Genomic DNA, 57,671 nt, shown 5'->3' with positions numbered 1-57,671 from the left:
CAAAGATGAGTGGGATGTTAACTTTATTTATTTTTCTAAATCAGGGCGTTACCAAGTGAGTGGTGTAAATGCCGATGCCAGCACTAAAGTTACTGTGATGGATACAAAAACTGGGCAATCGATTGCGATGCCAAGTTTACCTGCGGGTAATTTACGTGGCGTAAATTTCTCGGCAGATGAAAAAACCATGGCGTTTTACTTAAATTCCGATACGTCACCGAATAATTTATTTGTTTGGCAGGTAGGGTCATCAAAGGCATCACAACTTACAAACAGCTTAAGCGCTGCAATTGATCAAAATGATCTGGTTGAAAGTACCATAGTGCGTTTTAAAAGCTTTGATGGGCTAGAAATTCCTGGCGTGTTATACAAACCAAAACAAGCAAATAGCAATAACAAAGTACCTGCACTTGTGTGGGTGCATGGTGGACCTGGCGGACAAAGCCGCACTGGTTATAGCGCAATGCAGCAGCATTTGGTAAACCATGGCTATGCCATTTTTGCGGTGAATAACCGCGGTAGCTCGGGTTATGGCAAAACCTTCTTCCATCTGGATGATAAAAAACACGGCACCGATGACTTACAAGATATCGTGTACGGTAAAAAGCATCTGCAAAGTTTAGATTGGGTAGATGGCGATAAAATTGGCATTATGGGCGGCAGTTATGGCGGCTTTATGACCGCAGCAGCGCTTGCATTTGAGCCTGAAGAGTTTAAAGTGGGCATTAATATTTTTGGTGTAACTAATTGGGTAAGAACACTTAATTCTATTCCACCCTGGTGGGAGAGCTTTAAAAAAGCGCTTTACGATGAAATGGGCGACCCAGCAACAGATGGTGAACGTCACCGCGCTATTTCGCCATTATTCCACGCTAAAAATATCACCAAACCATTAATGGTAATTCAAGGCGCGAATGACCCTCGTGTACTGCAAGTGGAAAGTGATGAGCTGGTGGCAGCGGTAAAAGCCAATGGCGTACCGGTAGAGTATGTATTATTCGATGATGAAGGCCATGGTTTTACTAAAAAAGAAAACCGCATTGAAGCATCAAATGCTTACCTTAAGTTTTTAAACACTTATTTAAATAACTAATTAACGTTTTTAAATTGCAAAAAGCCGGAGTAATCTCCGGCTTTTTTATTGGTTATGCTTTCTAGTTATGCAGACTAAATACTATTACTACTTTTTATACCTTGTCTAATAAGGTGCTTCACATTTTTTTCACACCTGATGATGTAATTTATTTATATCGATTTAGTATGGTGAAAAGATATGAATACGCTTACCGTTGTTCAAATACTCGAACTAATCAGAATTAATGAAGCAGCAATTGTGACACAATTTCAAACATGGTTAACCATTACATTTGCAACCATTGTTGCTGTATTTTCTGCAAAAGAGTTACTGACATTTAAAATGAAGTGGTTAATTACAACCTTGTACCTATGCGCATCAATTACATTGGCAAGCATCGCTGTTTACTTAGCTGAAAATAATGTAATCAGTATTGCATTACTAAAATCAAGAGGGGTTGAATTTGCCTCTCCATTTTTTGCAGGTGTGTCTTTATTTTGTGTTGTGGTAATCGGCATGATCACCACATGTTATTTTATACATTCACAATTTAAAGCATCTGAGAAAATGTTTAAATAACCGTTATTTTTCTTTTATTGGGTAAACGCTTTTATATTTTCCTATCGAATGCGTATTAAGCGGTTGCCTTAGTTGCACTTTGCTGGCCGTTGCTGAAAAATAATCTTTCTTGTAAAAATCCAGTGGTTCAGCGGTTTGTGTGAGGTTTAAAAACTGAAAAACCGCAGTTAATTGCGCCTTGGGCTGCTGTACTAACGATTCATAATTTACACGTAAAAACTGGTTTGGATATTTGCTGCACCAATTTTCACCAAGGCGCACAATATCATCATAAAAATGATTAATATGCTGCCAGTCATAACTGTAGTGATGAAAAGGGCTACTTACTTGATATGCTTGACGAAAATTACCAATACACGTGTCGAATTTATCCCTTACCAACCACACAATTTTAGCGTTTGGGAAAAGCGCTAAAATAATGTCAACAAAGTAAATATTAAACGGTTGCTTATCAATGGCATGCGCTGCTGGTGAGCTTGTTAACTCCTTTGCAAAACATTGGCTGTATTGGTTTAAGATTAGCTCGGCTGCTTTGGTGAAAAGCTGTTTCGGTTGCTTATAAAAGCCGGGCTTTACAGCCATAAGCTGTGGAATAAAGCTAAGCTCACCGAGTGCCTTTATGGTTTTTTGTGTCGCCAATAATTGTTCTAGCAGACTTGTGCCTGAGCGTGGCATACCCACAATAAAAATAGGTGAAATGCTGTTATTTATCGTTAATTGTGACAAATCACTAGGTAAATGCGATGCTGCGATAATACTGTCGCAGTAGGCTTGATGTGCCAACGTATCAAAGTGCACCTGGTTTTTATTGCGTTGTTTACTGTGATTAAAACACGTCCATGCCTTTTCATAATCGGCATTTGCTTCATGATAAAGCGCTTTTGCGTGGTTTAGGTATTGATCCTTTGGCCCATGGCTTAGTGCATTTGTTAATTGCGATGGCAGGGTGTTATTTGATTTTGGTGACAGCTCAGCTAACGATAAATGCGCGAGTGACAGCATTGGCTGTAAATCGATAACCTTTTCGAGCAATGCTTTTGCTGTTGTTGTATCGCCAGCCATTTTTAAGCAAATTGCGTAATTTAGCGTTATTGCTGCGCTATCTGGTGCTAACTGATGCGCTTTTTCAAATTGAGCTAATGCGCGGTAAGGCTGATTTAATCGAAGCCATAAGTTGGCTGACAAATCGAGTTGTGATGCGTTATCACAGGCGCTATTTATGGACTCTAAGATATTTTGACACAAGAGGAAATCGCTGGCGTGTAATGCCGTTTTAGCAAGGTGCAGGGCAATTGACAGTGGCGGGGAAAGTGAAAGCGCTTTTTTGATAATGTTAAGTGCTTTTACTTTGTCACCCGCTAACAGATTCAATTCAGCCAAGTAGCTCCAAGCTTCACAATGAGCCGCGTCCTTTTTTAAAGCCGCGACTAATAATGCGTGCGCTTTATTGAGCCCACCAGTTGCAAGTAGTTGTTTTACTTGGCTGAAATCCGTCATTTAAAGTTCAAATGCATAGTTAAATTTAATGCCTATGGTACGAGGTGTGGTGACATAGTGTCCATACACGCGTTGTAATTCAGGCAATTGTTTAGACAGTTCAGGGAATTTGCCTTCACCAACCCATGATTTATCACGTCGTACTGAGGTTTGCGCATATTTATCAAATAGGTTATTTACATAGAATGTAGTTGACCATGCTTCCCCCGCTAAACGTAAACTCAAGTTACTCATTGCAAAGCCAGCAAGGGTTTCACCATCTGCTTTTAAGCCGACTTTAGTAATCACATCACTTTGGGCAGTTAAACCATAGTTAAAAGTGAGTAACTTATCGTCAAGTACTTCTGTATTGTAGGTAATACCAAACGACACCTGATGCTTAGGTGCACCTGGCAGACGATCGCCTTTTGCACCACTGTAGTATGGTTGATATTTCGCTATCTCTTCAGGGCTGTAATCTTGCTCTGAGAAAACCGCAAATAACTCAGGTGCATCTTGGGTAAGCTCTGCATTTGCATATGAATAAGTTACGTATGTGGTAATATCATCGCTCAGCATTGCACGTGTTGCTAATTCAATGCCCTTACTTTGCGCCTCACCTGCGTTTGAGGTGATAATCGCCTTACCATTTACAGTGGTTGATTGAATTTGCGCATCATTCCAAAGCACATTAAATGCCGCGATATTTAAATGCAGTTTGTTGCTAAACCAGGTTGATTTTAAACCAAGTTCATAGTTGGTTGTGGTATCTGGTTGATAATCAACTTCGTGCGGGAGCGCACAAATAATTTGTTGCTCTGGTAGTTGCTCTGGGCAAGACATCACCCCATTACCACCACCTAATCTAAAGCCTTCACTAATTGTGAAGTAGGTCATGACATTACGCTGCCATTTGTAATCAATATTGAATTTGAAAAGTGAACCATTGTCACTGGCTGTCACAAGTTCCATGGGTACTTGGCTGATATCACTAATATCACCTGAATAAAGTGGGGTAACAGCACCTGAACGCGATTCAATATCATACTCATAAAAACGGGCGCCAATGGTTGCATTTAGCTTATCGCTAAAGGCGTAACCGATTTCACCAAAAATAGCGTGTTCTTGGTTGGTGTACTCGCCAAGAGCTAAATATTCGAGGTCTTTTTCAATATTAGTAATGTCGCCGCCCCAAAAATCAGTTAGCCCTGGAGTGTATTCGCGATCATCTGAGCTGCCGTCAGTTTTGCTAAAATAAACACCTGCAATCCAATTAAGAGCTGTGTCGCTTTTTGACACTAAGCGTACTTCTTGCGTAAATGTTTGCGCTTTACTGGTGTCGTCTGTGATTGCCACGAAACTTGGAAAATCAGCATAACCAGGCCAAATATCGTAAAGGAGATCAGTTTGGTCGCGTTGACCTACTTGATCATACTGAGTAAAACCAGTTGCTGAGACTAAATCGGCAAACTCTAAATCGACCTCTAGCTCTAAACTTAACAGCTCATCTTCTTGCATGTTAGGTTCAAGAACACGGTAAGCTGACTCATATTCGCCAACCTTATCTGCCAAAGGGTTTGTTGTTGCTAATGACTGATACTGGCTAATGCTATTAGCGCCATTTTCTTGCTTCTGATAAAAGTAATTTAGGGTTGCAGCAAAGGTGTCTGTTGGCTCAAAACGTAATGACACTCTTGCTGTGGTAATTGTTTCGTCGTTTGCATCTTGATATTGCGTGAGGTTATTAGCAACGTCTTCGGCATCTTCCCAATTTGGATCGGGTTTACTCACGCCCGGATTTTTTACCACATAGTTATAGTCGATAAAGCCTGGCTGTTTGAAGTAGTTGATGCTGGTTCTGAGTGCTAAGGTATCGTCAATTAGCGGCAGGTTTACAATTGCTCCAAATTCACTGCCTTGATTTTCGCTTTGTGATAATGCAAATACATCGCCGCTTAGCTGTACTTCGGTGTAATCAAGCTCTGGCTTTTTTAACATGTAGCGAATTGCGCCGCCTAATGTACCTGCACCGTAAAGTGTGCCTTGTGGACCAATCAAAACCTCAACACGTTCAATATCTGTTAAACGTAAATTTACACTAAGCGGAATTTCACCTAAATAGGTGGCTACAGTGCCTGAGTCTGATGCGCGTTCAGATGAATTTGTATTCAAGCCGCGAACAATGATTGGCGAACCTTCACGGCCACCTTGATCAGTAATTGTTAAGCCTGGTACCCAGCGCGCTACAGATTCAAGATCCGTAATGTTCTGTTGCTTCATCACATCATTATCAACCGCAGTAATATTCAAAGGTGCTTCTTGAACAGTACCTTGACGCCTAGTTGCAGTCACTTGAATGGTTTCAATCTCAGCGCTTAACTGCGCTTGTGCCTGAACATATGTACTTGGTAAAACAGCTGATGATACCGCAATGGCGATCAGTGATGGACGATAAAGCGAAAACACGTAAACCTCTTAATTTAAATAAACAGCATTTTGAGGGCGGTGATTCTACTCATATTCATTCAAAAATAAAGAATTAATATTCACTTTTTGTGGTTTTTTATTAAATTTTAATGCAGCGTGCCTTTTGTTATCAAGTTGTTGTTGTTTTGGTTACAAAAGTAACATTTGATAACGTAATTTTTTAGTTCGCTTTGAGCTTTGAATGTTTGATTACACGCAAGTGCATATTGCGAGGGGGGAGCGAAAGAAAAGTCTGCTTTATTGTACTAAAAACAAGGAGAAGCCTTGTTTAACCTTGTTTTTAGTACAAGAAGATTATTCTGCGATAACAGTTACTATGGATGAAGTTGAGTCACTCGGCGAGACTATTGTTGCGGCATAGCGTTTATTTACAGCAGTAATGTGCGCTTTAAATGCGAACAAATCGTCACCGATAAGTTGAATATTACTAGGCTGCTTCATCTTTAGAGGGTTAATCACACGGCCATTTTTATGTACTTCGTAATGTAAATGACGTGCTGTGGATAATCCGGTATTACCTAAATAACCAATTGTTTGACCTTGGCTTACTCGACTTCCTTGCTTTATGCCTTTGGCAAATCCTTTTAAGTGCGCATACAAGGTGCGATAGCCATTACCATGATCAATCACAACACGGTTACCAAAACTTTTGCTATAGCTTGCTTTTATTACCTTTCCTTTACCTGCAGCCATAATGGGAGTGCCAATAGGTGCACTAAAATCGATACCTTTATGTTGGCGTGTATAGCCTAAAACGGGGTGCTTACGTTTACCAAAATACGAGGATAATCGGGCACCATTTAACGGCGTCGTTTTGGTATTGATATAAGTTGTATTGCTTGCCTTGATTTTTAAAGCCGATGGCGACAAGCGTTTGAGGTGATGAAAACTGCTTAAATAAATGCATATCGTGTTTAACTTCGGATACAGTAAAATTAAGCGTGATCTCATCACCTTGTCTTATCTCCCTTTGAAAATCAATAAAGTGTGACATCGCTAGAATGGCACTATTGATCACATTATGCGGAACATCAGCGTTAGTTGCTGCTTGATAAAGACTTTGATTTATGGAAAACGAACGGCTGACTTCTTGGCTAGAAAGAGGCGTTTCCATTTCAGCAATTTGCCATTTATTATTCTCTAATCTTGCTTCGATGATTTTGGCATAATCGCTCGCAAAGCGAATTGTTTTGCTTTCTTTTGTCTCAATAACGTCAAATTGTGTATTGATTCTAATTTTTGTGAAAGCAAATTGAGGCTTAACTGATTTTGCTAAATTAACAATATTAGCCATGCTAAAACCCGCTGACGTTAAAACTGAGGTTAGGGTTTCGCCTTGATTTAATGTGTAAGTGTGGCGTAATGGTTCTGTGGATATTGACTCTTTTTCGCTCACATCTTGCAGTACCTGCTTACTTTGAATTTCAGTGCTATCCGCCTGTTTTACCAATGGCGCATTAGTGCTTTGCTCGTCACTGGCGCAGCCACTTAACATCAAAATAATCAGGAAAATATATATATACGGCATATTATTTCTCTTTTAAGTAGTTAAGCGGGTCGAGTGCTTGTCCTAAATGCGCAAGCTCAAAATGAAGATGTGTGCCAGTTACTTTGCCTGTGTCTCCCATTTTACCAATAATGTCACCTTGATTGACCCATTGCCCTTTAATGACATTAATTTCATCTAAGTGAGCATAGAGTGTTTGCCAACCATTGACGTGCTGGATCACAATCACATTGCCATAAGCATTCGCCATTGAGACGGCATCGGCAACAATCACTTTACCTGTTTTGGCTGCTAAAATTTCACTGCCTTTAGCGTCAACTAAATCGATTCCGCGATGCGGACGCAAATTACGCACTTTAGCAATGTGGCCGTAATGTGAGCTGATATCTATGTTGCCCACAGGAAAGCGCCATTCTTCTTGAGTGTACTGTAACTGTGCAAATACTGTTTTGGTAAAGAGCATAATGCTTGCAATAAATACAAAGGCTAAAACAGCTTTGCCAACTAATATAGGTGGTTCTTTTATAATAATATCAAAGCGCTGTTTATAATCATTTAAGTTTAGAGCTTGCCCATTAAATGGCGTTGCGAACGGGTTTGATATTGTTTGATGAGATAGCTTTATGCTTAATAAAAGCGTGCTTGCATAGTCTTCTTTTGAAATATGATGTTGCGTTATCGTTTGCAAATCGCAGCGCTGCTCCATGGCGTTAATATACAGGTGGTTGAGCAGTTTTAGCGCTGGATTAAACCAGCATACTTCAATAACTACTAGCCATAGCCAAGCTCGAAGGTGATCACGGTTAGCAATATGGGTTAATTCATGGGCGAGAATAATATCTTGCTGTGCTTTACTAAGATGTAAAAAATATTGTGGTAAAACAAGAGTTGGTTTGATGAAACCCATAACAAATGGCGATTGGTTTATTGGCATAACAACGCAAGGTATTTTTGTCTGTGTGAAGGGCACCGCGTTAGCAATAAGTTGTTTTGCTTGAAAATAACGTTTGAAAACCCGATACAAACGAAACACTGAGGTTACAGCCAAGATAGTCAGTAAGAATGTTTCAAGTGGTAAAGTGCTGTGTTCATGTGTTTGTTTTACTACATCGTGAACAAGTGTTAGCTGCTGTTGCGCTTTGTCATTTATCCACATGAAATTGGCTTTACCTACTTCTATCCATTCGATGTTTGGCAGAAAAATGCCAAGAGAAAGTACAAAAGCTGCCAAGCAAATATTGGGTGAAATTCGCTCTTTAATCGAGATATGTCTTAGTGCATAGGCAACAAGATAGGTGACTACTACCCACCCAAGTAAAGTAATTAACAACATCATTTTTGATTTTTTTGTAAGTTATTTAGGTGAGCTTCAAGCTCGTTCAATTCGTTATGTTCAAATAACTGACTGCTTGAGAACATTGCAACAGGTAAAGCTCCATCTATTTCTAAGACGCGTTCTGAAAAATCTTTAACAAAGGCAGCCATTGTCGGTACTTTATCTAGTAATGCGGTATAGATTTTTTTGTTGCCCTGTGTTTCAACGCTTAAATAAGCTTTTTGTGCCATGCGTTCTAGCGTTTTGCGTGTAGAGGAATAACTCCAACCGTAGAGTGTTTCCATACGTTGATGGATCTCTTTGCCTTTGAGAGGTTGTTGCTGCCAAAGGCACTTTAAAATTTCAAGTTCTGGTGCGGTGAGTTGCAAAACAATTTCCTTGAACAAATACATTTTTGTGTGACAAGTGTCGCAATCTATCATTTGTACAACTGTGACACAAGTCGCAGTATGAGGTTTTTGCAAAAATTGTATGTCATAAACAGTTAGGTTAACTAACCGAATAACGTGGTTAGAAAAGCTAATAGTTAGCTCTATTGGTAATTTAGGTATTAGCTAAATATTTTAAAAGCTTAAAATATCAATAATTTATATTTTATTTTGACGATTGTCTCTGATTACGAGATGCAACGTGCATTCTTATCGCTGCCATACAATAAAATGAATGAAGCGCAAACAGCGCTTGCGCTAGAAATTGCAGGGGCAGAAATTGGTTCTGATTATGAACTAGCTAAAGTGCTTGTTTATGGCTTTAAGCAAAGCCCTTATAAAGCAAATTTAATAAAAAATGTGAAACACGCTATGACGAGCATTAGCAGCGAAAGTGATAGTGTATGAGGTGCTTTAAGTTTAAAAAGCCAATCTTTATTTAATAAGCCAGTTAATAAACTGGCTTTTTTGTGTACTTGAGTATCGGTAATGCCAGTTTAACTATTTGAGAGGTGCCATTTTGCGAGCAGTGCATTGTAGTGGCCAGATTGCTTAATGGTTTGAATTGCGGAGCTAATCGTATTTTTGGTCTCTTTAGGCAGCGCTTTATTTGCAACAATATGAAGTTCGCTTGGAAAGTCAGCTAAACGTAATTTTTTTTCGATTTTAGTTGGATCAAGGCCAATACTTTTTAACTCTTCTTCAAGATGTAATGTATTGGTGAGCACCAAATCTGTCCGGTCTTTGTAGAGCATTTTCATTAAACTGGCAGGTTCAGGGGCTAATACCAAGTCTTTTTCAAGGGTAAACCCTGCTTTTTCTAAGTAACCTTGGCTAAAGTAACCCCTTACCGTGCTAACTCTTAAGCCACGGGCACTTTGTAAACTCGTTAGTTGAAATGGTCGTTCGTTTTTGCCCACTAAATACGCATGTGCGGTGTAAACCTCCCCTAAAAAGTCATAATTTTTTGCACGGCTAGGCGTTTTCAATAATGACATCATTAAGGTATTTGCATCGGTTTGTAGCTCTCTAAATGCGCGTGCTTGCGGCATAATCTCAATGGTGCCATCACAACTGCATTCATTTAAGATGGCATTAACTACATCAACTAAAAATCCGTCAGATTGACCTTTTTGATTAATAAAATGAAGAGGGTATAGATCTTCAGCTGTAAAACGCAGAGTATTTGCCGCCTTTGCATGACCTGCAAAGAGAAGAGATAAAATGATAAGGCAAATAAATATAACGTTTTTCATAAAGCGTACACGCTAAAACAACATACCGTTAACATTGCCTAAATTGTGAAAGATTTTCCAGCCGTCTAGCATGATATGCCTGAAATAACTCAGGCATATTTTATGAAAGCTTACACAAATTAATCTTCAGGGCCTTTCAAGGTAAATTGAAGATGCTTACGCATATCTTTAAGTACCACCCCTTTTTTCACTAGCGCTGCACTTAAGCGTGTTTTCATCTTCAAATTGGAAGCAAAGTAATAGAGAGCCAGGGAATAAGTGATATTCAACATCAAACCAACATTGCACCATGCCAGGAATTTCAGCGCGTGCTTGCTCTTCTAACTTATCGGCAATTTCGAGTACTAAGGCTTGTTGTTTTTGTTGAACCTTGGAAAGTTTTTTCATGGTGTGTTCCAAAAAGGAGCTAAAACATATAAAGCACTAATTATACCTTTGCTATCAGTTTGCAAACAAGAAAGTTAGCTAAATCATGCTGTTTTAAAGTCGGTTTTAAAATGGGCTTTAAGGCTTTTATCCGTCACCAAAAAGATATGTAAAAAATGCATATTGTTTAGGCGTGTTTAACAGTTGTAAAAACCTTTTCTGTTAACTCATAATAAATTGAAAGCAAAGGATTTGTTTTGTATCTGGTAGGTGAGTTTAACGCCCTGAATTATTTGTTGTAAAAGGTCAAAAATAATCGCCAAAATGCATCATTATTTACTTGCTAGAATTGTAAAAGCGGCAGATACTTGCGCTAAATACACTTTGGTATTATTTGCCCGTTTGTGTTTTTTTAAATTTAAATAACGGTGCTTTTTCAATAACTTAATTTATTGCTAATGCGCTATTTTATACGTGTCATTTTAGAGTGAACATTAATGAACACATTGACCAATGAGTTTATCGATTTATTAAAAGAAATTATTCGCCACCCAAGTGTGGTGGGAGCCGAGCATTCCTTTTTTCGCGTACTACAACGTGAGCTTGAAGAGCGCGGCGCCACGGTAACTTGGTATGAAGGTTTGTTGGTTGCACAAGGTAAAAAACCGTTTAGTAGCATGTTTTCGGCACACATTGATCGTCACGGTTTAGTGTGTACAGGCCCAAATGAATTTCAGTATGCAGCGTTTATTTCTGCCAACCGTACAGACTTACTGAATAACTCGGTGTCGGAAGAGTTAATGACCAAAATCACTGAGCGCTTTAAAGCGACACCTGTGTATGCGTATGAGCCATGGTCGGGGGCGTATCGTGGACAGGGTCTGATCAAAAGTTCTTATGTTTGCGAATACCGTAATAATTTAATCTTTGAAATTGATGGCTTAGAAAGCGCTGTAGCAGGTACGCCCGTTGCTTTTAAAGATAAATTACGTATTGAAAATGAACGCTTAATTGGTCAGCTTGATAATGTACTTTCAGCCGCGGCACTAGTGCATTTATTTAGTTTAGGTTTTGAAGGCACTGTATTTTTTACCGCACAAGAAGAAGCGGGTAAAAGTTGGCGTTATTTACTCGAATGGTTTCGCCGTTTTGGTGGCTCAACTAACCGATTGTTTGTAGTGGATACCAGCCCATTTCCTGATGAAGACGCTGCAAACGAGCAGCTATTAGTATTACGAAAAAAAGACGCCAACGCAGCATTTAATGAAGAGGCAACACAATTAGTTGAAGCAATTTGTAAGGAACAAAAATTTAGCTACAGCTACAAAGACGAATACATGGAAAAAATTAACCAAGCGTTAGTTGAGCGCGGTGAAGCCCCTCGCTCAATCGGTAGTACCGAGCTTGGCCGCATTATCGCAAGTTCAAACGGGCTAGTTGATGGTACGACAATTCAAGTGCCTACAACGGGCTATCACACAATGGAAGAGTCAGGCTCGTTAGCGTCAGTTGAAGCATTTTTGAAAATGCTGTTGGCAATTTCTAAAAAAGCATAATTAAAAAAGGGTTAGTTTAAAACTAACCCTTTTTTTGGCATTCATTTTCAACTCTTAAACTGTTTAATCCATGGCAAAGTGCATTACCCCATAAATAAAAAGCCAACAAATGCGATTGCCGCTGCAAGCAGTGCATAAGGTAATTGGGTTACAGCATGGCTGACTAAGTTACAGTCTGAGCCTTGTGCTGCAAGCACTGTGGAATCTGAATAAAAGCAGGCTTGGCTACCAAAAGATGACGCTGACAATAGCGCACCAATCACCAGCGGAATATTTGCATCAACTGCAACCGCAAGTGGCATTACAATTGGAATTGTTACTGCAAAAATGCCCCAGCTTGATCCTGTAGCAAACGCTAAAATAGCCATTGATAAAAACACCATCGCAGGCAGCAACTGTGCTGTCATATAAGGGCTTAATGTATTAATGACATATTGCGGTAGTAATAACTTATCGCACACATCTTTAAAAATAAATGCAGCGATAACCGTACCAATGGCAGGTAACATGCATTTAAAGCCATCTATCATTTGCTCTAACATTTCGGCCAACGGCATTAAACGCTGCACCATATAAAATGGAATAGTTACCGCTAAGGTGGCAAGTAATCCTTTCCACACATCAATATCAAAATACACGGTAAAGCCAACGAGTAGGGCAATGGGCACTAAAAAATTATAGAGCTTGCCACTGTTATCTGCGTTTTCAAATTCTTGCTCGATTGCTTTTGATGCATATTCATCAGGTGTTTGTACTTCGCTTAAATCTACTTGCTCAAGAGCAGGCTTACCCGCTTTTGCAGCCAGCTCTGCTTTTTTCATTGGGCCAAACAGTGGGATCACACCAAATATGACTAGCGGCACCATTAAAACGGCAACCCAGGCATAAAGCATGTATGGAATGGCTTCAATGTATACGCTAATACCTTGCCCTTCACCGGCAACACCGTTATCGACCAACAAGCCACCAAAAAATACCGCCCAAGTAGACAGAGGCACTAAAACACAAATAGGTGCGGCAGTTGAATCAACCACGTAGGCCAGCATTTCTCTAGAGATTTTAAACTTGTCGGTAACGCGGCGCATGGTTTCGCCAACGGTTAGGGCATTGAGGTAGTCATCAATAAAAATCATAACCCCAAGGAAGTAGGTCATAAGCAGCGATGATTTAGGCCCTTTTGCGAGTTTTAGAGCACTGCGACCAAAGGCAAGGGCGCCTCCGGTGCGAACAAGCAGGGCAATTAATGCGCCAAAGCTACCGCACACTAAAATAAGCCAACCTATGGTTTCGTCGGCCATCACTTTTAATGAAGCCTCGGCGAAATTACCTAAAATGGTGGTGTAGTCAACTAACGCCAAACCCACAAGCGCACCTATTACAAGTGCAAGAATAGGGCGGCGAAGAATAACAGCAAGGGTTAAAACAACAATCGGTGGAATTAAACTAATAACACTAGGCTCGTTAACTCAAATAGTCCCAATATTATGGTTACCTTTTTCAAGGCGAAGATCGCAACTAAGGTGTGCGGGTATCTGCTTAATATTGGGTTGACCAGTGCTTAGTATGGCCCTTCTTGAAACATCTCGGCGAAAATAAACAGGATTAGGATCTGCGTCAATTTAAAATTTTTGTCATACCAAGAAATAGTTTTAATGGGTAAATTAATTCATTAATTATCAGGTGCTTAAATGTGGTTTCTTGTGGGGCTTTTCGAACAAACTTAAATTAATTACCAACAAAACAGGCTGATACATGATGATAGCAACTTGGTTTTTTTATTTATCTAATAGACTTCGATGATGTAAGTAATAGGCGGAAACTTATTCAAAATAACCTGTTTGGTATGCTTGAAGTACCTTTTGTTGAATTTCAGCTTCTGTAATTCCGAGCTTATTTACTTTACTAAAGCCAAAAAACGTTTCTTTGTTTCTCATTTCTTCTAAAGCGATAGGAGAGACTTTGAGATTGGCTTCTTGAATTTCCTTTGAGAAGGTTTCTATCATCGCGGGGCTTACCATTATGAGGTCGATGCGATTCTTTTTTAATAAGGTGAAGCCAATTCTTACATTTTGAATCTCAATTTTTTGTAGCCATTCATCATGATCAAATCTTGTGAAATAACGTACGCCTCTCGAAACGCCAATGACTTTGTTTTTAAAATCATAATATGACGATATTTGTATTCCATCTTTAGAGATAACTCGTAATGAATCTGCAGCTTTAAATGGCGTGAAAAAAGCGAAGTTTTTTCTTTCAGGTAAAGGTGTTAGTGCAGCAATAACGTCAACATCGCCATTTTCTAAAAGCGCTACACACCTAGCAAAATTTGGGGATTGAACAAATTTAAGATTAAGTTCTAACAGTGAAGCTAGTTTATGTAGCGCTGCAATATGAATACCTGAAGGCGTGTCACCAAGTATTTGATAGGGAGGATGATCATCAATACACGCTGTAATATCTTTGCTTTTTGCATTGGCTGTCACTGATAAACCCAATGCACATAAGAGAAACGCATATTTAATTATGTAACTGTTAACACTCATAACTTTCATCTAATTCATACAACACATCATTTATTTGTTGAAAAAGATAATGCACATTATTTCAATAATTGCCTATTCCTGAGTGATTTATTGCACCTAAAAGTGTCACTTAAGAAGCCATAAATCATTTTTCGACAAAACGGACGATTGGTTATTATACGTTCATTTTATGATAAATTTAACGATTTTATAACAATATTACGAAATCAGTTTTTTGCTAAGATGAGTTCCGTTACTTCTTTTTTCGAGAATTTACGAAGTGTCATCAACAATTTCCCTGCGTGTATATCATCAATACTATCGAGGTTTGAAGGAAGTTTATCCAAAACTTGAAATGATTCATCCGCCAGCGAGTATGCCCAGAGCTCTAGATTATCGTTTACACCATTCAGAGTGTTATTTTTGCTTGTAAGCTTTGCACTACAATGTCGCTGTAGCAATAACCTTAAATCATTAATATACGATCACCATTAAGTTAAATGATTTAAAATCCATAGGTTTAGCAAAAGGAATAGTAATTTTGGCAACGATGCCATTATATAAAAGCTTATAAAGCTGTCTGCCTCTACTAAATACAAGTTTTTCTTTGTACGGAGAAAATCGAGGGTGGATAAGGCGATATTTGGCAATTGATCTGGGTATGAGGATGCGTTAACTAGAAAGCATAGAGCCATCTTTTCATAATATCTCATGTTTAACCGTGGTATTAGTAAAGGCAACATTGATATTTATTGGGTTGATGCAAGCATTATTGACACATTACGAGCGAAAAAATAGTCAACAAGCATGCGCTACAAATATCGGGTAGTGCAAGCCCTGTCTTTTGCAATGTGTAACGAAGTTTAAGCTATTAACAGCATTTACTGTTTAGACAATATGCAATATGTCGAATAATAAACCAAGCAAATACAGATTGTTAAAACTTGCTTTAAATTGGCAGTGAGACCTAGTAAGGTCAGCCCCCATTTTAATTTTGGAGCTGAACTTATTATGAGCACTGCCTTTTCTCGTCGTTTTCTGTCACTAATTGAGCAAATCACAGAAGGTAACAAAAAGCGTTTTGCTGAAGTGACCGGGCGTTCAGCGTCTACGATTTATCGATTATGTCGAGGTGGTAGTCGCCCATCATTGGCGTATTTAGAACAATTAAGTGAGCAGTTTAGCATTGACTTAAACTGGCTTATTACAGGTCAGCGCGCAACCGATGACGTTGCCAATAATACAAAAACTGAGATGGTTCTGGCGCCGAAATTTGATGTAGAAGCGAGCGCGGGCTTTGGCCAAGTAGGTGCAAGTGAAGAAATATCAGAGCATTTTGGTTTTTCTAAGCAATGGTTATCATCGCAATTAGGTGTGCATTCAGAGCAGTTAGCATTTGTTTCAGTGCGTGGTGACAGCATGCAGCCAACATTAGAACAAGGCGATATGATTTTAGTGGATATGTCGCAAAAGCAAGCGCATAAAGAAGATATTTATTTAGTGCATACAGAAGATGGTTTGCTGACAAAGCGTTTAAAACCATTTAGTGGTGGGGTTAAAGTAATTAGTGATAATCCAGATTATCCGAGCTTTGAAATTACCGCAAACACAAGCGAAAACACGCGAATTGTGGGTAAAGTTGTGTGGTTTGGTCGCGATGTTTAATTAATCGTTCTTTAAAACGTATTCACGGGCTTTTTGAATTTGCTGCCAAAAGCGCGTTACCTCAGTTTTATTTTGCAAATAAAAATCAAGGTTAAACGGTAGGTACCAATGGGTTTTTCTTATCACGCCTTGGCTGCTTATCACAAAGTCTTGCTGTTTTAATGCCTTGACTTGTGCAAGGCCAATGCGTTTTTCAACTAAGTAGCCATCAAGACGACCTATGGCTACTTGGTGAATGCCTAAATTAAGGTCGTAATCGGTATTTGCAGCGATGTTATGCTGTTTTATATATTGCTCCAGCACATAACCCGCAGGAGCTTGTAAGCCAAATTGTTTAATTTTCTTATAATAGGCGACATTAAACTCGCCTTTGTCAGTAAATAACTTTCCCGCGAATTCTGCTTTGTGCAGTATTGAATCGCGTTTATATAAAATCACATAATCGGCGGTGTTTAGATAATCTTTTTGATTGGTTGGGAAAGCATACTGTTTAGTGCGTTTAGGGGTTTTTATCATGGCAAAAAGGCCATCATAGGTGCCATCTCTGACTGCTTGTTTGCACCGTTTCCAAGGAAGAGCAGTGAAGTAGAGCTCAATATTAGACTCACTTGCAGCACGCTCTAAAATATCAACTAACAACCCAGATGAAGCAGAACTCTGAGCTTCACTAGTAATATACGGAGGGTATTGCTTATCTTCATGACATAGGCGCCATGTCTTAGCTGAACTGCTAAAACTAACAACAAGTATAATGAGCAAAAAGATGTTTAAATGCATAGTACTTCTGCGCTAATGAACAGTGATAAGTATATGCTATTTAGCCAATATTTCTATTGGTAAAAATGGTTCGCTAGTTGCTTAAAAGAGTGGTTAGTGCGCGATAAGCATAAAAGGCAAATTTTTAGCGATGAGTTTATCGTAAAGCCCTTCGGCTTTGATTTCTTTAATTACCTTTGCAAGCTTTGGCGCAAGTTCACGATGACGTTTATGAAGATAGGCATAAGAATTGTGTGAAGACAAAGTGCCGACAATGCTGATCTGACTATTGGTAAATTGAATCGTTTGTAAATGGGGTTTAGTGCGAATTTCTAAATCAACAAATACATCACTTCGGCCAACATGTAAACGTTCTAACCCTTGAGTAACCGACTTTAAACCTGTTAGATATTTACCTTCAACACGAGTGACGAGCGACTGCTCTGTTTGCAGCGCGCCAATAACATAATCAACATATAAAGAAGTGCCTTTAAAATCATCCCACGTATTGATTGCTATATTTTTATTTGTAGCGAAGGCATACACATTCGTGACAAAAACAGGCTCTTCAACTCGGATTAAATTAGTGTAGGTATTTGCATAATCATGATAACGCTGAGGTTCACCGTCTAGTTTTCCGCTATTTACCATCACTGAGCAGCGTTTCATTGGTAACACTTGGTATGAAAACTCATAATCAAGCCGAGTAAAAGCCTCGCGATAAAGCATCTCGAAAAATTTAAATTGTGGGCTAATTTCAGGGTCGTTTGAAAAAGCAAACGTAATTTTATGTGAAGCGAAAGAGTTTGCACTAAAAGCAGCAAAAAGTACCAACACAAACACTGTGGCTATGTTTGTAACGCGAGTGGTATTTTGAGCATTAAACATGTTGTCGAAACAATAGGTAACCGTATTGGAATTTATTTAAGGGTAGCGTGTTTTGAGTAAAAAAGTATTTATAACATTTAATTTCAGCTTTTAAGATCAAGAAATCATACACGTTAAAATGAGTTTAATATTCAATAATCGTTGGGTGTTTTCTTACAATTTGCTCTATGGATGTATTGAGTGTTTGAAGGACATCGCTTGGAACGCTTTTATTGCAGGCATAGCCTAAGAGGGATTTTAGCAAGGGTTTTACTACCTTAAACTTATTCGGGCTAATTTTTGCGCGCTCAAATTGGTAGCGGGCAATCACATCGCCATAGGCAATTAGGTCGACGCGTTTATGCTCTAGCATTTTTACAAGCTCGAACCCCGTTTTTAAGAAAACAAATTGATTACCCGGTATACCGTATTCCATCAAGGTTTGGTGGCCAATATCGTTTTTAACAACACCAAAACGCAAATTAAAATCTGTTCTTAATTGTATTTCATTAATGCTTGAATCTTGATGCCCAATAATGGCAACTGTGTTTGGCATAACCGTGCCGATAAAATTAAAGTTTTTAGCTCTCTCTTTGGTGAAAGTCATAGAAAACAAACAGGCATTGGCATCACTTTTTAATGTGTAATAAGCACGAGTCCAAGGCATTATCGAAATATCATCTGTGTTAAGTGACCAATTAAGTTCGCTGTATGCTTTTTTTAAAATATCTACTGCAATGCCTTTTATTTCGCCTGTTTGTTGGTAGTTAAAGGGCGGGTAGTCTTCGGTGTACCATTTTATATTTGGAATTGAGGACGCAGCTAAGGCAGTTGAAGATAACAAAAAGTAACTCACCATAAATAGGATGGGGGGTATTTTTACTTTTGAAATAATGCGAGTAACTTCTCTAAGTAACAACAAAATAGCTATTCACCTTTTGTAACTCAGCTTATTTAATAGTGGCACAAATATGTAAAACTGCAGCCCTTTATTTGACTTTGGTAAAGGAAGTACTGAAAAGAAATGGGTTTTAACAATGTAGCAGTGGTTACTGTGCTGTTATTAAATGAAGCCCCGCATCTTTGCCATCAGTTAACACCGCGATATTGCCAGCATTTGAAATAAACACATCCCTAAGCCGCCCTGATATTTCAGGGAAAACAGCCGTTTGCTCAAATTGGTTATTTGCGATGTTAACGGCATAGAGCTTTCTATCCACTAATGTGGTAATTAGCACCTGCTTTTGTAACGAGGAAAATTGAGTGTGACGTGTGCCATAATACGCCATACCCGAAGGAGCAATGGACGGCGTCCAATTGACACTTGGTTGGTTCATGCCTTTATATTCAGTAAAGGGTGAAATACGTGCTTGTGAATAGTCTTTACCAAAGGTGATCACCGGCCAGCCATAATTTTCACCTTTGCTTAAAAAGTTAAGTTCGTCGCCACCTGCAGGGCCATGCTCATGGCTCACAATGCGTTTGGCATCATAATCGTATACAAGCCCTTGTGGATTGCGGTGTCCTAAAGTAAAGACAGCATGGGCTTTGGCATCAACATGACTTATAAACAGGTTGTCGCTAGGTATTGTTCCATCTAAATTAATACGCAATATTTTACCTAACTGGTTTGTAACCACTTGTGCTTGCTCGCGATAATCAAAGCCATCGCCACTTGAAATTAACATTGTTTCATCAGGCAAAATAAGTGCGCGGCCTGCATAATGTTGCGGTGTGCCTTTATCTGTTGCCACACTATAAATAATTTTGGGTTTTGAAAATTCTGTGCCATTAAACTCAGCTTTAGCCACCACCAACCTATTGGCTTTTAATTCGCCTTGGGCGTAAGTGAAAAAAACGGTTTTCGATTGCTCAAAATCGGGTGCTAATACAACATCTAATAAACCACCTTGCCCAGCAACATATAACCCCGCTAAATCAAGTTTAACTCGGGAATGATTCTCGCCATTAACAATCACTACATGACCATCACGTTCGGTGATAAGCCAAGTGCCATTTGGTAATTCGACCATGCTCCAAGGGGAATTTAGTTTGGTCGCTAAGGTGTGAATGGTGTAGCGCTCTAATGGCAATGTGGCATCGTTTGCTGCCGCATTGCAACAAAACACGCTTACAGCAAAATAAAGCAACCATTGTTTGCATGAAAAGTCTTTGCTAGTGTGAAGGCATAACCCTTTTTTGAGTTGCATTAACTTTGTTAGTTTTAACACGCTTAGTACCTTTATTTTTGATTGCTTGGCTGCTTAGTTTTACCTTAGCTAGCTTGTGCCATAGCCTGTATGTTGTCAATCAGTTAGTCAATGTGGGCATTGAAGTGAGCTTTGATGACAGCGCACGTTTAATAACGGACGACTGGCTTGGTTTACTACCTACTTATGGCGCAATTATTGCCATTGCGTTTGCCTTAGCATTTTGGTGTGCCAGCTATTTAAACAATAAAGTAAAACAACCAACCCAGTGGATTTTCGCACTTGCTGGAACAGGGGCGATGACAATTGTGTTAATTGCAATTGAATCAATAATGAACATTAATATCATTGCTGGGGCTCGCGGCTGGGGATTCTATGCGCAGCTGCTTACAGGTGCCGCAGGTGGTTTTGTATTTGCAACGCTAAAAACTAAATTCGCGTCTAGTTAAAAGAGCACATGGGTAAATTTGCATCTTATATTTACCCATTCACATTCTGCTGCTTAATACAATTTATTGTCACCCAGTGACACTTCCATTTCATTATTGCTTTTTATTGGGCCGCCAATCATTTCATCGTAAGCACTGCTTTGGCGTATCACCTGTTTTTTGGCTTTTACTTTTTTAAAGCGCTGTTGAAGTTCCAATAAATTGTGGTGTTTTATCCGTTCACCTTGTTCATCGGTGATTATGTACTCTTGTCCCTCAACCATAGCGCTTACGTTATAAAGGGCTAAATCAAGGCTATGAAATACCAGCTTTTCTACTTCAAAATATTTTTCTAATTTGCTTAGTTTCATTTTTCAATCCTTTTAAATTCATTACAAATTTTGTACGTGACAAAAATAAATTTGGATTAATGCGGTAATCAGATTAAAAAGATCAAAGGCAAAGTTAAAATAAGCCCAAAGTGAAATTGATAGCGTTTTAAGAAAAAAAGCTTTAACTCAGGCAAACTTAGCGAGCTGCTGTTAAATATGTGAAAGAGGTTTTTAAAGTTGAAGGGCAAAACCATATCAGCCCTTAAACATGTAAACCTAAATAACCCTTTTAGCGCCCAGCACCATTTTTTATAGGTTATTGTGTTTGTTTATATCTATTTATTTCAATGCGAATAACACCTTCATCAGGGCTTGAATCAAAATAAAAGGGATGCTCTTTAAACTTTTCATCATCTTTTAATTTTTGTGCAATGTCCCTTGCCGCATCAATTGGGTCGCTTTCATTAGCAAAAATATCTACTTTGCACATTGTTTCGCGGCAATCTATATGCTTAACATCTAAATGCGAAAGCTCTTTATGGTAGCTAAGAAAAAAGAATAAATTATCAGAAAAATCTAGCGACCATTGCTCGTCTATATCTTTCTCTGTAAAGCTTTGCTTGGTGTTTGTGAACAGATCGACTTGCTGAATCATATCTGCTCTTGGTTCTTTAACGCTTGAGGCATTATCACTTGGCTTAAATGCTAAACGCTGTTGCGTTTTTGTAGGCAAGGGGGTTGTTGTTTGTTTGCTTTCTAAAGCGGCAGATGCGCTATTCAAAAACGCTGCTAACTGGTTTTCTAATTTCAGATTATTAGCTTCTAATTCAGCAATTTTTATATGCAAATAAGCAATATAAAGACACGCTAAGCTTAAAATTATTATTATTTTTTTCATTTGAAATCCATTTCAACTAACAGTTTTAATTAACTGATAAGTAAATAAATTTATTCCAAATAAAACCTCTTTACAATATTGATGTGATAACCAAAGCCAAACCAAGTTTTGCTTTTAGCAAAAATTAAATATAGAAAATCTTCCAACGGCGTTTCTAAATGAACTTCGGTCATTAAATAATTATTTTTCAACACTGATTTTATGTCCACTTGTTATGTGTTTCTTCTATATTCAGGAAAACGACTTATTTGGTCGTTTTTATCCTTTTGATAATTTCTATAATGATTAAAAGTTAATCTGTAGCAACAAGTTAGTTAGTGTGGTAGAACTGGTACAATGATAAAAATGCCCCTTGGCTCGGTAGAAAAACGACCCAATGGGTCGATATTAAATTGTAATACGAATGGAGCTAGTATGAAGTATTCTGCACAAATGGATTGTCAATCAGAAGCTGATATTGACTTTTCGTCCGTTGAGACAACTTTATTACCGAATGGTTTTAGAGTTATAAAAAAAGATGATACTTCTATAGAATTTACTGGTCGCGGAATGAATAGCACTAAGGAAGATCCAATTCGTGGTGCAACTAAAATTTCCTTAATGGCAAAGTCAGGTCTGTTACATTTAAATGCAAACCTTGGTGGCGTATTATTCATGTCATTATTTGTATGCCTTTTTCCTCCTTTGCTTATCTTATCTTTAAGCTATTTTAATTCATCAGATTCTGGCGTTCTCAATCTATTATGGATTTGGCTTGTTATGGGCCCAATGATTGCCTATTGGATTCGCCAGAGAACAGTAAAGTCATTAAAAATAATGTTAGAAAATACAATTGCATACCAAGCAAAAAAGTAATGCTATAAATTCGTATAACAGACTGCTTAAAGTGGACAAGATTACGTTGGCTTGGTTTCGCTTTACTTATAAAACGTGCCGTTGTTGCTTACAATCGCAATTTGAAATGAGCACCAGTAATAATGGCTTACGGTGCCATGCTGTTGGATACCGTTGGCTTTGGGAGCAGCGCGTATTTGATGGCGCTTACGATAAAACACCGAACGTATTAAGGCCAAATTATGGTGCACTGAATTTTGTCACTTTGAAATGGGGCGTACCGCATTTTGAGCTATAAAGGAGTTAAATTATGGATAATGGCGAACAATTAAAAACTAAAGGAAAGATTGAATTTGATCTTATGCTAAGTCACCAAAAGGATATTGACGAATTCAATAAACTTGGCTCTACCGAAATTGGTATAAAAGATATTTTGCTGATTATTGCTCCTCTTGTATTGCTCTTAATAATGGGGCTGTTTATTGATATTGACCGAGATACTTATAGCGTGATGTTTGTACTTTTTACCGCGTATAGCATTGTTCAGGGAACGGTTACAAGAGAAAGTAAAAAGGTAAACCGTAGAATAGAATTATTGCTAAGAATTCTAAAACAAGAGAGAGAACAAAAGGCTGGTATTAAGTAATTTAACAGTGACAATTAGGCGGGCTGATTGCGTTTCTAAAAATTATGTCCGTTATATACCTAGGGGTATCAATTGAATCTCGTTATTTTCTTAATTCTTGGCGCTACAACGTTGCTGTAAAAACTCCATAAATATTTGGCGGATAAACTCAAAACAGGGAAGAGAAAATGAAAAGCGTAATTTCGATTATCTTAATGCTTTTATTTCAAACATCAGTATATGCTTCGGAAATAATCGAGTTTGGCATTGCAACAGCTATAAAATCTGAGGTGATGAAAGAAAATAGACCGTACATGGTTTATTTACCGCCTTCGTATGAAAAAAGTAGCAATACTTATCCGGTTATTTATCTTTTAGATGGTGATATTCATAGGTTTAAAGGCTTTGTTGGTGTACTTGAATCACTCAGTAGCCAAACGCTGGAAAATCAAGTTAAAGAAGCCATTGTAATTGCTATACCTAATACAAATCGCTCACGAGATCTTACACCTTCTACTTTAAAAGAATGGACGTTTAGAGGCCGCGTTTTAGATACGTTTGACCGAACGGGTAATGCGCTTAACTTTGCTACTTTTCTTAAAGCAGAGCTTATTCCGCATATTGAAAAAACATATCGCGCGTCTGAAAAACGTGTGTTAGTGGGGGAGTCATTTGGTGGTTTATTTGCATCTAATGTGATTGTATTTACGCCAACTATGTTTAGCGATTATTTAATTATTGACCCTACCGCACTTTGGGATAACGACTATTTAAATAGAGCTTATTTAGCTAATCTTAAAAGTAAAAACCTTGATATTAACGTGTTTTTTGCTTTTGCAAATAATAGCCACCTTGATGAAATAGGGTTAACAAATTATGCATGGGGTTCAGCTTTTGCCACTTCAATAATTAAGCATTCAAATGGTATTGCTAAGCAGCAGTATTTTGAAAACGAAACCCATGGCACAGTGGCTTTGCTGGCTTGGTACAATGGCCTTAAAACACTTTTACCATCAGAAAACAAATGAAGATTAGATAAGTTACAAATTAAAAGCTTGTTACAAAGTAAGGAAGAACAAAAGCTGGAGTAAGTTGACATTGTGTAAAACAGGCCTTAGCATGCGCTTAAGGTTTAAGAGACGCCTTTTCCGCTAAAGACAATGTCACTCTCTCAGAATTACATTTATACAATTCGAAACAGATAAGTTTGGTAAGCGCGGAACACCAAAAGAACTTAGGAGTTTTGATTTGTTATGAATCTTAAATCATCTACATTTAATCTCGGCTTTGTTGCCACATTCTATGAATCTTTTCGCGCAGCTCTGCCGTTAGTTTTATCCCTTTTCTTAATTTATACCTTTAACTATTTTGGTTTAGCGAACTTTTCGAATCAGTTAGTGGCTTTGTCACTTTTGTGGTTATCTGAACTATCACTCATTATTTTAGCGTTATTAAGCGTGCTACTTGGCATTTGTTTTGTTTGTCACAATGATTGGCTTATTAAGGAGGCGATGTAATGGAACATGCATTAAAGCAAGCAAAATCACTGGCCAAATTATTGTTAAAAGAGGCGAAAAGCGGTAATGCGGATATTTTAAAACGGCTTAAAAAATATTACCGAATCGATGTTGATACCAAGGCAAACGTAAAGCTGAAAATGTGCCAACATCTTGTTGCAAAAGATACAGGGTTAGCTGATTGGCAGCAGTTACATGAGCTGTTAAGCGCGCAACAAAGGCGAGAAGGTGAAAAAATCAATTTTGGCAGTGTGTTCCATACCAGTGGTTGTGACCGATTTTTAAATAAATGGTTCGCAACCTATGCTGAGGCCAAAAGCGCATTAACACAATATAGCTATTTGGTGCCTTATAAGCATCAATTTATTGTGGTGAAAGCGCCTTATTTTACAGAGATAGGTATTCAAGATAAGCAATTACTAAACAATGATTTAGTTGCTGTTTATCCAAGTGAATATTGGGATATGTTAGCTGCCAAAGTATTTGCACATACACGCACTAACATAATGGATTCGGCTACTAAAGCACGCGCGAGTAAAGCGCTGTAACGTTTAAAAAGATAACACATCCATACATTTATGTGTGGATGTGTTTTTTATGACGTTGTTGTTAGTTACAAAATATAAAGATCAATTTTATTAATGATCATGTGGATTTTGTTGGGCATCAATGTCATCTTGTAGCGCGGAGATTTGCGCTAATACGCCGACAAATTTTTCACCAAATTCTGTAATGCAATACTCCACCCGCGGCGGAATTTCGTTATATTCGATTTTATCTAAAATACCAAAATCAACATTGCGTTTAAGACATTGGTTAAGCACTTTGGTTGAAAGCCCATCAACACTTCGCACCATTTCACCGGGGCGATTTATGCCATTTTCCAGTAAGTGATAAACCGTTAAGGACCATTTGCAGCCAAATATGGTTTCGACCATGCGAGCGCTTTCTTGTGGCGCAATTTTTCGTGTAAAAAACTTTTCTTGTGATTTCATAAAGATGTACCAAAAAGTACCTACCTAACCAAATTGTACTTACTATTCAGCTACCTACAGATGCTTTTAATATTACCACGAGTTTAATTATTGGAAGAAGAATATGACAAATTTTAATTATAAGCGCGCTTTGGTTATTGGTGGCTCTAGTGGTATTGGTTTTGCAGTTGCAAAACAGTTGCTTGAAGCGGGTGTATCGGTTTCGATTATTGGCAATAATGAACAAAAGTTAGATGATGCGGTTGAACAGCTTTCACACTATGGTGAAGTGGATGGCATTCAATTGAACCTTTATGATGAGTCGGCCGTAACGCAATTAGCTCAAACGCTAAATAGTGATTATGGGTATTTAGTCAATGCGGCAGGATATTTTAGCCCTAAGCCTTTTTTAGAGCATTCAATAGCTGATTATGAAAAGTATAATGCGCTAAATAAAGCGACATTTATGCTGACACAAGCGGTTGCTAAGGGCATGATTTCATTAGGTGGTGGTAGCATTGTCAACATTGGCTCTATGTGGGCAAAACAAGCAATTGCAGCAACGCCTTCATCGGCATACTCAATGGCAAAGGCGGGGCTTCATGCGTTAACGCAACATCTAGCGATGGAGTTAGCAACGCATAATATTCGGGTTAACGCAGTTGCACCAGCAGTTGTAAAAACACCCATTTATCAGCATTTCATCGCAAAAGATGAGGTTGATTCGGTGCTTAAAAGTTTTGATGATTTTCATCCAATTGGTCGCGTTGGTACGCCATCAGATGTTGCTAATAGCATCACCTTTTTATTATCAGAACAAGCAAATTGGGTGACTGGCGCGATTTGGGATGTTGATGGCGGTGTTATGGCGGGTCGAAATTAAAGTGAGTAAGCGCCTATTTATAGGCGCAACTGGGGTAATTTAATGATAAATATGAATTTTGCACAGCGGATTGTAATAAATACGTCCGAACAAGCGTGGGTTACAAGCCCTGCTAAAGGGGTATTACGAAAACCGTTAGAGCGAGAAGCAAAAGAGTCAGGCCACACAACCAGTGTGGTGCAATACGGGCCAAATACGGCATTTGCAACACATCAACATCCCAAAGGAGAAGAGATTTTTGTTCTAGAAGGTGTATTTTCAGATGAGCATGGTGATTACCCTGCAGGCACTTATTTGCGCAATCCGCCTGGTAGTTCGCACGCACCATTTAGTAAACAAGGTTGCGTTATTTTGGTAAAACTCAATCAATTTTCACCGGGTGATTCTGAGCTTGTAAGAATTAATACTAATAAAGAAACTTGGTTGCCAGGCTATGGCGGGTTAGAAGTGATGCCACTTCATGACTTTGAACATGAACATGTGGCCTTAGTTAAGTGGCCAAAAGGGGAAGTGTTTAAACCGCATATCCATTTTGGCGGAGAAGAAATTTTTGTGTTGTCAGGTGAATTTATTGATGAATTTGGCAGATACCCCAAGGGTACTTGGCTTAGAAGCCCACATATGAGCCAGCATCATCCTTACGTTGAAGAAGAAACCATCATCTTGGTAAAAACGGGCCATTTGCCAATTAGCTAAATAAAATGTTAACTGCTAAAAATGAAAAAGCGCACAGGCTAGGTGCGCTTTTTATTCACATGGCGAAGGGGTAGTAAGTTGGGCTAGTGCAAGGTGTAAAGCACTTTTCGACCCTTCATAATGTTTAACGGATAGCTAAAACAAAGAGATCATATTTTCTCAAAATTTTTTGTGATAACCCAGCAACTGAAAAAGTGGTTTTTATTTTTTACGCAATATGGCTAATATTTATATAAGTAAATGGGGTTAACAGTTAGTTTTTATGGCAATTGATCAACATGGTATTTACCATTTATGGTGCGAAGACAAAATTATTTATGCTGAGCTGCTTGGCTCGTGGAACAAGGTGGCAGCATTAAATTTTGCCAGAGACTTTAAACAACTTGCCAGTGAATTTGATGGCCCTTGGGGGCATCTTGTTTATCTAGAAGGTTGGGGGCTCTGTACTGATGATGGTATTACAGTAATAAAGCAGTTAGTTGATTGGTGTATTGAAAATGATTTACGTCGTGCAGCTCAGATCTACTCAAAATCCGGTTTAAAAGAAATGTTTGTAGGTAAAATTGTAGTTGAAGAACATGGTAATTTTAAACGTGCGGTGTTTGATGATGTTAATCATGCTGTTGATTGGTTGAAGCTTGAGGGGTTTAATGCTTCAAAAATTAAACCCAACGAAAACTGATGTTACGCCTAAAAGCGTTTTTAAATTATTTAAGTAGCATATTGATTGCCATAGCTACTAAAAGCCCTGCAAACACTTTTTTAATTGTGGTAACGGGTAAATGATGTGTTGCTTTTGCACCAAGTGGTGCGGTAAACCAAGAAGTACACACAATGCCAAAAAGTGCAGGTAAATATACAAAGCCTACAAATCCATGACTCATTGATAATTGGCTACTGCCTGAGGTGATGTAACCCAATGAGCCAAAAAGCGCAATCACAATGCCACATGCAGATGCGCAGCCAATGGCTTTTTTCATATCTAGCGAAAAAAACGTTAACAAAGGCACTAACAATGCGCCACCACCAATACCTATCATGGCTGATAAACCACCCGTGATTGTGGTCAAAAAAGTTAAAATCCCCTTGCTTGGTAGTTGACGTTGGCTTGGCGTCTCATTTTTACTCGAAAAAATCATTTTAGCTGCGATAAGTACTACACAAACGGTAAAAACAATTCGCACAGTTTTATCGGGCAGAAGGGAAGCTAAAAAACCGCTTATCAGCGCTCCAAATGCCACACCAATCATAATCCAAGGGGCTATCTGCCAAGGAACGTTGCCATTTTTATGATGCGCTAATGCTGATGATGTCGACGTGAATAAAATCGAAGCAAGGGAAGTCGCAATCGCGCACAATACAACTTGTTCGCTAGGTAAAACATTAAAGTAAAGCAAGATCATACTTAATATTGGCACTATCACTAACCCTCCGCCAATACCAAGAAGGCCTGCTAGAAAGCCAACGACACTACCGAGTAATGCGCAGGATATAACTATTATTAGTAACTCGTTCATTCCATTTATCCCTGTTTTAGAAAGCAAAATGTCATAGCAAAATGCCTGAAGTAGATTAAAAAAGCTGTTAATTCAATAGAATAAAAGCTTAGGTTTGAATACTGCTTTAGCAATCTAAATAGCGTTTTAGCTAGTTCTGCAAATGACTTATTGCTGTGATGTGCCGCGCAGTATAGCAATTTCTTTATAGCCACTTGATACACAAACGTATTGAAATAGCTGAATATTAATCATGTTGAAAATGAAATAAACTCAAATTGGATTTCTAGATGGCTGGATGTTTATATTTGGTTGGGTTGTTGAATTTAATTCATCTAATAAAAGTCATAAATTTACCCTTAGACGCTTTAAAAAAGTGAAGGTTGTTCATGTTTTAAGTGAAATAAAACCGTTTTTTTTCATGTTGTGATCCGCGTATAAATCACTCAAGCGCTTCTTCAACAAAGATGTGAGCTTGTTATTTATATGCCCTTTGGCACTTAACACAACTACTTGGTTGAATATTGAAAGCGACACACACTCAGGACTTATACTCGAAAAATGGACACACACTGTCATGAATAACGATTTTACCTTTACCATTAAAAGCCAAGCGCTTGATGAAAATTATTTACCATCGAATAGCACGCGTATCACTACAAATTTTGCCAACTTAGCGCGTGGTGAAAGTCGTCAGCAGAATTTACGTAATGCACTCAAAATGATTAACAGCAATTTTAATGCATTAGCACATTGGGATAACCCAGAGGCGAACCGCTATGCTGTTGAGCTTGAAATTATCTCTGTGGATATGGCTATCGCTGGCAGTGAAACAGCGTTTCCATCAATTGAAGTATTAAAAACGACAGTGGTTGACAACGTTACTAATGAGCGTATTGAAGGTATTGTTGGTAACAACTTCTCGTCATATGTACGCGATTATGATTTTAGTGTGCTGTTGCTTGAACATAATAAAGGGCGCAACGGTTTTAGCATTCCAGAAAAGTTTGGTGATTTACACGGTAAGTTATTTCAAACGTTTGTTAAATCAGATACCTATAAAGCGCATTTTAAAAAGCCACCAGTGATTTGTTTGTCCGTTTCAGATAATAAAGTGTATCAACGTACAGACAACCAGCACCCGGTGTTAGGCTATGAATATGTACCAAATGAAGCATCACTAACCGAGCAATATTTCCAAAAAATGGGCTTGCAGGTGCGCTATTTTATGCCAGCAAACAGTGTTGCGCCATTTGCCTTTTATTTCTTTGGTGATTTATTAAATGATTACACAAACTTGGAATTAATCAGCACGATTAGCACAATGGCAACCTTCCAAAAGATTTATCGCCCTGAAATTTATAATGCAAATGCGGCTGCTGGAAATCGCTATCAGCCAAATTTAAAAAACCAAGATCATTCTTTAACGCAAATTGTTTACGACCGTGAAGAGCGCAGTCGTTTAGCAATAGAGCAAGGTAAGTTTGCCGAAGCGCATTTTATTAAGCCTTACAAAACTGTTCTTGAAAAGTGGTCGGCGAATTTCGCTTAAGAAAAGGTTAGGACATTATTTAGCATGAAAGTATTACTACCGACGTCTACTGCGGGCAGCTTACCTAAACCGCGTTGGCTTGCAGAGCCTGAACAACTTTGGTCACCGTGGACATTAACAGGCGATGCGTTAGTTGATGGTAAGCAAGATGCGCTGCGCGTTACATTACATGAGCAGCAATTGGCAGGGGTGGATATTGTCAGTGACGGTGAGCAAACTCGCCAACACTTTGTAACCACCTTTATTGAACACCTTGCAGGTGTTGATTTTGAAAATCGCAAAACGGTGCGTATTCGTAATCGTTATGATGCCAGCGTACCCACTGTGATTGGTCCTGTTTCAAGAAAAGCGCCAGTGTTTGTTGATGACGCGAAATTTTTGCGTGCGCAAACAGACAAGCCAATAAAATGGGCGCTACCAGGCCCGATGACAATGATTGATACACTGTATGACGACCACTATAAAAGCCGCGAAAAATTAGCATGGGAATTTGCCAAAATTCTTAATCAAGAAGCAAAAGAATTAGAAGCGGCAGGGGTCAATATTATTCAGTTTGATGAACCCGCATTTAATGTGTTTTTTGACGAAGTAAATGACTGGGGCATTGCATGCTTAGAGCGAGCAATTGAGGGCCTAAACTGTGAAACCGCTGTGCATATTTGTTATGGCTATGGCATTAAAGCCAACACCGATTGGAAAAAAACATTAGGCAATAAATGGCGCCAATACGAAGAAGTTTTCCCCAAGTTACAGCAATCAAATATCGATATTATCTCGCTTGAATGTCATAACTCGCGAGTACCGATTGAATTACTTGCCTTGATCCGAGGTAAAAAAGTGATGGTTGGTGCGATTGATGTGGCTACCAATGAGATTGAAACACCCGAAGAGGTTGCCAATACTCTTCGAGAAGCACTGAAATATGTCGATGCTGATAAACTTTATCCATCAACCAATTGTGGCTTAGCGCCTTTATCGCGTGAAGTAGCAAGGGATAAACTGAGCGCACTTGCAACTGGCGCTGCTATTGTGCGAGCTGAGCTTGAAAGCGCAGGTTAATATATAAAGATCCAAAGACCGAAGGCGTACAGTACTACTGTACGCCTTTTTTGTTCGCGCTTAATTAAACAAGGAAAACAGCGCGTTTAAACGACAAAATCGCTACCAAGATAACTTGGTAGCGGGAGCAATTTTATGCGTTTAAAGAGTACTTAAACTTAAATTTGCTTGAGCAATGGCGATTGCGGTAACGCATAATCAAAAATCCATGGCTGATTCGAGGCAAATTGCGTAGGTAATTTAGATTTTACTTTATCAGCATTGGCCATATCATTTTGTAATAAATATACATGTCGCTTATATACATTGCTCACTAAGTTATCGCCAACATTTGGATGCGATAAGGTTGCAAGCGCCTGTTATTAGACTGCCTTCTGTAATCTGTTCGCCTAACTCACTTTTTAATGTTTCCATCTCTTGTGCTGCGAGCTCTGGTTGCCCCAATTTAAGTAAGGTGTCAGCTTTAATATTACGGGTAAAATGAGGCGCATTTTCACTATCTTTATACCAAAGTTCGTAGCTAGAAAGCGCTGCCTCATGATTACCCACTTTGTGTAATAAGTGGTTTACTAAAGTTAAGCTAAGAATGCGCATTTTGCCTTCTTCTGCATTTGATAAAAATGGTCGCTCTACGTACCAAGCAATGATAGCGTCGGCGGTTTTTTGTAGCTCAACTTTATCTTCTGATTTTGCATTGGCAGCTATTTTAAGAAGTTCCGTCATTTGCTCACTGTATGAAGCACTTTCACTTTGATTTAGGGTTTGTTGTGTACTTTGCGTTGTCGGGTTTTTTTCAACAATTTGTGCTGCTGCAATTGTTGTAAATGAAACTGCCGCTACCATCATCGCTATATGTCTTTTTTTCATCACTTTTTCCTTGTTTAACATTTTTACCCGGAGCACGTTAAAGTGCTTGGTATGGGCCATATTTAAAACTGGCGAGCAATAACTTGAACCTTTTGGAGCTCCGGTAAAAGTTTCAAGCGTTAAACTTGCCAGGTCATGTTGATAACGTTGATTTAGTTGATTAAAACAACGTTCATCACAACTCAGTTCTAGTTGTTGTCTGGCTTTAGCGCCAAGCAACATACAGATTGGGTTCCACCAAAATAGGTTTTCGGTCAGGCAAATAAACCAAATCCAAAATATATCTAATTGATTGATATGAGTCGCTTCGTGAAGTAACACAGAATCAAGTTCAGAGCGTGTTATCAGCGTTTCATCCAGCCAAATCACAGGCTTAAAGAGACCTGTAGTAATGCCAGGTGTACCTAGATTTACAGTATTTACTTGATAGTTGTTGCCTAGATTATGGGCGTTGTATCTTGTCGCCTCTTTATTTAATTGTTTTACAAGCTGAATATAGTGATGCACTTTGCGGGCAAAGAGGTAAATACCAATAGCTGCAGCAACCAAGCCCAAATGCCACCAAGTAAATGTTTGATACCAAGGAGTATTAGTTTGTGCTGTTGGCAAAGCACTTGGTAAGTCATCTAAATTAAAAATTGGGTCAGTTAAACTCAATTCAGCTAAAAATAAGGTGCTGCTTGAAGGTTGCTCTGATATCGAAACTTCAGGTAAAAGATGCCAAGGCATAAACCAAGCAGCTAAAGCAGTGATTGCAATGAAAACCCCAAGTCTTGCAGGGGCATTTTTTAATGTTTTTATAAGCAATAACGCCAACACGCTGATGATGATATTTGTAAGAATATAATCCGTCATATCGCTTAACCTTATTTATTCGATTTCTTTTTATTTAATAAATCTTGCAGGTAATTAATATCATCTTCATTGAGCTCCTCTTCTTTTATAAAGTGAGCAATTAAACTACGTGAATTACCGCTAAAGAAACGTTGCATAAAGCTTGGTGTTTCTTGACTAGAGAGCGTACTTTGTTGCACTTTAGAGCGATAAACAATGGCACGACCTTGTTTGTCGGCCCGCTCTACTGCACCTTTTTTTTCTAGGCGGTCAATAATTGTTTTGATAGTGGTATAAGCCACGTCTTTGTCTTGAGATAGAAGTTGATGAATTTCGGTTGCAGTACATGGCTCGTGTTGCCACATTAATTGCATTACATCGAGTTCAAAGTCACTTAGTTTCATTCTATTCCTTACTACTACGTTTGTAGTTTTTATTTTCTACAAATGTAGTAGTAAGTGATTTTTAAGTCAACTCATTTTTTGAACAAATCTACAAGTTTTATGAATGCCCTATATTTTTAAATTTAATAATTCTTTTAATTTTAGTTGGTTAGGTTGTGTGTTTTAAATGCTAATTACGCTCCTTTAATATGCATTTTCAGCCAGTAGTCAATACTTTCACGCTTTTTCTGCTTAATTAGGAAGTGCATCATCAGTAATCTATACTTTTACTTCGTCGCATTAATGAGCGTCCTTTAAAGTCTTGCAGTATAAACAAAGAATGTATTTTAAGGGGTAAGCATGGGCTTGTTTTCAAATAAAATATTTTCTTTTGGTTTTGTTAGCTTGTTGCTAGTTAATACATCCCAGCTGATGGCTGGTGATAAAGAGCTGAACTGGTACAACGAAGTTGATTTGCCGATTGCGATGCAAGAAATTTACCCTGTAACCTTTAACCAACGCATAGTGGTTGGCGGCGGATTTGTTCCTTCAGATTCGCCTAGTTTTAAAAATGTTGCGCCATCTACCGCCGTTTTTCTGTTAAATCCCGCTAGACAACGATGGCGTCAGCTACCAGAACTGCCAGAGGCAAGGCATCACCTTGGAATGATAAGTAACCAGCATTATTTATATGGTATTGGCGGATTTACTGGTAACAAAGACTCGGCATGGCAAATTCAAAACTCGGTTTTTCGCATTGATGGTAATTTGCAACGATGGCGCAATGGCCCCAAATTACCGATCCCATTAGCTGAATCAAGTTATGCGAGTATAGGTAAAAATGTTCATATTATAGGTGGCCGAACGGTATCAAATGAATCGGGCGGTAACATCGATACCAATGCACATTATATTTTAGTGAATAACGCCTATTGGCGAAAAGCAAGGCCTGCCAGCATTTTAAGAAGCTCAGCAGCGAGCGCAGTTATTGGTAATCAAATTTATGTCATAGGCGGTCGTAGTTACTCACCAGAATTAAAAAATTTAAGTTACGCAGAAGTATATGATGTAAACACGGATAGTTGGTCCCCAATTGCACCATTGCCGATTTCAGCAGCCGGGCTGGCTGCTACAGTTTACAACGGCAAGTTAATTGTCTCAGGGGGTGAAGCATTTACTAAACAAAAAGGTGAACTTGTTGGCGAGACGTTCGATATTGTTTGGCAATATGATCCAAACTCTGATCAATGGCAAAATATTGGCACATTGCCAACACCTCGCCATGGTCATGGCAGTGTAACTTTCAATGAGCAGATGTATATCATTGGTGGCGCTGCCAAAGCTGGAGCACAAGAAACACTCTCATCGGTGATAAAACTACGTAAATAAGCGTTGAGAGCAGTTAAATATAACTGCTCTCTAAACTTAACAGATTATTTTTTCAAAAGCGCATCAAGCTTAGCTTCTAAGCGTAAAATATCTTCTTTTGTTGCAAAGGTTTGCTCCGGTTTACCTTCTTCTTCATGCATTACTTGCATGGCATCAACAATAATACCAATAAATAGGTTAAGCACAGCAAAGCTGGTAATAATGATAAATGGCACAAAGAACAGCCATGATTCAGGGAAAAGCTCCATGGTGGGGCGGACAATACCCATTGACCAGCTCTCAAGGGTCATAATTTGGAATAGTGTATAGGCCGATGCGCCAATACTGCCAAACCATTCTTGCATATTAGCATCTGGGTGCTGGCCAAATAGTTTAGTGGCAAGCACTGCTGAAACATAAAAGATAATGCCAAGCACACCAATCACCGATGCCATTCCTGGCAGCGAGTGACCCAGTGCACCAATAACACGGCGCATTTGTGGCACTACAGAGAAAAGTCGCAATACCCGTAAGATCCTAAATGCACGAAGCACTGATAGTGCACCGCTGGTTGGTGCCCACGAAATCGCAACAATAATAAAATCAAACCAGTTCCAGCCCGATTTAAAAAATTGACCGCGATACACGACTAATTTAAGTACCAGCTCAATGGTGAAAACCAACAGAATAACAAAGTCGATGATATGTAAGGTGGCAGCGTTGCTTTTGCCAAGTTGGGTTGTTTCAAGCCCCAATGTAAAGGCGTTAAACAAAATGACCGCAACGATAAAATTATTGAAATATTTTGCTTCAACTAGCGTTTTCAATGGTGAAACAAGTGATTTAACGAAAGACATACACATTAAAAATTAAACTCAGTTAGCTAGCATAATCTGGGTTTAATCGCTTTTTTTCAAGTTTAATTATGATCTTAATATTAGGGTTGTTGCTTTGTTTTAATGTCCTAAAAACAGATGGTTGCAAATTAGAAAACATCTGTTTTTAAAGCTGAAAAGGGTTTTAAAGAAAAACATACTTACATTTTATTGAATGACTTTTATGTTTAATCAGGTCTTCACACACAAGATTTATTTAATGTGATTGTGTAGTTTTATGAAGTTTATATCTGAAAAGCAGCTAAGTTTTAGTTTGCTGGCTTTATCAAGTTTACTAATGGCAATTAGTACGCTGTTACTTGGTAAAGATCTAAGTATTGAGCGGGTTATTGGTTTTTACTTTTTTGACAATGTTTCAAATGCCAATAACGGCAGTGTATTGGCTGCATGTGCTTTTCTTGTGGTAGCGGCCTTGGCATTTTTTAGTCTTCGTGATGATAAATATGAGCGTTTTCTAGCTTATATTTTATTGCTGACAAGCGTTGTACCGCTTATTACACTCTTTGCCAGTAACCGATGGATTGAATCACTTGGTGGCTTTCCTGCAATTGGCTCAGGGCAGGGAATTATCAAGTATTTTGCACTGCTCGCCATAGCAATTCATTTATTAGCAAAAGACGTTTTAACCCTATCTCAGCAAAAGGCAGTGCAGCTATTTCCTGTAGTATTAGTGCTCCTTTGGATTGGTGGTATGAAGTTTACCGAGATAGAAGCGAAGGGCATTGAAGATTTAGTGGCATCGTCTCCATTAATGGGCTGGATGTATCAAATTTGGTCGCTGCAAACGACATCAAATATTATCGGTGTGTATGATTTAGTTGCGCTTATTTTATTAATATTGTCACTTCGCTATAGAGAATTACTTTTGCCAGGGCTAGTAATGGCTGGCGCAGTAATGGTCACAACCCAAACATTTCTATTTACTTGGCAGGGCGCACTTTCAAGCGAGTCGGTATTTACATCTGGTGGCCAGTTTTTAATTAAAGACGTGTGGTTTATTGCCAATTTAACGCTTTATTATGGGTTATCAAAACAGGCAAATTAACAGCTCAAATCATAGCTGGTTAAATACCATAGCCAGCTTTAATTTTGTCATATAGCCCCGATGCCTTTGATGCTTTAATGCACTTATCGAGTGTATTTAAAAATGCATTTTTATCCTTTATACGAGAACTTTTTTTAGACACTGCTACAAAGTAGTCTTTGGTTTGTATATCAAAATCCACAGCAAGGATGTCTTCACGCATACCTAATGTTGTCGAAAGCCAGTAAACAGTGTCCACAGTATTAACAAACGTATCAATTTTTTGGTCATGTAATAGTGTGATTAAACTGACATTGGTTGTGACACTTCTTACATAGCCAGAATCCAATTTACTCTCTAAGTAACGTAAATAGTCAGTGGAATATTTAAGCCCTTGTAAATGACCAATGCGAAGTCCTTTGAAATCTTCAATAGAGTGTATTTCAAAAGGGGACTTTTTATTAATAAATGGCTTGTAGCTTGTTTTAAAAATGGGCTCTTTACCAAAGTTTAAAAACGATTCTCGAGTTGGTTTGTAAGAGTAGATATGCACATCAATTTTGCCTGATTCGATGTAATTTCGCATACGTTTAATAGGATGATAAGCAAAGCGCGCTTGGTAACCTGTTTTGGGCAGGCAAAGCTTAAGCACTTCTTTGGCAAAGCCAATTGGCTGATAACGTTCACCTTTAAAAAAATAAGGCGGCCAATCTGGGTCGTTAATAATAATTTCTTGCGCTGTTGATGTGTTGCAAAAAGCAATCACAATAAATAAAAAGATTGCCGTTAGTTGGCGCATCGCTTTTAAACTTAAAAATTATGTTTATTAAATAGAGAGTGTAGATGCTTTTTCTAATTAGGTGTAATCCATTGGCTTTGTAATGAAGCAAAATAGCCACTCTTTTTTAACTGATTGATTGCGCTATTAAGCTTAGAGACCACACTTTCATCAGATGATTTTTTGCTTACCATAATCACTATATCAGCACTGTAAATGGGTAAGGGGTGGGCTTCAAATTTGTCCCAAAGTTGATACTTTTTAATAAAGGCATACATGGTGTAAGGGTCTACTAGCAATCCATCGAGGTGGCCTTTTAGAAACAGCGAAACATTTTGTTCAAGATCGATAGCTTCGATAATATTTTCTTTAAAGTCATATTGCTTAATTAATTGCTCATATTCTTTGCCATAGTAGTAGCCACTTTCAACACCTATGATGTAATCACTATCGATAAGATCTGCCAGTTTATTTAATTTGATTGAGCCACTACTGCCTTTTTTAACAAAAAGTTTTACTGTTTCTTCGCGATAAGGCTCACTAAAGTAAGCGTATTCTGCACGTTCAGCAGTTTTTGATGCGCCCATTGCTAAGTCGACTTTACCTGTTTTAATAAAATGAAGGTGGGTTTTCCAAGGTATTTCAGCAATTGTGAAAGGGAGGTTAGCCTGTTTCATAATGGCTTTAAATGCGTCGATATCAAGGCCAACTAATTCGCTGTTTTTATTATGATATTGATAGGGGTACCAAAGCTCCCAACCAGCGGATAATTCTTTTGAGCGAATGCTAAAAGTTGAAAAGCAAATTGCCAATATTATTATAGTTTTAAGCATTTGAATTGATGTATAAACTGCGTTAACTACAGTATTAACGAAATTTATTAAAATACAAATCCCACTGATTTTTAGCTAATACTTATGCTAAATCAGGCGAGAATCAACTCGCATGTTGGCGTTGTTTTTTAAACTCAGAAGCTGTTTGCCCCATAATTTCTTTAAAAGCTTTACTAAAGGTAACGCGATTGGCAAAGCCTGATTCAAATGCAATGCGCTCTAGCGGCCAATGAATACTGTTATCTTCAATCAATGAAATCGCATGTTGAATGCGATAGCCATTAATAAGCTTATAAAAATTGGTATTCATACTTTGGTTTATTACTTGCGAAAGGGTGTGGGCTTTAATCTCGGTTTCGTCAGCAAGCATAGTTAGGGTGAGTTTGTCGTTTAAATAAAGCTGTTTAACTTTAATTTGTTGTTCTAAGTGCTTAGCAAGCTGATTACTTTGCTGCTCATTTAAGGCAGAGTGAAAGTATTTTATATTGCTGGATTCATCGCTCTCTGAAGGCGGATTTTGCTGTACTAAAGCATGCTCTTCTTTACTCATTAATAAATCCATTTTTTGTAGCGCGACATAACCAATTGCTAGCACAATTAGGGCAACAAATAGCAGCCAAACATCACTTACTAAGGCAAGGGTGCCTACAGCAAAAAACTGCTGTGCGACAAATAGACCTACCCACACTAATTCGAGAGCAAATAGCGACACCACAAGAAATTTAAGTTGTTTTAACACCGCCGCACTGTTGTCTGCTCGTAACGTGTCACACACGTTTTCAAACTTTTGAATATGCTGCCAACTTAAATACAGGTAAATACTTAAATGTGTTTTGATTGCTAAAAATAAAAACACAAATTTCAGCGGCAAAGCACGTGCTTCAGTTTGCGAAAGTACAAACTGCCACATGTTTATTTTGGCATCGAGTGATTGAAAAACAGAGGGTGCGTTGTAACACCATAACGAAATTGCCGGTATAAAATGAAGCGCCAGTTGCAGTGGTTTAGGTTTTTCTTCACCTACCATCATACTGATATAAACAAATACCAAAGGCCCAATCAGTAGCACCTCTCCTGGAAGTAAATCCATTAAATGTGCTAAGTGGGTATATAAACCTAAATAGAGTGCGCCACCTTCAAATAACTTATAGCTAACGATAAAGCAGACGATTGAAAGCCATTTTGCTGTGTCGGTATTAGAGTCACTCGCTTTTTTCCATAAGCTTATGGCAAGCATGAGTGCATGACTAAATGCAACAAAATAAATTATTCCTAATACCGTTTGCGACATAATTTTTCCGACAGCGTAATGATTGGTTACTTAGTTTAAATGCACATAAAAAGCATGTGTAAGGTTCAAGCTATTTTTACAGTTTTTTATTTATCATTATATGTTTCAGCATAAAAAGATAGCCCAAATTAATAGCATAAAGGGGCTGTTTTCACTGTGTGTATTGAAAACGGCTCTTGAAAAGAGTCTACTTTTAAACTCTTTAAAATCAATTGTTTATTTTTAAATTTGTTAATCTCAAATTAGCTTTACATACTAAGAAATATAATAAGTAAGCTTATTTATCGAATTAATTTTTAAGGATAAATAATGTTTACTTTGTTTAAGATTGACCGCTTTTTACTGTGCGTTTTTGTTGTTTTACTGAGTAGCTTTCCTCTAGCAGCTGTTGCCAAAAATGACTCAAAAACGTTTTCACAGCAAAAACACTACCGCCATATTATGTTCCGCGAAACGCCTTATGCATCTTATCGAGGTATTCACCCTATTTCAGATAAAGTTTCCGAAACAAATGCGCATTATCAATTTAGCTATGATGACAAAGGACGCGTTAACGAAATACGTTATCAGATGGGGGAGCAACTCATTAGAGATAATGAAGTTTGGGATTCATTTATTTGGTTTGCCCCAAAAGTAAGCATTAGCTATCACAAAGATAAAGAAATTCATACCTATTACAATGCGCAAAATCAGCAGATTGCAGCACATGGCAATGTGTTTAAAGCGGTTTATGCACTAGATAAAAATGGTAAACGTATCGCACTTAGCTTTTTTGATGAAACAGCAAGCCCAGTTGAAAGCGCATGGCATATTCACCGTTATGAATGGCGTCACGAAGGTGGCAAAGTATATGAAAAACGTTTCAATTTAAAAAATGAACAACAACCACTGCGACCTGAATTTAAGTTTTATGAAGTCGAACTGACCTATGATGAAGACAATAAACTCACTTTTGTTAAAAACTTAGGTTTGAATGGCACACCTACCAACAATGAAAGTGGTGCTGGCATAGATCGCATTATTTACGACCAAAATGGCAACTTCACTCGCTGGCAAGTATATAGCAAAGATGGCAATCCGGTTGAGGGTAACCGCCCGATGGTGCACATTGGTGAGCACCTTTACGATACATTTGGTAACAAAGTAGGGTTGAGAGGCTTTGATAAGTTTGATAATCGTAAAACCTTTAGTTGGGGCGCGTTTGAACATGAAAGCACTTACTACCCGAATGGCAACCAAAAAAGTCATAAAATTTTTGATGAAAAGGGGCAATTAAGTCGCCACTTACTACTGGAATATAATCAAGCGCAATCACATATATCTTGGTTAAAATCGCTTGATGAAAATAACCAATTAACAGCAAGCCCCATGCTAGGAGGCGCCGCTGCTCTGAAATATGAATACCTAGACGATGGTAGCCGAAGCCCTACTTTGTTTAATAGCGATTTAAGTGAATTTAAAGCGCAAAAAATGAAAACAGGTGAATAATGTTAATAAGGCTCTTACTTCTAAGCAGTGTTGTATTGCTAACATCTGGTTATGCTAAGGCAAGTAGCTCTCATTTCGGTGATCGTTTTAACACCTTAGTTAATGATGTAACGACTCAGCCGTATTTGTCGCCGCAACTTGATTTTGCTAATGCGATAACAGTGCTTAAAAATCAGCCGAAAATATCTGAGCATGCCCTTAAAGATTGGCATAAGAAGCTTACAAACCTTAAGCCGCAAACGCACTGCGAAAAAATTGCTTATAACAGCTTGGCAAAACAGCTCAAGCTGATAGAAAAGCGAGAAAAATTAAAAGCAGGACTCAGTCAAAGCAGTCGTTATCAAGGCAGTTTTAGTAGCTTACCAAATGGCAGGAAGTGGTATTTACATTGGCTAGATACGTGGCTTATGGACGATATCACTCCCTCACAACTTAAAAACATTGCCAGTGCTGAACTTGAGAATGCGTTTGCAGAATATCAAAAGTTAAAAGCAGAGGGAGCAGGCGGTGATACTTATGCAATCCCAGCAACAGAGCATACCCGTATTGTAGATGCATTTCGAAAACGAGAGGAAGTTGCAAAAGCAAGCTTACAGCGTTTATTTGCATTCAGTGACTTTGATTCACCTTTAACCATTGCCGCATCAGGGTTGCCTGAGGAGTTTCCAGCCCCCGGAATTTATGACAATCAAAGGCAAACGTTTTTGTACCATCCTCATGGTGGTGTAATGACGCCTTCGCATTTTGATTGGCTTTATTTACACGAGGGGATCCCTGGGCATCATTTACAATTCAATGTTGCTCAAAAGCAAAGTCTTTGTCCAACAAATGCGTTTGCTCCGATTACGTTTGTAACGAGTGAAGGGTGGGCGGCTTATGTCGAAACTTTGGGCAAAGAAATCGGCTTGTATCAAATGAAATCCTCTGAGGCTTATGCGTTAAGCTGGCGAGTGCTACGTGCACTTCGGGTATTGATTGATATTGGTATCCACTACGAAAATTGGTCAGATGAAAAAGCTCAAATGCTTTGGCAAAAATATTTGCCAGATCAGCCAGAAATCATGGAACGAGAAATTAAGCGAATTAAAAATTGGCCAACTCAAGTGATTACCTATGTGTACGGTAAATACTTAATAGAAAAGGCCATTGAACCCCACGCTAATAATCGCACTATTGCGTTAAATCGTGTGCTTAGGCTAAGTAATCAAATGCCGTTAGCACTTACGCATTTAGATGAATTTATGCCAACAAATCAGAAGAATAATTAAGAGACGACTATGAAAATAAACAAACCAATTATATTACTTTTAAGTACCCTTAGTGTTTTTGCAACTGATACAAAAAGCTACGCTGCGGAAACGACAACTACAGTTTTAAATGAGTTACCAAGGTCCTCATTATTAGGTGTTATGCATAACCAAAGTGCTGACAACCCGGGGGTTACACTCGAACATGTTGTAGCCAATAGTACAGCATCACTACTTGGATTAAAGGTGGGTGATGTAATAACTAAAGTGAATGGAATAAGAATTAATGACTTTCAAGCGCTTCTCTCAGCTGTAAGACCGCTTAAATCAGGAGATGATATTCGCATTTCGTTTTTACGCGATAAAAAAGCGCTAACGGTATCGAATAAAATGCAGCCAAGGCCATATGAAACAAGCGATTATGCACACGTTGAATACAGCGCTGTAAGTTATGAAGGCAATTCACTTCGCAGTATTGTGCATGTGCCAAAACAGTTAAATCCATCACAAAAAGCGCCTGCTATTTTCTTTATTCAGGGCTACACCTGTGACTCCATTGACTATGGCATGCTGCCAAACATCACCACACGACAAATGATCGATCAGTACACTCAAGCAGGCTATGTGGTATACCGTATTGAAAAGCCAGGTCTGGGTGACAGTATTTCAGAAAAGCCTTGCCGGGATATTGATTTTACAACAGAGTCAAAGGCATTTTTGCAGGGCTTAAATGCTTTAAAAACACACAAGCAAGTTGACCCAGAAAATGTGTTCTTATTTGGGCATTCTCTTGGAGTATTACATGCCCCAGTGATAGCTAAACAGTCTCCAGTGAAAGGCATTATTGGTTATGGTGGTGTGTTAAAACGCTGGTATGACTATATGGTCGATATCTATTTAAAGCAGTCAGTTACGCATTTTAACTTAAGTGAGCGACGAGCACGGAAAAATACCGAACTTGCTACACCTTTTTTAAATTTGTGGCTTAATACCGAAACTCCTTGGCAAAAAATAGTTAATGACGAGCGTGTTAAAAAGGCAATGGCAGCAAACCTACTAGAGATTAACGGCGAGTTATCAGTTAACCGTCATTACAGCTTCTTTAGAGATTTAAATCGTTACGACTTTAACAAATTGTGGCAAGAAATAGATACTCCAGTGCTTATGATGCATGGAAGTTTAGATATTCAAGCCATTGAACCTAATTGGGCATTTGATATTGCTAAGTTAAGTGGTAAGGAACAAAGTAAAGGATTACTGATTGATAAGGCAGAGCATGCATTTATGCGTTTTGATAGTAAAGAGGCGTATTTAGATGCACGTCAGTCACGTCAATATAACCCAACGGATCCGAAGGAGTTATTTGATCCTCGCATTGGTGAACACACACTAAGTTGGCTTTCAAAATTTAAAAGTAGCCAAACTACAACAATATAAAAAGGGCTAGAAAAGGGGGGAGGTTAATCCCCTTTTTGTTTTGTCCAAATACCTTTTTCGGTTTTACCTTGGAATTCGATATTTGACTCATCAAAGCTAATTGACAGCTTTTCTTTTAATTGTGTTTGATAGTCTTTGGTTAAATTGACGATGGTTGGCGTTAATAAATAAATGGCATAGACATTGACTAAGGTCATTAAACCTAAAGCCACATCAGCCATACTCCACACCAACTTTAATGATGCGCTGGCGCCCCAAAATACCATTAATAAATAAGCAAGGGTATAAAGCGTGCGACCAATTTTATTATCAAGCTTAAATAAATGCAGATTACTCTCAGCATAGGCATAATTAGCCACCACAGAAGTAAACGCAAATAACGTTATGGCTGCGGCAATAAATACCTCGCCCATATCACCCATATGACTGGTCATCGCATTTTGCGTCAGGCTGATACCTTCCATATCGCCACTTATGTATACATCAGAGAGCAAAATAATCAGTGCAGTACAAGTACAGAGCACTATGGTATCAATAAAAACGCCCAGCATTTGCACATACCCTTGAGCTACTGGGTGATTAGGGTTAGGTGCAGCGCCAGCTGCTGCATGAGGTACACTGCCAGCGCCCGCTTCATTTGAGTATAACCCCCGCTGAATACCGTTTTTGATAGCAGCGCCAAAGGCCCCAGCCCCAGCTTCATTTAAGCCAAATGCACTGGTGATAATATCCCACAGCATGGCGGGCAGTAAGGAAATATTCATTGCAGTGACAATTAATGCCGTGAGGATAAATGCAATTCCCATAAATGGCACAATTCTCTCAGCAAACTTAGCAATGCTGCGCAGCCCACCAACAACAATGATGCCAGCAAGCACGGCGATGACTAACCCAGAATAATGATTGGGTATTTCAAATGTATTATTTAGTGCCTCAGCAATGGTATTGGCCTGCATAGCACTGAATGAAATGCCATAGCCTAAAAACAAACACAGCGCGAATAACACTGCAAGCCAAGGTTTGTTTAAACCCAGTTTTATGTAATAAGCTGGCCCGCCACGGAATTCGCCGTTTTCATCGCGAACTTTATAAAGTTGGCCTAATACACTTTCTGCAAAGCCTGTTGCCATGCCAAGTAATGCAATAACCCACATCCAAAAAACGGCGCCACTACCACCAAGTGAAATAGCAACAGCAACCCCCGCTAAATTACCCGTGCCAACCCTCGCTGAAAGTCCCGTGCAAAGCGCTTGAAACGAGCTAATACCTGATTGATTGCTCTGCATACTGGTTTTCATCACCATCAGCATATGTTTGAAATGCCTAAGCTGAATAGCACGCAATTTATAAGAAAACCAAAAACCAGCAGCCAGCAAAATGACAATAAGCAGTTGCCCTTGGCCCCAAAGTAAATTGTTGATTGGGTTAATGATGTTGCTGAGCATAATACCGTTTTTATTGAATAATTATGTATTCCACACTAGAGGCAGAATTGCTTGATGGCAAGTGTTATTATGCAATGTTATGGAATCGTTTTTAAATTCCACAACGTCATAATGCTTGTGAATTAAGATAGAGTTCTGAATGTGTTGTTACTAGATAGTCCATTACACCCAATTGTTGTAAGTTTTTAATAGCTCGATCTAATTTTTTCACAGTGGGTTTATGTTTCTTATGAAGGAAGATATACAACGGCTCTTGACCCACAAAAAAGATAGGTTCCATATCAACTAGCTGCTTTTTTTGAAATGCTAATAAAGCTGAAACATTACTGGTAATAACAATGTCAGCACGGTCTTTAAGGACAAAATCAATAGCTTGTTCCAATGAAGTAAGCAGGTGGACATGTGGCATATTGGTAGTGAAATTCATAGACGTTTGAACACCACGCACCACTGCAATATGATATTTTTTGAAATCCTCCACCGAATTAATAATGATGTTTTTCTCTGCTTTCGCATATGCATATGTGTTTACCTTTGCATAGGCAGTAGGGACTTTGATCAGGTTTGGTTTACCGTTACCAAATGAAGCTATTCTTAATAAATTACCATCTTGCCTTCCCATTAAAAGCTCTCTGTTTGCTCTTGCTGCAGGCATTGGTGAAATTATCACATCTATGCCTGCTTGTTTGAATATCGGTAGCGCTACTTGTGTGGCAATTTTTTGTTCTGCAAGACCATCAATACTCGCAATTGATAATCTTGCATTTGCATTTTTTTGGAATAACAAAAACGTTAAAAAACATGTTGTTAAAAACCATGATTTAAAAACTAATTTAAGATTTTCCATACTTGCCTGTTCAGTTTTAACGCTCAGATATCAATCAGTTTAAAAGCATTACAATGGTTGGGACATTGCGTTGTTAAGTGTAATGCTCACTAAGAATAAAAATTCTTGCCTAGTGAATTTTTAGTGCATTTTATCAATTGGGCTATTATTAAATGAAATTATGATTGGTAATATTTTCTAGTAGGTTTTGTAATGATAAACCCTAATTTGCTAAGAACGTTTTGTACCCTTGTAGAACAGAAACATTTTACGCGAACAGCGCAAATATTGTGCATTACGCAATCAGGCGTTAGTCAGCATTTAAGAAAATTAGAAGACCTGCTAGGTGCAAAATTGATTGTACGTGACGAAAAAGGGTTTATTTTAACTGCTTTAGGTCAGCGTACATATGATGAAGCGAAAGGAATTGTTTCTTCACTTTCTAGCTTTAAAGAGAAAGTGAGGTCAGATTCAAAATACTCTGGGGAGGTGAAAGTTATGTCCCCAGGAAGTATTGGACTTGCTTTATATTTAAAGTTGCTTGAAATACAACAAGAGCATGTTGAACTTTATATAAATTATCGCTTTGCTCCAAACGATTTGATCCTGAAATCGGTTGAAGCACAAGAGAGTGATATTGGTTTGCTAACGGTTAAACCAAAAAATAATGCAATGCAGTCCACACTGGTTGCAGAAGAGAAATTAGCACTGGTAACGAGTAAAAAGTATCAGGGTATTGATTGGCAAAACTTGCTTGATTTAGGTTTTATCAATCACCCTGATGGGCAGCACCATGCACACTTGCTACTTTCCAAAAATTTTAAAGAATTCAGTTCAGTACACCAATTTAAGCAAAAAGGCTTTTGTAACCAAATAGGTTTGATCCTTGAGCCTGTTGCAAGAGGTTTAGGTTTTACCGTATTGCCTGAAAATGCAGTAAATAGCTTTCCTAATCAAGCTCAAATTACTAGGCATTCACTTACGCATGAAGTTAATGAGAAAGTTTACTTAGTATCTTATAAGTCAGATAAATTATCCCAACGTGTTCAGTATATTTTAAGTCAAATTGAAACCGTATTGGCAGAAACATACTAACTACACACATCGTTTTCTTTTAATTGACTTATGACGAATTGGTTTCGTCCATTTTCTTTTGCCTGATAGAGATTTTTGTCTGCAATCTTTATAGTGGTATCGAGTGATTTTCTGCCATCATGATAAGTCGCTCCGAGGCTAATAGTGACAGGGATTAATTTACCATCATATTCTATTTTCAACTGGCTTATTTGATATTTTAGTTTAGTAAGAAGATCACATAATTGGCTGTAACACTTGTTTGAAACAATAATAAGAAACTCTTCACCACCAAAGCGAAATAGACGATTTGGTAAGCTAATGGTTTTTGACAACTGGCTGGCTACGGTTTCGAGTACCTTGTCTCCAGCTAAATGGCCAAATTGGTCATTAATTTTTTTAAAGAAATCAATGTCGATTAAAATTAAACAAATGTTTTGCTTATGTTTTAATTCTGCAAGGGCATTTATGTACTCTTCTTTAAGATTACGTCTATTCATACAGCCTGTTAGCGGATCTCTACTTGCAGCCAAAGCTAAGTGTTTATTTAAGCGAGTAAGCTCAATGGTGCGCTCTGCTACTTCTTTCTCAAGAGAGTTATTTAACTTAGCTAATTTTTGGTTGGCTAGTACTTCAGCTGTTACGTCATTTTGTACGGCAAAAAAATAGGCAAGCTGGTCATCTCGATATATTGGCGAAATAGTTAATTCATTCCAATATGGTGTGCCATTGGCATGGTAATTTAAAATCCGCGTTTTAACTGATTTACCTGCATTAAGATGGTCACGCAACGAATTGATTGTGTTTGAGCACGTTTCTGGGCCTTGTAATATTGGACCAAGCGCTTTGTGCTTAATCTCATCTAAAGCATAACCTGTCATTTTTTCAAAAGCGTGATTAACCCATAAGATTGTTCTTTTTGGGTCTGCAATAGCCATACCTACAGATGTTTCAATCATTGCTGTAGCCATAAAATCGAGTTCGAGACGACTTTTTTCTTGCTTTGATACATCATGTACAAAGCCAATTATTTCGCTGACTTCGCCGTATTCATTGATACTTACCTCAGCACTTGAAACAATTGTTTTTAACTCATTTTCAGGAGTCAGTATTCGTAACTGTAGTTGTTGCCACCCTTTACTTAATGAGATCGCTTTAATAATTTGTTCTTTGATTACTGTGGCATCTTCATGATGATAAAAGTCGATTGCTGTTTGAAGTGTTGGACGATAATCATCTTTAGTAACATGATGTATTTTATAAACTTCATCAGACCAGAAAAGGTTGCCCGATAACACATTATATTGCCAGTAACCTATGCTAAGCTCTGCGCTTGCTTGCTTAAATAGTTTAATAATATTAGAGCGTTTTCTGGAGCGAATTTGTTTGTGTGTAACATCATTACATACCAGTAAAAAAGTTTTTTTACCGTTATCGTCAAGTTGTTGTATACGACATTCCACCCACACTTCTTCTTTATGAGTAAGCTTTAGTAACAATGGTGCTTGCGCTTTATTAATATTTGTGATTAAAGCGGTCAGCTTATCAATATATGCTTTATCTACTAGGTCTCTAACATTTCTCTTCGATAAATTGTTATTAACAAGTAGCGAATGCCAATTACTGGAAAACGAAATAATGTTTTGCTGTTCATCAATTACGAGTGTTAGAAAACCAAGCTTCTCTAATAAACAAGTTTCAGTGAGATAATTTAAATGCATGTTTTTGACTTTGACTAAATAAATTTCATTTAAAAATTAGTCTTGAGTACTCGACTCAATAAAGAAAATTAGCTGTTTGGCTGTAGAAATAATACTGTCATCAAATTGATGAATATTAGTGGAAGTCTTATTGATAAATATGACGTTTAACCACTGTGATAAATCGTGAATGAGGGCACTTAAGGATTCAAGGATAAATCGTTCATTCAGTGCAAAGTTGTTTTGCGATAATGAATCTGCAAGCCTTAACAGAGCATCTGAAATTGCTTGAAATTGTTCTAAATGGAAAATGCCATAAGCTAAGTCTTTTAACTCTGTTGTTAAATTTACCAGCGAGCAGGCACTATTTGAATGTAATGCAAGTTCTAGGTTTGTATCGCAATCAGTCAGAATGCTTGATAACTCAGTAAAATCAATGTTTCGCTTCAAAGAGGTTTGTTTTAATGGCTGATTTTCTTGAATATTTAACTCAAGTTTATCTTTCGTTAAAGGCCCGCTTTTTGATTCAAGAATTTTATTTAATGCATGCTTAAAATTGATTGATTCACTTTTTGCTAGTTTTTCAAAAAAGTGTTTTATAGAACTTAAATCACGCTGAATTGAAATAAAGCATAACAATTGACCTGCGCTGTCATAAACAGGTGATATTTTCCATTCAACAAAATATTCTAATCCTTTTTTGCAATAATTAACTGTAGAGCCATGAAAGGGAGAACCTTTTGATAAAGTCTCTTTAAGGCGTTGTTTTATTAAACTACTCGTTTTAGGCCCTTGTAAAATACGTGGAGTATTATCAATAAGTTCTTGCTCACTGTAACCAGTTAAACGCGTCATTGCAGGGTTTGTAAAAAGAATTTTGGGGTTAGATACATCAGGAGACGTGATTACAACGCCATCAAAGCTGAAATAAAACAAGGATTTGGCAACTTCTAAAATGCTATCTAACGAATTTGATTGTAAAAGGTTGCTGTTAAACATTGTTTTTCAAATCTCCTAAAAATTAGTTTGTATTAATCTGATGTGTAAAAAAATATCTTAAGGGGTTAAGGAGGAGGAAATTTAATCTAATTATTACTTTCAGTGAAATTATAAATTCTAATTAGAGTTATTACTCTAGGTAATAATATATAACTGTTAAATTTATTTTGGCTAGTTATTTTTTACTGGTTTTGGTGTTTGATGTTTTGGTTTATACAGTGGCGACATCGCTTATTTTAACCAATTCAAAGAGGAAACATTCAGCAATTTAGGCTTCTAATAATCTTATTATTCCAATTGAAAATAAGTACATACCTGTAATTCCACAAGTATAGTTTTTATTAAAGCCATATTTTTTAAAAGATTAATAAATTTTTAAATCAGTTTGAAGCGTGTAACTAATTTAGATAAATCGTTAGCATCGTTATATGTCTGACTTGATACTTCTTCATTTTGTTTTGACACAGTAAAGCTTACTAATGTGTTCTCGGACAATTTAGTTAAGTTTTCACTAATATCGTTGGCAACTTGAGATTGCTCTTCGGTCGCTGTTGCAGTTTGTATTGCAACATCTGAAACTTTCTGACAGGCAGCTGCAATTTCATCTAACGCCTTAAGTGTGCCAGATGCAAGCTCAACCGTGGTTTTACTTGCATCGCTTCCAACATTGATTGAAGAAACGGCTTGTTTAACTCCAGAATGAAGAGATTCAATGATCTGTTGAATATTTTGGGTTGATTCTTGGGTTCTACTTGCTAATGTTCTAACCTCATCAGCGACAACAGCAAACCCTCTACCTTGCTCACCAGCTCGAGCAGCTTCTATAGCTGCATTAAGTGCTAGTAAATTAGTTTGTTCGGCAATGCCTCGAATAACATCAACTACTGAAGCAATCTCGTCAGACTTTTCAGAAAGTTTTGCGATGACATTGGCTGCATCTTCAATGGTGACAGACAAATTTTCAATTTCTTTCACACTATTATTGGTAATCTCAATACCTTCTCTTGTTAGGGTATTCACTTGTTCTAATTCTGTTGTGGTTAGCTGTGCATTATGCGCAACATCCTTGATGGCATATGACATTTCATTTACTGCAGTAACAATAATTTCAACACTTTCAGATTGTTGTTGATTATTTATCGTTACTTTTTCAACTCCTTGGTTTAGGGACTCTACGCCTTCAATAACTTTGCTAGATTGATTTAATATGGTGCCGATTAACCCACCAAGATCCGAGACTAGTTGATCAAAATCGTTGGCAACTTGTCCTACTTCATCTGCTCTTTTTGAATTTATTCTTCGGGTCAAGTCACCATCACCACTATTTAGCATTTTAATTTGCTTTGATAGTTCGATTAAAGCATTGGCTAATGCTTTTGGGCCCATAAAACCTACTACTAAGGTGATAATTATAATCAGTGCACTAATCACCATAAGCACAGTTTGTTGACTTTCTACATGGTCAATTGTTTGTTTACTAACGAGCGAGCTTTTGTTATCGGCAGCTTCTCCAGCTTTGTCATAAAATTCTCTCAAGCTTTCAAATAAATTGAGCGCCTGAGTTTCACTTAATTCTTTTGCTTCATCGTATTTATTTTCTTTTATCAGTGCAAAGATCTTATTCGATGTAGTCAACCATTTGTTATAGGTAGCTTGGAATCCATTGATTGAAGAAATAATATCTGGATAGCTACTCATGAGCTGTTGATAATTGTTCATTCTATCAAGCGCTTGTTGCGCATTCTCATCGAAGGTTGCTTTTTGTTCTGAGTAATTAACTCGGCTGTTGATATCGAGTGCTAAAAGGTTTGCTACCCGAGCTTGATATAAGTCTCTGTCGGCATTTATTACGGCTGAAATCGCAGGGTTGAATGTATTGCCGAGCATCATAAGTGCATTTTTGGTTTTTGAGATAAGTAAAGAGTTTAAAATAATAAAAATGACAAATATTAGAGCAACACTACAAAATAAGCTGGTATATCTAATTCGAATCGACTGAAAATTCATAACTAGCACCTGAGACTTTTCTTTAACTATAGATGAAAACTGCGAAATTAATCAGGCAAGGGGTGTATTTTCTGTATTTCAGAACAGTTCATAAATACAAAGGTAAAAATTCCTTTTGTGAAGGTTAAAATGAAACAGTTAACCCAAGCACAATGCGTCTTTCAGCTTGCGGTAAACGTGAGTTATACCAGCCTTGGCTGCCATTCCAAGCCTTTGGATTAGCCTCGTCAAAGCCAATATCATTCAATAAATATAGGTTGACTAATGGGTCGTTTGCATCGGCATCGCGTATGCCTGGGTGGTAGTACTTTTTATCGAATAAATTAGTTACTCGCAAACTTAATGCAATATTTTCAAAGCTAGGGTGTGAAAACTGCATTGCTAAATCAGTTACACCATAGCCTGGAATTTCTTCAAGAGGGTTAGAGTCTATCGTTTCACGCTTATCAATTAACCGCGATTTTAAATTTACATTTATAAAATCATTAGCTTGCCAGTTTAAAATAAGCCAAAGTTTGGTGGTAGCTAAGTCACCAATGGGTGCGGTACCTGTTCGTACTTGGTGTGTAAGATCTATAGCGTCTTCATCTATTTGCAAATAATGAGTGGCATACATATTAAACTGCCATTTGCCAAAGCGAGTGTTATCTAAAGATTTCACAAAATGATAGTCAACACCTGTTACATTTCGCGCGCCAATATTTTCAGCACCACCTAGCGTTGTTACAATGCTATCGGTATTTTTGATGTGGTAAAGCGAAATTAAATGGCGATAATCTTCACCTTGATAAGCGACACTTGATTCAAGGGTACGTGAGCGCTCAGGGCTGAGATTAGGGTCAGCACCTAAGCCACTCCATGCACCATAAAGGTTGCGTGGTGTTGGCTCATGATAAGCTTCACCGTACATAAACTTAATATTCCACTGTTGATGATTGTAAATATACGCACCACGGAACGTCGTTTCACCACCATAAATATTGTTATCGTCATAGCGTAAACCACCACTTAGCATATGCGATGGATTAAACTTGTATTCACCTTGCAAATAAAAACCAAAGTCTCGCCAAATCTCACGATTTGAGTCATCGCTATAAGCGCCTGATGCTGCACTTGGGAGCGTTGGCAATTGTGCTAAAGGTGAAATAGGACCTTCAGCCGATAATACGTAAGAGCGTTGTAAATCTTGATAATCGTATTTAACACCCGTTAAAAACTTAATGGATTCATCAAACTGATAATCAAAATCTTGATTAAATGAAAGTGCATGATTTTTTGTTAGCCAATATTGAAAGTAAGTCATCCGTGCAGATTCATTTGGCGAAAGCAAAGTGCCTCCAACAAGTTGCTCAGTCTCACTGGTATTTGTCACATTCCAAGCTTCTACATCATAGCCATCACCTTTCACGCCATCACTTTGAACATGAAAGCGCGAGCGTGATTCAAGTTTGTCGGACAATTGTGTGGTGTACTTTATGGTGCCACCGTATTGATAAATTGGCCATTTTCCAGAGGCAGGAAGCCTGTCGGAAGGGTAAGTAGCACCGTAGCCATTTTGTTCAAGCAGGTAAAAAGTGGAAAATTCAAGGTTCTCAAATGCAATCAATGCTTCTAAACCCAAACGCTTGGTTTTAGAGCTAAAGTGATCCGTTATAAAGCTGGTATTTTCAATAAATCCGCCCCAAAGGGCCGAGTTATAGTGTTTATCTTGTAGCCAATAGTTATCGTTGTTATTGATGCGGTCGGCGACATCAAATTCTTCATAGTGCACACTAAAACGGGTCGCAAGCGATTCATTTTGGTAGCCAAAACTCATATCAAGGTTGATATCGCCACCATCACTGCCTCTTGAATTGGCAATGAATGTGCTGCCAGATTGTTCGGGTTTTTGTGTAATCACGTTTACAACACCCATAAAGGCATTCGCACCATAAATAACAGAGGCTGGGCCGTAAACAACTTCAATACGTTCAATACTAGTGAGGGGAAAAGAAGCGATTTGTGTCACTTGATTAAAGTACAAGCTGTTGATTGTGACGCCATCCACCATCATTAAAAAGGGCGTACCAATAGTGTAACGGTAGCCACGCATATAGTTTGAAAAAAATGAATCACCGTAGGTGTAAATCATTTCCATGCCAGGTAAATCGAGGAAAATCTCATCAAGGCTCTCGTAGCCACGCTGTTTTATGTCATCTTTGGAAACAACAATTACAGTGGCTGGTGCATCATTAATGCGCTCGCCACGATTAGACGCTGTTGTAATTTCAACTTGGAATAAATCATTTAAGCTTAAATCAAATACATCCTCATACTCAGATGCCACGAGCAAAGGTGCAAAACTAAAGCTGATTAAGGACAATAAACTTCGTTTCATAAAGCGTCAATAAGTTAATTTTCAAAACGTTATTATTATTTTTAAAGTGTAGTTCCTTTTTTAATTTATGTTAAAACCAATTAATAGTGGAGTCGCTTAAATTTAAAAAATGAATACTAAAATTGCCAAATATCAAGAAAGTGATGTAATCAATGCGGTACATTTTGCATATTGTTATAGACTTAAATTAGTGAATCAGTAGGGGTTATCTTTGACAAAACACCAACTTCTGTTATCTGCTCATCGCCGATTTAATCACTTATTAAGCGTATTAGCATTGAGTGCCGACATTCAGCCTTTTTTAGCCACAGTGATTTCCTCTGTGGAAGAGTTTTTGCCTGGTTGTAAAGTGTCTATTTTGACTTTAAATCGCGAAACAAACACCTTACACAGTGGTGCGAATAATAATCTGCCCGATTTCTACAATGACGCAATAGAAGGGGTTGAAATTGGCGAAAACATTGGCAGTTGTGGTGCAGCAGCCTATTTAAATAAAGCCATTATTGTTGAAGACATTAATACCCACCCTAATTGGCAGCCATTTTTGGAACTTACTAAAAAAGCCAATTTACATGCCTGCTGGTCTGTACCGTTTTGTGACTCTCACAGTAATGTGATGGGCACATTTGCTATTTATCATCATCAACCAAAATCCCCAACTGAGATTGAAAGAGAGATTGTAAATGTAGCGTCGTTAATCACTTCTGTCGCAATGGAAAAGCGCGAGCTTGAAGAAAAACTGAGGTTTAGTGCAACGCACGACGAATTAACAGAGCTGTTTAATCGTACTTATCTTAATAGTGTGGGAGATTCGTTTATTTCGTTGTGTTTAAGAAACAATTTAAATTGCTCAATATTATTTATTGATTTAAATAAATTTAAACGTGTAAACGATATGTTTGGCCACAAAAAAGGAGATTCGCTACTGAGTCAAATTGCCAAGATTATTCAAAAGCAAACTCGCTCTAGTGATATCGCGGCGCGTTTTGGTGGCGATGAATTTATAATTATCATGGAAAATTCTAATGACCGCGATGGCAAAACGGTTGCCAAACGTATTCAAAAATCTATTCTTGAATCTATCTCTGATGAAATACTGGCATTAGATTTCGGCGTGAGCATTGGGGTGGCGATGTTAAATAATCAACAACAAACTCTCAATCAACTGATTAACGCTGCTGATCAAGCTATGTATACTGCAAAACGCAATAATTTAGGTGTTTATTGTAAATAAAAAAACTGCCAATGTAGCAAGTGAGGCAAGATAATAAAAAGTTATTCACTAAAAGCTTCCTTTTATAAAGTTCTTTTCTTAACTTCACTCTCAATTCACCAAATATGTCTCTCGGTTGTTTTTTCTTCTTTTCATTCAATTAGTGGTTACTTCAAACGGGTTGATTGAATGGACAAGTCAGGGCTTTATCACTATACCTAAATAAGCGAAAAGTAACTCATGTAAGTTAATGATATTATCTTTTTACGGTACGCGCGGCTCAATTCCAACGCCAGGGCCTAAAACAGTCAAGTATGGTGGTAATACAGCATGTGCTGTTATTAGCCAAGGTGATGAGTTTGTGATCTTAGACTCGGGCACCGGCATTCGCGTTTTTGGTGATGAGTTAATTAAGGACCAGCGTCCTATCAATATTCTGCTGACCCATCACCACTGGGATCATATTCAAGGCTTCCCATTTTTTGCTCCCATTTATCAAAAGGGTCGGGAAATTAATATATACATTCCTGAGACTTCTCCTCGCCATGATAACGCCATTTTATCGCAAATGGATGAGAGCTATTTCCCTGTAAATTACCGCCAATTGCCTTCAAATATTACGTTAAAAAAAATTAACCAAGCGAAATTTGATGTTGCTGGGTTTTCGATTAAGTGTTTTCCAATTAACCACCCAAATAATGGGCTGGCGTATATTGTCTCACGCGACCAAAAACAAATAGCTTACGTAACCGATAATGAGCTATTTCCAGAAATCCATCAAACCACCGATTATGAGCAGTTACTTACTGTTTTAAACGATATTGATGTATTAATTCACGATGGTCAGTATCTCGATTTTGAACTCTATGAAAAGCATGACTGGGGTCACTCCAGTGTGGAACAAGCGTTATTGTTGGCAGAGCAGTGCAAAGCTAAAAAGACGTTTATTTACAGTCATGCACCTGAACGTACGGATGATGAAATAGATGCATGTTACGAGCGACTAAGTAAGTTAATGCCAACGACTAATTTTGATTTTGCCAAAGAAGGGTTGCAGTTTGATCTTTCACTTTTGAAGGAACTGTGAGTATGCCTAGTTTAGATAGAGCAAGCGCTCTTAAACAATTACTCGAGTTAAGCTACCGCCTTTCAATTGAACGCGATACCACAAAGTTACTTGAAGACATCTTATTGTCAGCCAAATCACTGTGTCATGCTGATGCCGGCACAATCTATTCGCTAAAAGAAAATGACCTACACTTTGAAACCGTTATTAATGATTCCTTGGAATTATATCTTGGCGGTAGCTCTAAAAATGAAATCACATTTTCGCCTATCCCACTTTATAACGATGATGGTACTGAAAATGAAAATGCGTTGGTAACATTGGCATCGCTCACCAAAGAAACCATTCATATACCCGATGTGTATAGCTGCACACGCTACCCTTTGACCCAAGCAAAAAAAGTAGACGCGCAAACGGGATATCATACTACTACTGTGCTCACGGTGCCGATGTTAAATCATGAGGGTGATGTAAATGGTGTGATGCAGTTAATTAACCCAATGGAAAACGGTGAAATTAGCCAGTTTGATGTTGTTAAAATTGATTTGGTCGAAGCTCTTGCATCGCTTGCAGCGGTTGCCATGACTAATCAGGCTTTGATAGATAACATGGAGCAGCTGTTTCGATCATTTGCTGAACTTATCGCGCAAGCAATTGATGAAAAATCACCTTATACCGGCGCGCATTGCCGAAGAGTACCCGAACTTACAATGATGTTGGCGCATGCAGTTAACGATGTTTCATATGGGCCATTTGCAGATTTTGAGATGACAGAGCAAGAAAAATACGCGCTCAATGTTGCTGGGTGGCTTCACGATTGCGGCAAAATTGCCACACCCGAATACATTATGGATAAGGCCACAAAGCTCGAAACTGTTTACGATCGTATTGGTTTAATTAATACCCGTTTTGATGTTATTGAAAAAGAAATAGAAATTGCTTATTTACGTAATCAACTAAGTGAGCAAGCGTATCAAGAACAACTGCAAATGCTTGCACGCGACAGAAGTTTTTTAGCCATTGTGAATATTGGCGGTGAATTTCTCGCTGATGAACAATGCGAAAAACTAGCCCAAATCGCCGAACGTTACCAATACAATACTGCCTTAGGACCGGTGAAACTTCTTAATGACGAAGA

At 38.1% G+C, this 57,671-nt stretch carries 56 protein-coding genes and 1 pseudogene (1 of these 57 running past the window's edge); 26 read left to right on the top strand and 31 right to left on the bottom strand.

All coding sequences use genetic code 11. The features are described from left to right. Positions 1–1,093, top strand: the 3' portion of a protein-coding gene (locus ON073_RS07570) for a S9 family peptidase (RefSeq protein WP_274761273.1). The gene continues 833 nt to the left of window position 1, outside the view; 1,093 of the gene's 1,926 nt are visible here — the last part of the coding sequence; its start codon lies beyond the left edge, outside the window; the stop codon is at positions 1,091–1,093. Positions 1,094–1,273: 180 nt separating this feature from the next. Next, positions 1,274–1,654, top strand: coding sequence for a hypothetical protein (locus ON073_RS07565; protein WP_274761272.1), 381 nt, complete (start codon positions 1,274–1,276; stop codon positions 1,652–1,654). A 3-nt stretch (positions 1,655–1,657) separates the two neighbouring features. Here the strand turns inward: ON073_RS07565 and ON073_RS07560 are convergent, their stop codons facing one another. The 6 genes from ON073_RS07560 to ON073_RS07535 all read right to left on the bottom strand — a co-directional run bounded on the left by ON073_RS07560 (position 1,658) and on the right by ON073_RS07535 (position 8,828). Further along, positions 1,658–3,151: a tetratricopeptide repeat-containing sulfotransferase family protein gene (locus ON073_RS07560; RefSeq protein WP_274761271.1), complete on the bottom strand. Its 1,494-nt coding sequence runs from the start codon at positions 3,149–3,151 to the stop codon at positions 1,658–1,660. Next, positions 3,152–5,596 carry a TonB-dependent receptor gene (locus ON073_RS07555; protein ID WP_274761270.1) on the bottom strand — a complete coding sequence of 815 codons (2,445 nt, stop codon included), beginning with the start codon at positions 5,594–5,596 and terminating at the stop codon, positions 3,152–3,154. 315 nt (positions 5,597–5,911) lie between these two features. Continuing rightward, the gene (locus ON073_RS07550; protein WP_274761269.1) at positions 5,912–6,487 is read right to left on the bottom strand and encodes a M23 family metallopeptidase; all 576 of its coding nucleotides are present in this window, start codon (positions 6,485–6,487) and stop codon (positions 5,912–5,914) included. After that, a complete protein-coding gene (locus tag ON073_RS07545; RefSeq protein WP_274761267.1) occupies positions 6,387–7,145 on the bottom strand; it encodes a hypothetical protein in 759 nt (252 codons plus the stop codon). Before ON073_RS07545 ends, ON073_RS07550 begins: the two co-directional genes overlap by 101 nt. Before the next feature lies 1 nt (position 7,146). Further along, positions 7,147–8,460, bottom strand: coding sequence for a M23/M56 family metallopeptidase (locus tag ON073_RS07540; RefSeq protein WP_274761266.1), 1,314 nt, complete (start codon positions 8,458–8,460; stop codon positions 7,147–7,149). Next, positions 8,457–8,828: a BlaI/MecI/CopY family transcriptional regulator gene (locus tag ON073_RS07535; RefSeq protein ID WP_274761265.1), complete on the bottom strand. Its 372-nt coding sequence runs from the start codon at positions 8,826–8,828 to the stop codon at positions 8,457–8,459. Before ON073_RS07535 ends, ON073_RS07540 begins: the two co-directional genes overlap by 4 nt. 231 nt (positions 8,829–9,059) lie before the next feature. Here ON073_RS07535 and ON073_RS07530 point away from each other — a divergent pair, with 231 nt between their 5' ends. After that, positions 9,060–9,296, top strand: coding sequence for a hypothetical protein (locus tag ON073_RS07530; protein WP_274761264.1), 237 nt, complete (start codon positions 9,060–9,062; stop codon positions 9,294–9,296). Positions 9,297–9,385: 89 nt separating this feature from the next. Here ON073_RS07530 and ON073_RS07525 read toward each other — a convergent pair whose 3' ends face one another. Together ON073_RS07525 and ON073_RS07520 are read right to left on the bottom strand one after the other, a co-directional pair. Further along, entirely contained in the window at positions 9,386–10,144 is a 759-nt protein-coding gene (locus tag ON073_RS07525) for a substrate-binding periplasmic protein (protein WP_274761263.1), read from the bottom strand. A gap of 119 nt (positions 10,145–10,263) precedes the next feature. Further along, positions 10,264–10,531, bottom strand: a pseudogene (locus tag ON073_RS07520) (hypothetical protein). Between the two features lie 476 nt (positions 10,532–11,007). On the opposite strand from ON073_RS07520, the gene ON073_RS07515 reads away from it, so the two are divergent. Next, a complete protein-coding gene (locus tag ON073_RS07515) occupies positions 11,008–12,066 on the top strand; it encodes a peptidase M42 (RefSeq protein ID WP_274761261.1) in 1,059 nt (352 codons plus the stop codon). Positions 12,067–12,149: 83 nt separating this feature from the next. On the opposite strand, the gene ON073_RS07510 is transcribed toward ON073_RS07515, so the two are convergent. Further along, a complete protein-coding gene (locus ON073_RS07510; RefSeq protein WP_274761275.1) occupies positions 12,150–13,514 on the bottom strand; it encodes a Na+/H+ antiporter NhaC family protein in 1,365 nt (454 codons plus the stop codon). 372 nt (positions 13,515–13,886) lie between these two features. Continuing rightward, complete coding sequence (locus ON073_RS07505) at positions 13,887–14,549, bottom strand: substrate-binding periplasmic protein (RefSeq protein WP_274761260.1); 663 nt, start codon at positions 14,547–14,549, stop codon at positions 13,887–13,889. Between the two features lie 1,050 nt (positions 14,550–15,599). Between ON073_RS07505 and ON073_RS07500 the strand changes: the two genes are divergently transcribed. Beyond that, positions 15,600–16,253: an XRE family transcriptional regulator gene (locus ON073_RS07500; protein WP_274761259.1), complete on the top strand. Its 654-nt coding sequence runs from the start codon at positions 15,600–15,602 to the stop codon at positions 16,251–16,253. On the opposite strand, the gene ON073_RS07495 is transcribed toward ON073_RS07500, so the two are convergent. The 4 genes from ON073_RS07495 to ON073_RS07480 all read right to left on the bottom strand — a co-directional run bounded on the left by ON073_RS07495 (position 16,254) and on the right by ON073_RS07480 (position 20,107). Next, positions 16,254–17,030, bottom strand: a complete 777-nt coding sequence (locus ON073_RS07495; RefSeq protein WP_274761258.1) for a substrate-binding periplasmic protein — start codon at positions 17,028–17,030, stop codon at positions 16,254–16,256. A gap of 93 nt (positions 17,031–17,123) precedes the next feature. Then, the gene (locus ON073_RS07490; RefSeq protein ID WP_274761257.1) at positions 17,124–17,897 is read right to left on the bottom strand and encodes a substrate-binding periplasmic protein; all 774 of its coding nucleotides are present in this window, start codon (positions 17,895–17,897) and stop codon (positions 17,124–17,126) included. A 124-nt stretch (positions 17,898–18,021) separates the two neighbouring features. Further along, a complete protein-coding gene (locus tag ON073_RS07485) occupies positions 18,022–18,798 on the bottom strand; it encodes a substrate-binding periplasmic protein (protein ID WP_274761256.1) in 777 nt (258 codons plus the stop codon). A 127-nt stretch (positions 18,799–18,925) separates the two neighbouring features. Then, on the bottom strand, positions 18,926–20,107 hold the full coding sequence (locus ON073_RS07480; RefSeq protein WP_274761255.1) for a PQQ-dependent sugar dehydrogenase: 1,182 nt from the start codon (positions 20,105–20,107) through the stop codon (positions 18,926–18,928). On the opposite strand from ON073_RS07480, the gene ON073_RS07475 reads away from it, so the two are divergent. Next, entirely contained in the window at positions 20,092–20,535 is a 444-nt protein-coding gene (locus tag ON073_RS07475) for a hypothetical protein (RefSeq protein ID WP_274761254.1), read from the top strand. The two genes, ON073_RS07480 and ON073_RS07475, sit on opposite strands and share 16 nt — an antisense overlap. Positions 20,536–20,588: 53 nt before the next feature. Here the strand turns inward: ON073_RS07475 and ON073_RS07470 are convergent, their stop codons facing one another. Both ON073_RS07470 and ON073_RS07465 read right to left on the bottom strand, forming a co-directional pair. Further along, the gene (locus tag ON073_RS07470; RefSeq protein WP_274761253.1) at positions 20,589–20,885 is read right to left on the bottom strand and encodes a DUF6482 family protein; all 297 of its coding nucleotides are present in this window, start codon (positions 20,883–20,885) and stop codon (positions 20,589–20,591) included. Between the two features lie 277 nt (positions 20,886–21,162). After that, a complete protein-coding gene (locus tag ON073_RS07465) occupies positions 21,163–21,744 on the bottom strand; it encodes a hypothetical protein (RefSeq protein ID WP_274761252.1) in 582 nt (193 codons plus the stop codon). A 414-nt stretch (positions 21,745–22,158) separates the two neighbouring features. On the opposite strand from ON073_RS07465, the gene ON073_RS07460 reads away from it, so the two are divergent. The 6 genes from ON073_RS07460 to ON073_RS07435 all read left to right on the top strand — a co-directional run bounded on the left by ON073_RS07460 (position 22,159) and on the right by ON073_RS07435 (position 25,268). Then, positions 22,159–22,599: a hypothetical protein gene (locus ON073_RS07460; RefSeq protein WP_274761251.1), complete on the top strand. Its 441-nt coding sequence runs from the start codon at positions 22,159–22,161 to the stop codon at positions 22,597–22,599. A gap of 31 nt (positions 22,600–22,630) precedes the next feature. Further along, positions 22,631–22,876 carry a DUF3626 domain-containing protein gene (locus ON073_RS07455; protein ID WP_274761250.1) on the top strand — a complete coding sequence of 82 codons (246 nt, stop codon included), beginning with the start codon at positions 22,631–22,633 and terminating at the stop codon, positions 22,874–22,876. Positions 22,877–22,888: 12 nt separating this feature from the next. Beyond that, positions 22,889–23,224, top strand: coding sequence for a hypothetical protein (locus ON073_RS07450; protein WP_274761249.1), 336 nt, complete (start codon positions 22,889–22,891; stop codon positions 23,222–23,224). 167 nt (positions 23,225–23,391) lie between these two features. Further along, on the top strand, positions 23,392–24,231 hold the full coding sequence (locus ON073_RS07445) for an alpha/beta hydrolase (protein ID WP_274761248.1): 840 nt from the start codon (positions 23,392–23,394) through the stop codon (positions 24,229–24,231). Positions 24,232–24,456: 225 nt separating this feature from the next. After that, a complete protein-coding gene (locus ON073_RS07440) occupies positions 24,457–24,720 on the top strand; it encodes a hypothetical protein (RefSeq protein WP_274761247.1) in 264 nt (87 codons plus the stop codon). Continuing rightward, a complete protein-coding gene (locus tag ON073_RS07435; RefSeq protein ID WP_274761246.1) occupies positions 24,720–25,268 on the top strand; it encodes a hypothetical protein in 549 nt (182 codons plus the stop codon). The genes ON073_RS07440 and ON073_RS07435 overlap by 1 nt, the downstream gene beginning before the upstream one ends. Before the next feature lie 90 nt (positions 25,269–25,358). On the opposite strand, the gene ON073_RS07430 is transcribed toward ON073_RS07435, so the two are convergent. Continuing rightward, entirely contained in the window at positions 25,359–25,715 is a 357-nt protein-coding gene (locus ON073_RS07430) for a winged helix-turn-helix transcriptional regulator (protein ID WP_274761245.1), read from the bottom strand. 103 nt (positions 25,716–25,818) lie between these two features. Between ON073_RS07430 and ON073_RS07425 the strand changes: the two genes are divergently transcribed. The 3 genes from ON073_RS07425 (at position 25,819) to ON073_RS07415 (ending at position 27,955) form a co-directional block, all read left to right on the top strand. Next, positions 25,819–26,577, top strand: coding sequence for an SDR family NAD(P)-dependent oxidoreductase (locus ON073_RS07425; RefSeq protein WP_274761244.1), 759 nt, complete (start codon positions 25,819–25,821; stop codon positions 26,575–26,577). Between the two features lie 42 nt (positions 26,578–26,619). After that, positions 26,620–27,273: a cupin domain-containing protein gene (locus tag ON073_RS07420; protein ID WP_274761243.1), complete on the top strand. Its 654-nt coding sequence runs from the start codon at positions 26,620–26,622 to the stop codon at positions 27,271–27,273. A 262-nt stretch (positions 27,274–27,535) separates the two neighbouring features. Beyond that, the gene (locus ON073_RS07415) at positions 27,536–27,955 is read left to right on the top strand and encodes a hypothetical protein (protein ID WP_274761242.1); all 420 of its coding nucleotides are present in this window, start codon (positions 27,536–27,538) and stop codon (positions 27,953–27,955) included. A 25-nt stretch (positions 27,956–27,980) separates the two neighbouring features. Here the strand turns inward: ON073_RS07415 and ON073_RS07410 are convergent, their stop codons facing one another. Beyond that, the gene (locus ON073_RS07410; protein WP_274761241.1) at positions 27,981–28,790 is read right to left on the bottom strand and encodes a sulfite exporter TauE/SafE family protein; all 810 of its coding nucleotides are present in this window, start codon (positions 28,788–28,790) and stop codon (positions 27,981–27,983) included. A gap of 556 nt (positions 28,791–29,346) precedes the next feature. Between ON073_RS07410 and ON073_RS07405 the strand changes: the two genes are divergently transcribed. Then, positions 29,347–30,321, top strand: coding sequence for a DUF1852 domain-containing protein (locus ON073_RS07405; protein ID WP_274761240.1), 975 nt, complete (start codon positions 29,347–29,349; stop codon positions 30,319–30,321). Between the two features lie 24 nt (positions 30,322–30,345). Beyond that, the gene (locus ON073_RS07400; RefSeq protein ID WP_274761239.1) at positions 30,346–31,380 is read left to right on the top strand and encodes a methionine synthase; all 1,035 of its coding nucleotides are present in this window, start codon (positions 30,346–30,348) and stop codon (positions 31,378–31,380) included. A gap of 158 nt (positions 31,381–31,538) precedes the next feature. Here the strand turns inward: ON073_RS07400 and ON073_RS07395 are convergent, their stop codons facing one another. The 3 genes from ON073_RS07395 to ON073_RS07385 are packed head-to-tail and all read right to left on the bottom strand — an operon-like array spanning position 31,539 to position 33,485. Continuing rightward, a complete protein-coding gene (locus ON073_RS07395; RefSeq protein WP_274761238.1) occupies positions 31,539–31,694 on the bottom strand; it encodes a hypothetical protein in 156 nt (51 codons plus the stop codon). Between the two features lie 4 nt (positions 31,695–31,698). Further along, positions 31,699–33,102 carry a M56 family metallopeptidase gene (locus ON073_RS07390; RefSeq protein WP_274761237.1) on the bottom strand — a complete coding sequence of 468 codons (1,404 nt, stop codon included), beginning with the start codon at positions 33,100–33,102 and terminating at the stop codon, positions 31,699–31,701. 11 nt (positions 33,103–33,113) lie between these two features. After that, positions 33,114–33,485, bottom strand: a complete 372-nt coding sequence (locus ON073_RS07385; RefSeq protein ID WP_274761236.1) for a BlaI/MecI/CopY family transcriptional regulator — start codon at positions 33,483–33,485, stop codon at positions 33,114–33,116. A 339-nt stretch (positions 33,486–33,824) separates the two neighbouring features. On the opposite strand from ON073_RS07385, the gene ON073_RS07380 reads away from it, so the two are divergent. Further along, a complete protein-coding gene (locus tag ON073_RS07380; protein WP_274761235.1) occupies positions 33,825–34,853 on the top strand; it encodes a Kelch repeat-containing protein in 1,029 nt (342 codons plus the stop codon). 44 nt (positions 34,854–34,897) lie between these two features. On the opposite strand, the gene ON073_RS07375 is transcribed toward ON073_RS07380, so the two are convergent. Next, complete coding sequence (locus ON073_RS07375; protein ID WP_274761234.1) at positions 34,898–35,689, bottom strand: ion transporter; 792 nt, start codon at positions 35,687–35,689, stop codon at positions 34,898–34,900. A gap of 256 nt (positions 35,690–35,945) precedes the next feature. On the opposite strand from ON073_RS07375, the gene ON073_RS07370 reads away from it, so the two are divergent. Then, positions 35,946–36,773 carry a DUF417 family protein gene (locus tag ON073_RS07370; RefSeq protein ID WP_274761233.1) on the top strand — a complete coding sequence of 276 codons (828 nt, stop codon included), beginning with the start codon at positions 35,946–35,948 and terminating at the stop codon, positions 36,771–36,773. A 19-nt stretch (positions 36,774–36,792) separates the two neighbouring features. Here the strand turns inward: ON073_RS07370 and ON073_RS07365 are convergent, their stop codons facing one another. The 3 genes from ON073_RS07365 to ON073_RS07355 form a co-directional block, all read right to left on the bottom strand. After that, positions 36,793–37,551, bottom strand: coding sequence for a substrate-binding periplasmic protein (locus tag ON073_RS07365; protein WP_274761232.1), 759 nt, complete (start codon positions 37,549–37,551; stop codon positions 36,793–36,795). A 53-nt stretch (positions 37,552–37,604) separates the two neighbouring features. Beyond that, positions 37,605–38,363 carry a substrate-binding periplasmic protein gene (locus tag ON073_RS07360; protein ID WP_274761231.1) on the bottom strand — a complete coding sequence of 253 codons (759 nt, stop codon included), beginning with the start codon at positions 38,361–38,363 and terminating at the stop codon, positions 37,605–37,607. Between the two features lie 103 nt (positions 38,364–38,466). Further along, positions 38,467–39,654, bottom strand: a complete 1,188-nt coding sequence (locus tag ON073_RS07355; protein WP_274761230.1) for a helix-turn-helix domain-containing protein — start codon at positions 39,652–39,654, stop codon at positions 38,467–38,469. A 309-nt stretch (positions 39,655–39,963) separates the two neighbouring features. On the opposite strand from ON073_RS07355, the gene ON073_RS07350 reads away from it, so the two are divergent. Genes ON073_RS07350 through ON073_RS07340 form a run of 3 tightly spaced genes read left to right on the top strand, consistent with a single transcriptional unit; the run spans position 39,964 to position 43,826 of the window. Beyond that, the gene (locus ON073_RS07350; RefSeq protein ID WP_274761229.1) at positions 39,964–41,142 is read left to right on the top strand and encodes a hypothetical protein; all 1,179 of its coding nucleotides are present in this window, start codon (positions 39,964–39,966) and stop codon (positions 41,140–41,142) included. Continuing rightward, positions 41,142–42,410: a DUF885 family protein gene (locus tag ON073_RS07345; protein ID WP_274761228.1), complete on the top strand. Its 1,269-nt coding sequence runs from the start codon at positions 41,142–41,144 to the stop codon at positions 42,408–42,410. The genes ON073_RS07350 and ON073_RS07345 overlap by 1 nt, the downstream gene beginning before the upstream one ends. 9 nt (positions 42,411–42,419) lie before the next feature. Beyond that, positions 42,420–43,826, top strand: a complete 1,407-nt coding sequence (locus ON073_RS07340) for a PDZ domain-containing protein (protein ID WP_274761227.1) — start codon at positions 42,420–42,422, stop codon at positions 43,824–43,826. Positions 43,827–43,849: 23 nt separating this feature from the next. On the opposite strand, the gene ON073_RS07335 is transcribed toward ON073_RS07340, so the two are convergent. Together ON073_RS07335 and ON073_RS07330 are read right to left on the bottom strand one after the other, a co-directional pair. Next, positions 43,850–45,271: an alanine/glycine:cation symporter family protein gene (locus tag ON073_RS07335; RefSeq protein WP_274761226.1), complete on the bottom strand. Its 1,422-nt coding sequence runs from the start codon at positions 45,269–45,271 to the stop codon at positions 43,850–43,852. 106 nt (positions 45,272–45,377) lie between these two features. Next, positions 45,378–46,118 (bottom strand): substrate-binding periplasmic protein, encoded by a 741-nt coding sequence (locus tag ON073_RS07330; protein ID WP_274761225.1) that lies wholly within the window; start codon positions 46,116–46,118, stop codon positions 45,378–45,380. 192 nt (positions 46,119–46,310) lie between these two features. Here ON073_RS07330 and ON073_RS07325 point away from each other — a divergent pair, with 192 nt between their 5' ends. Next, on the top strand, positions 46,311–47,192 hold the full coding sequence (locus ON073_RS07325; RefSeq protein ID WP_274761224.1) for a LysR family transcriptional regulator: 882 nt from the start codon (positions 46,311–46,313) through the stop codon (positions 47,190–47,192). On the opposite strand, the gene ON073_RS07320 is transcribed toward ON073_RS07325, so the two are convergent. The 4 genes from ON073_RS07320 to ON073_RS07305 form a co-directional block, all read right to left on the bottom strand. After that, positions 47,189–48,892 carry a GGDEF domain-containing protein gene (locus ON073_RS07320; protein WP_274761223.1) on the bottom strand — a complete coding sequence of 568 codons (1,704 nt, stop codon included), beginning with the start codon at positions 48,890–48,892 and terminating at the stop codon, positions 47,189–47,191. The genes ON073_RS07325 and ON073_RS07320 overlap by 4 nt on opposite strands. A gap of 36 nt (positions 48,893–48,928) precedes the next feature. After that, positions 48,929–49,870: a PAS domain-containing protein gene (locus ON073_RS07315; RefSeq protein WP_274761222.1), complete on the bottom strand. Its 942-nt coding sequence runs from the start codon at positions 49,868–49,870 to the stop codon at positions 48,929–48,931. Positions 49,871–50,245: 375 nt separating this feature from the next. Further along, positions 50,246–51,877 (bottom strand): methyl-accepting chemotaxis protein, encoded by a 1,632-nt coding sequence (locus tag ON073_RS07310; RefSeq protein WP_274761221.1) that lies wholly within the window; start codon positions 51,875–51,877, stop codon positions 50,246–50,248. A gap of 124 nt (positions 51,878–52,001) precedes the next feature. Continuing rightward, on the bottom strand, positions 52,002–54,254 hold the full coding sequence (locus ON073_RS07305; RefSeq protein WP_274761220.1) for a TonB-dependent receptor plug domain-containing protein: 2,253 nt from the start codon (positions 54,252–54,254) through the stop codon (positions 52,002–52,004). A gap of 211 nt (positions 54,255–54,465) precedes the next feature. Here ON073_RS07305 and ON073_RS07300 point away from each other — a divergent pair, with 211 nt between their 5' ends. The 3 genes from ON073_RS07300 to ON073_RS07290 all read left to right on the top strand — a co-directional run. Beyond that, positions 54,466–55,488 carry a sensor domain-containing diguanylate cyclase gene (locus tag ON073_RS07300; RefSeq protein WP_274761219.1) on the top strand — a complete coding sequence of 341 codons (1,023 nt, stop codon included), beginning with the start codon at positions 54,466–54,468 and terminating at the stop codon, positions 55,486–55,488. 229 nt (positions 55,489–55,717) lie between these two features. Then, a complete protein-coding gene (locus ON073_RS07295) occupies positions 55,718–56,554 on the top strand; it encodes an MBL fold metallo-hydrolase (RefSeq protein ID WP_274761218.1) in 837 nt (278 codons plus the stop codon). A 2-nt stretch (positions 56,555–56,556) separates the two neighbouring features. Then, positions 56,557–57,671: HD family phosphohydrolase (locus ON073_RS07290; protein ID WP_274761217.1), on the top strand; the 1,115-nt coding region annotated here is incomplete at its 3' end.

It is taken from the genome of Pseudoalteromonas sp. G4, assembly GCF_028875915.1.
Classification (GTDB): Bacteria; Pseudomonadota; Gammaproteobacteria; order Enterobacterales; family Alteromonadaceae; genus Pseudoalteromonas.
The sequence above is the reverse complement of the archived record's forward strand: the minus strand, read 5'-3'. Positions and strand labels throughout refer to the sequence as shown.

Excerpts from the sequence above, each read along its gene's own strand:
- ON073_RS07565 (WP_274761272.1), top strand. The coding sequence starts at position 1,274 with ATGAATACGCTTACCGTTGTTCAAATACTCGAACTAATCAGAATTAAT.
- ON073_RS07560 (WP_274761271.1), bottom strand. The coding sequence starts at position 3,151 with ATGACGGATTTCAGCCAAGTAAAACAACTACTTGCAACTGGTGGGCTC.
- ON073_RS07545 (WP_274761267.1), bottom strand. The coding sequence starts at position 7,145 with ATGCCGTATATATATATTTTCCTGATTATTTTGATGTTAAGTGGCTGC.
- ON073_RS07540 (WP_274761266.1), bottom strand. The coding sequence starts at position 8,460 with ATGATGTTGTTAATTACTTTACTTGGGTGGGTAGTAGTCACCTATCTT.
- ON073_RS07525 (WP_274761263.1), bottom strand. The coding sequence starts at position 10,144 with ATGAAAAACGTTATATTTATTTGCCTTATCATTTTATCTCTTCTCTTT.
- ON073_RS07515 (WP_274761261.1), top strand. The coding sequence starts at position 11,008 with ATGAACACATTGACCAATGAGTTTATCGATTTATTAAAAGAAATTATT.
- ON073_RS07500 (WP_274761259.1), top strand. The coding sequence starts at position 15,600 with ATGAGCACTGCCTTTTCTCGTCGTTTTCTGTCACTAATTGAGCAAATC.
- ON073_RS07495 (WP_274761258.1), bottom strand. The coding sequence starts at position 17,030 with ATGCATTTAAACATCTTTTTGCTCATTATACTTGTTGTTAGTTTTAGC.
- ON073_RS07490 (WP_274761257.1), bottom strand. The coding sequence starts at position 17,897 with ATGTTTAATGCTCAAAATACCACTCGCGTTACAAACATAGCCACAGTG.
- ON073_RS07470 (WP_274761253.1), bottom strand. The coding sequence starts at position 20,885 with ATGAAACTAAGCAAATTAGAAAAATATTTTGAAGTAGAAAAGCTGGTA.
- ON073_RS07465 (WP_274761252.1), bottom strand. The coding sequence starts at position 21,744 with ATGAAAAAAATAATAATAATTTTAAGCTTAGCGTGTCTTTATATTGCT.
- ON073_RS07460 (WP_274761251.1), top strand. The coding sequence starts at position 22,159 with ATGAAGTATTCTGCACAAATGGATTGTCAATCAGAAGCTGATATTGAC.
- ON073_RS07450 (WP_274761249.1), top strand. The coding sequence starts at position 22,889 with ATGGATAATGGCGAACAATTAAAAACTAAAGGAAAGATTGAATTTGAT.
- ON073_RS07445 (WP_274761248.1), top strand. The coding sequence starts at position 23,392 with ATGAAAAGCGTAATTTCGATTATCTTAATGCTTTTATTTCAAACATCA.
- ON073_RS07440 (WP_274761247.1), top strand. The coding sequence starts at position 24,457 with ATGAATCTTAAATCATCTACATTTAATCTCGGCTTTGTTGCCACATTC.
- ON073_RS07435 (WP_274761246.1), top strand. The coding sequence starts at position 24,720 with ATGGAACATGCATTAAAGCAAGCAAAATCACTGGCCAAATTATTGTTA.
- ON073_RS07430 (WP_274761245.1), bottom strand. The coding sequence starts at position 25,715 with ATGAAATCACAAGAAAAGTTTTTTACACGAAAAATTGCGCCACAAGAA.
- ON073_RS07425 (WP_274761244.1), top strand. The coding sequence starts at position 25,819 with ATGACAAATTTTAATTATAAGCGCGCTTTGGTTATTGGTGGCTCTAGT.
- ON073_RS07420 (WP_274761243.1), top strand. The coding sequence starts at position 26,620 with ATGATAAATATGAATTTTGCACAGCGGATTGTAATAAATACGTCCGAA.
- ON073_RS07415 (WP_274761242.1), top strand. The coding sequence starts at position 27,536 with ATGGCAATTGATCAACATGGTATTTACCATTTATGGTGCGAAGACAAA.
- ON073_RS07410 (WP_274761241.1), bottom strand. The coding sequence starts at position 28,790 with ATGAACGAGTTACTAATAATAGTTATATCCTGCGCATTACTCGGTAGT.
- ON073_RS07405 (WP_274761240.1), top strand. The coding sequence starts at position 29,347 with ATGAATAACGATTTTACCTTTACCATTAAAAGCCAAGCGCTTGATGAA.
- ON073_RS07400 (WP_274761239.1), top strand. The coding sequence starts at position 30,346 with ATGAAAGTATTACTACCGACGTCTACTGCGGGCAGCTTACCTAAACCG.
- ON073_RS07390 (WP_274761237.1), bottom strand. The coding sequence starts at position 33,102 with ATGACGGATTATATTCTTACAAATATCATCATCAGCGTGTTGGCGTTA.
- ON073_RS07385 (WP_274761236.1), bottom strand. The coding sequence starts at position 33,485 with ATGAAACTAAGTGACTTTGAACTCGATGTAATGCAATTAATGTGGCAA.
- ON073_RS07380 (WP_274761235.1), top strand. The coding sequence starts at position 33,825 with ATGGGCTTGTTTTCAAATAAAATATTTTCTTTTGGTTTTGTTAGCTTG.
- ON073_RS07375 (WP_274761234.1), bottom strand. The coding sequence starts at position 35,689 with ATGTCTTTCGTTAAATCACTTGTTTCACCATTGAAAACGCTAGTTGAA.
- ON073_RS07370 (WP_274761233.1), top strand. The coding sequence starts at position 35,946 with ATGAAGTTTATATCTGAAAAGCAGCTAAGTTTTAGTTTGCTGGCTTTA.
- ON073_RS07365 (WP_274761232.1), bottom strand. The coding sequence starts at position 37,551 with ATGCGCCAACTAACGGCAATCTTTTTATTTATTGTGATTGCTTTTTGC.
- ON073_RS07360 (WP_274761231.1), bottom strand. The coding sequence starts at position 38,363 with ATGCTTAAAACTATAATAATATTGGCAATTTGCTTTTCAACTTTTAGC.
- ON073_RS07355 (WP_274761230.1), bottom strand. The coding sequence starts at position 39,654 with ATGTCGCAAACGGTATTAGGAATAATTTATTTTGTTGCATTTAGTCAT.
- ON073_RS07350 (WP_274761229.1), top strand. The coding sequence starts at position 39,964 with ATGTTTACTTTGTTTAAGATTGACCGCTTTTTACTGTGCGTTTTTGTT.
- ON073_RS07345 (WP_274761228.1), top strand. The coding sequence starts at position 41,142 with ATGTTAATAAGGCTCTTACTTCTAAGCAGTGTTGTATTGCTAACATCT.
- ON073_RS07340 (WP_274761227.1), top strand. The coding sequence starts at position 42,420 with ATGAAAATAAACAAACCAATTATATTACTTTTAAGTACCCTTAGTGTT.
- ON073_RS07335 (WP_274761226.1), bottom strand. The coding sequence starts at position 45,271 with ATGCTCAGCAACATCATTAACCCAATCAACAATTTACTTTGGGGCCAA.
- ON073_RS07330 (WP_274761225.1), bottom strand. The coding sequence starts at position 46,118 with ATGGAAAATCTTAAATTAGTTTTTAAATCATGGTTTTTAACAACATGT.
- ON073_RS07325 (WP_274761224.1), top strand. The coding sequence starts at position 46,311 with ATGATAAACCCTAATTTGCTAAGAACGTTTTGTACCCTTGTAGAACAG.
- ON073_RS07320 (WP_274761223.1), bottom strand. The coding sequence starts at position 48,892 with ATGCATTTAAATTATCTCACTGAAACTTGTTTATTAGAGAAGCTTGGT.
- ON073_RS07315 (WP_274761222.1), bottom strand. The coding sequence starts at position 49,870 with ATGTTTAACAGCAACCTTTTACAATCAAATTCGTTAGATAGCATTTTA.
- ON073_RS07310 (WP_274761221.1), bottom strand. The coding sequence starts at position 51,877 with ATGAATTTTCAGTCGATTCGAATTAGATATACCAGCTTATTTTGTAGT.
- ON073_RS07305 (WP_274761220.1), bottom strand. The coding sequence starts at position 54,254 with ATGAAACGAAGTTTATTGTCCTTAATCAGCTTTAGTTTTGCACCTTTG.
- ON073_RS07295 (WP_274761218.1), top strand. The coding sequence starts at position 55,718 with ATGATATTATCTTTTTACGGTACGCGCGGCTCAATTCCAACGCCAGGG.